Source organism: Bradyrhizobium sp. KZN70725 (genome assembly GCF_055264925.1).
In genome coordinates this window covers 111,173-166,755 of record NZ_JBUYWT010000014.1, presented here as the reverse complement: position 1 = coordinate 166,755, position 55,583 = coordinate 111,173, and the positions used below count along the sequence as shown (strand labels likewise).

General features: G+C 64.8%; 55 protein-coding genes and 1 tRNA gene (1 of these 56 cut by a window edge). 31 read left to right on the top strand and 25 right to left on the bottom strand.

What is annotated here, in order from left to right; all coding sequences use genetic code 11:
• Window positions 1–193 precede the first annotated feature (193 nt).
• The gene (locus tag ACZBJS_RS16490) at window positions 194–409 is read left to right on the top strand and encodes a hypothetical protein (protein ID WP_076834986.1); all 216 of its coding nucleotides are present in this window, start codon (window positions 194–196) and stop codon (window positions 407–409) included.
• 137 nt (window positions 410–546) lie between these two features.
• On the opposite strand, the gene ACZBJS_RS16485 is transcribed toward ACZBJS_RS16490, so the two are convergent.
• The gene (locus tag ACZBJS_RS16485; protein WP_316395398.1) at window positions 547–2,226 is read right to left on the bottom strand and encodes an MFS transporter; all 1,680 of its coding nucleotides are present in this window, start codon (window positions 2,224–2,226) and stop codon (window positions 547–549) included.
• A gap of 171 nt (window positions 2,227–2,397) precedes the next feature.
• On the opposite strand from ACZBJS_RS16485, the gene ACZBJS_RS16480 reads away from it, so the two are divergent.
• The 7 genes from ACZBJS_RS16480 (at window position 2,398) to ACZBJS_RS16450 (ending at window position 10,363) form a co-directional block, all read left to right on the top strand.
• Window positions 2,398–3,759 carry a hydrolase gene (locus tag ACZBJS_RS16480; RefSeq protein ID WP_463438866.1) on the top strand — a complete coding sequence of 454 codons (1,362 nt, stop codon included), beginning with the start codon at window positions 2,398–2,400 and terminating at the stop codon, window positions 3,757–3,759.
• Window positions 3,760–3,843: 84 nt separating this feature from the next.
• Window positions 3,844–5,229 (top strand): cytochrome P450, encoded by a 1,386-nt coding sequence (locus ACZBJS_RS16475; RefSeq protein ID WP_316395396.1) that lies wholly within the window; start codon window positions 3,844–3,846, stop codon window positions 5,227–5,229.
• 41 nt (window positions 5,230–5,270) lie between these two features.
• Window positions 5,271–6,680 (top strand): adenylate/guanylate cyclase domain-containing protein, encoded by a 1,410-nt coding sequence (locus ACZBJS_RS16470; protein ID WP_316395395.1) that lies wholly within the window; start codon window positions 5,271–5,273, stop codon window positions 6,678–6,680.
• A 277-nt stretch (window positions 6,681–6,957) separates the two neighbouring features.
• The gene (locus ACZBJS_RS16465) at window positions 6,958–7,461 is read left to right on the top strand and encodes a tellurite resistance TerB family protein (protein ID WP_016847256.1); all 504 of its coding nucleotides are present in this window, start codon (window positions 6,958–6,960) and stop codon (window positions 7,459–7,461) included.
• A gap of 226 nt (window positions 7,462–7,687) precedes the next feature.
• Entirely contained in the window at window positions 7,688–8,467 is a 780-nt protein-coding gene (locus ACZBJS_RS16460) for an SDR family NAD(P)-dependent oxidoreductase (RefSeq protein WP_076834982.1), read from the top strand.
• A gap of 142 nt (window positions 8,468–8,609) precedes the next feature.
• Complete coding sequence (locus ACZBJS_RS16455; RefSeq protein ID WP_316395394.1) at window positions 8,610–9,437, top strand: glutamine amidotransferase; 828 nt, start codon at window positions 8,610–8,612, stop codon at window positions 9,435–9,437.
• A 116-nt stretch (window positions 9,438–9,553) separates the two neighbouring features.
• The gene (locus ACZBJS_RS16450) at window positions 9,554–10,363 is read left to right on the top strand and encodes an enoyl-CoA hydratase (protein ID WP_253588455.1); all 810 of its coding nucleotides are present in this window, start codon (window positions 9,554–9,556) and stop codon (window positions 10,361–10,363) included.
• A gap of 334 nt (window positions 10,364–10,697) precedes the next feature.
• Here ACZBJS_RS16450 and ACZBJS_RS16445 read toward each other — a convergent pair.
• Window positions 10,698–10,773 (bottom strand) — tRNA-Ala (locus ACZBJS_RS16445).
• A 297-nt stretch (window positions 10,774–11,070) separates the two neighbouring features.
• Between ACZBJS_RS16445 and ACZBJS_RS16440 the strand changes: the two genes are divergently transcribed.
• The 3 genes from ACZBJS_RS16440 to folD are packed head-to-tail and all read left to right on the top strand — an operon-like array spanning window position 11,071 to window position 12,604.
• Window positions 11,071–11,361, top strand: a complete 291-nt coding sequence (locus ACZBJS_RS16440; RefSeq protein WP_016847252.1) for a YggT family protein — start codon at window positions 11,071–11,073, stop codon at window positions 11,359–11,361.
• Window positions 11,362–11,382: 21 nt separating this feature from the next.
• Window positions 11,383–11,718: a DUF167 domain-containing protein gene (locus ACZBJS_RS16435; protein WP_016847251.1), complete on the top strand. Its 336-nt coding sequence runs from the start codon at window positions 11,383–11,385 to the stop codon at window positions 11,716–11,718.
• Between the two features lies 1 nt (window position 11,719).
• A complete protein-coding gene (folD, locus tag ACZBJS_RS16430; RefSeq protein WP_316395393.1) occupies window positions 11,720–12,604 on the top strand; it encodes a bifunctional methylenetetrahydrofolate dehydrogenase/methenyltetrahydrofolate cyclohydrolase FolD in 885 nt (294 codons plus the stop codon).
• Window positions 12,605–12,758: 154 nt separating this feature from the next.
• On the opposite strand, the gene ppa is transcribed toward folD, so the two are convergent.
• Both ppa and ACZBJS_RS16420 read right to left on the bottom strand, forming a co-directional pair.
• A complete protein-coding gene (gene ppa / locus ACZBJS_RS16425) occupies window positions 12,759–13,289 on the bottom strand; it encodes an inorganic diphosphatase (RefSeq protein WP_316395392.1) in 531 nt (176 codons plus the stop codon).
• Between the two features lie 165 nt (window positions 13,290–13,454).
• Window positions 13,455–13,964, bottom strand: a complete 510-nt coding sequence (locus ACZBJS_RS16420) for a GNAT family N-acetyltransferase (protein ID WP_028343770.1) — start codon at window positions 13,962–13,964, stop codon at window positions 13,455–13,457.
• A gap of 374 nt (window positions 13,965–14,338) precedes the next feature.
• Here ACZBJS_RS16420 and ACZBJS_RS16415 point away from each other — a divergent pair, with 374 nt between their 5' ends.
• The 3 genes from ACZBJS_RS16415 (at window position 14,339) to ACZBJS_RS16405 (ending at window position 16,664) form a co-directional block, all read left to right on the top strand.
• On the top strand, window positions 14,339–14,806 hold the full coding sequence (locus ACZBJS_RS16415) for a DUF2269 family protein (RefSeq protein WP_456854183.1): 468 nt from the start codon (window positions 14,339–14,341) through the stop codon (window positions 14,804–14,806).
• A gap of 63 nt (window positions 14,807–14,869) precedes the next feature.
• Window positions 14,870–16,198: an SDR family oxidoreductase gene (locus ACZBJS_RS16410; RefSeq protein WP_316395390.1), complete on the top strand. Its 1,329-nt coding sequence runs from the start codon at window positions 14,870–14,872 to the stop codon at window positions 16,196–16,198.
• 58 nt (window positions 16,199–16,256) lie between these two features.
• Window positions 16,257–16,664, top strand: coding sequence for a thiol-disulfide oxidoreductase DCC family protein (locus tag ACZBJS_RS16405; protein WP_316395389.1), 408 nt, complete (start codon window positions 16,257–16,259; stop codon window positions 16,662–16,664).
• 97 nt (window positions 16,665–16,761) lie between these two features.
• On the opposite strand, the gene ACZBJS_RS16400 is transcribed toward ACZBJS_RS16405, so the two are convergent.
• The 8 genes from ACZBJS_RS16400 to ACZBJS_RS16365 form a co-directional block, all read right to left on the bottom strand.
• The gene (locus tag ACZBJS_RS16400; protein WP_316395388.1) at window positions 16,762–17,100 is read right to left on the bottom strand and encodes a hypothetical protein; all 339 of its coding nucleotides are present in this window, start codon (window positions 17,098–17,100) and stop codon (window positions 16,762–16,764) included.
• Window positions 17,100–17,513 carry a hypothetical protein gene (locus tag ACZBJS_RS16395; protein WP_316395387.1) on the bottom strand — a complete coding sequence of 138 codons (414 nt, stop codon included), beginning with the start codon at window positions 17,511–17,513 and terminating at the stop codon, window positions 17,100–17,102. Before ACZBJS_RS16395 ends, ACZBJS_RS16400 begins: the two co-directional genes overlap by 1 nt.
• A gap of 68 nt (window positions 17,514–17,581) precedes the next feature.
• Window positions 17,582–18,832, bottom strand: coding sequence for a flavin monoamine oxidase family protein (locus ACZBJS_RS16390; protein WP_316395386.1), 1,251 nt, complete (start codon window positions 18,830–18,832; stop codon window positions 17,582–17,584).
• Window positions 18,833–18,996: 164 nt separating this feature from the next.
• Window positions 18,997–20,823 (bottom strand): translational GTPase TypA, encoded by a 1,827-nt coding sequence (gene typA / locus ACZBJS_RS16385; RefSeq protein WP_016847242.1) that lies wholly within the window; start codon window positions 20,821–20,823, stop codon window positions 18,997–18,999.
• A gap of 276 nt (window positions 20,824–21,099) precedes the next feature.
• A complete protein-coding gene (locus tag ACZBJS_RS16380) occupies window positions 21,100–21,321 on the bottom strand; it encodes a hypothetical protein (RefSeq protein WP_057021309.1) in 222 nt (73 codons plus the stop codon).
• Between the two features lie 11 nt (window positions 21,322–21,332).
• Window positions 21,333–21,611 (bottom strand): hypothetical protein, encoded by a 279-nt coding sequence (locus ACZBJS_RS16375; RefSeq protein ID WP_076834973.1) that lies wholly within the window; start codon window positions 21,609–21,611, stop codon window positions 21,333–21,335.
• Window positions 21,608–23,053 carry a radical SAM protein gene (locus ACZBJS_RS16370; protein ID WP_316395385.1) on the bottom strand — a complete coding sequence of 482 codons (1,446 nt, stop codon included), beginning with the start codon at window positions 23,051–23,053 and terminating at the stop codon, window positions 21,608–21,610. Before ACZBJS_RS16370 ends, ACZBJS_RS16375 begins: the two co-directional genes overlap by 4 nt.
• On the bottom strand, window positions 23,034–23,753 hold the full coding sequence (locus ACZBJS_RS16365) for a prolipoprotein diacylglyceryl transferase (RefSeq protein ID WP_316395384.1): 720 nt from the start codon (window positions 23,751–23,753) through the stop codon (window positions 23,034–23,036). The genes ACZBJS_RS16370 and ACZBJS_RS16365 overlap by 20 nt, the downstream gene beginning before the upstream one ends.
• Window positions 23,754–24,057: 304 nt before the next feature.
• Between ACZBJS_RS16365 and ACZBJS_RS16360 the strand changes: the two genes are divergently transcribed.
• The 4 genes from ACZBJS_RS16360 to ACZBJS_RS16345 all read left to right on the top strand — a co-directional run bounded on the left by ACZBJS_RS16360 (window position 24,058) and on the right by ACZBJS_RS16345 (window position 29,504).
• Window positions 24,058–25,437, top strand: coding sequence for a hypothetical protein (locus ACZBJS_RS16360; RefSeq protein ID WP_316395383.1), 1,380 nt, complete (start codon window positions 24,058–24,060; stop codon window positions 25,435–25,437).
• 264 nt (window positions 25,438–25,701) lie between these two features.
• Window positions 25,702–26,160, top strand: coding sequence for a hypothetical protein (locus ACZBJS_RS16355; RefSeq protein ID WP_028343759.1), 459 nt, complete (start codon window positions 25,702–25,704; stop codon window positions 26,158–26,160).
• Between the two features lie 135 nt (window positions 26,161–26,295).
• Window positions 26,296–28,035, top strand: coding sequence for a type I secretion system permease/ATPase (locus ACZBJS_RS16350; protein ID WP_316395382.1), 1,740 nt, complete (start codon window positions 26,296–26,298; stop codon window positions 28,033–28,035).
• Window positions 28,032–29,504 (top strand): HlyD family type I secretion periplasmic adaptor subunit, encoded by a 1,473-nt coding sequence (locus ACZBJS_RS16345; RefSeq protein WP_316395381.1) that lies wholly within the window; start codon window positions 28,032–28,034, stop codon window positions 29,502–29,504. Before ACZBJS_RS16350 ends, ACZBJS_RS16345 begins: the two co-directional genes overlap by 4 nt.
• Window positions 29,505–29,519: 15 nt before the next feature.
• On the opposite strand, the gene ACZBJS_RS16340 is transcribed toward ACZBJS_RS16345, so the two are convergent.
• The 3 genes from ACZBJS_RS16340 to ACZBJS_RS16330 all read right to left on the bottom strand — a co-directional run bounded on the left by ACZBJS_RS16340 (window position 29,520) and on the right by ACZBJS_RS16330 (window position 32,046).
• The gene (locus ACZBJS_RS16340) at window positions 29,520–30,290 is read right to left on the bottom strand and encodes a response regulator transcription factor (RefSeq protein WP_057021302.1); all 771 of its coding nucleotides are present in this window, start codon (window positions 30,288–30,290) and stop codon (window positions 29,520–29,522) included.
• Window positions 30,291–30,496: 206 nt separating this feature from the next.
• Window positions 30,497–31,081 (bottom strand): hypothetical protein, encoded by a 585-nt coding sequence (locus ACZBJS_RS16335; RefSeq protein WP_244559035.1) that lies wholly within the window; start codon window positions 31,079–31,081, stop codon window positions 30,497–30,499.
• A 200-nt stretch (window positions 31,082–31,281) separates the two neighbouring features.
• Window positions 31,282–32,046, bottom strand: a complete 765-nt coding sequence (locus tag ACZBJS_RS16330; RefSeq protein ID WP_057021301.1) for a Crp/Fnr family transcriptional regulator — start codon at window positions 32,044–32,046, stop codon at window positions 31,282–31,284.
• Between the two features lie 201 nt (window positions 32,047–32,247).
• On the opposite strand from ACZBJS_RS16330, the gene ACZBJS_RS16325 reads away from it, so the two are divergent.
• Both ACZBJS_RS16325 and ACZBJS_RS16320 read left to right on the top strand, forming a co-directional pair.
• Window positions 32,248–32,622, top strand: a complete 375-nt coding sequence (locus tag ACZBJS_RS16325) for a response regulator (RefSeq protein WP_229191914.1) — start codon at window positions 32,248–32,250, stop codon at window positions 32,620–32,622.
• 92 nt (window positions 32,623–32,714) lie between these two features.
• Window positions 32,715–33,836 carry a hypothetical protein gene (locus ACZBJS_RS16320; RefSeq protein WP_253588476.1) on the top strand — a complete coding sequence of 374 codons (1,122 nt, stop codon included), beginning with the start codon at window positions 32,715–32,717 and terminating at the stop codon, window positions 33,834–33,836.
• Between the two features lie 22 nt (window positions 33,837–33,858).
• Here the strand turns inward: ACZBJS_RS16320 and ACZBJS_RS16315 are convergent, their stop codons facing one another.
• From ACZBJS_RS16315 to ACZBJS_RS16305, 3 genes are all read right to left on the bottom strand, one after another.
• A complete protein-coding gene (locus ACZBJS_RS16315; RefSeq protein WP_076835004.1) occupies window positions 33,859–34,791 on the bottom strand; it encodes an N-acetylmuramoyl-L-alanine amidase family protein in 933 nt (310 codons plus the stop codon).
• Window positions 34,792–35,166: 375 nt separating this feature from the next.
• Window positions 35,167–36,729 (bottom strand): alkaline phosphatase D family protein, encoded by a 1,563-nt coding sequence (locus ACZBJS_RS16310; protein ID WP_057021298.1) that lies wholly within the window; start codon window positions 36,727–36,729, stop codon window positions 35,167–35,169.
• A 182-nt stretch (window positions 36,730–36,911) separates the two neighbouring features.
• The gene (locus ACZBJS_RS16305) at window positions 36,912–38,315 is read right to left on the bottom strand and encodes a TAXI family TRAP transporter solute-binding subunit (RefSeq protein ID WP_229160558.1); all 1,404 of its coding nucleotides are present in this window, start codon (window positions 38,313–38,315) and stop codon (window positions 36,912–36,914) included.
• Between the two features lie 212 nt (window positions 38,316–38,527).
• Here ACZBJS_RS16305 and ACZBJS_RS16300 point away from each other — a divergent pair, with 212 nt between their 5' ends.
• Window positions 38,528–38,833 carry a 4a-hydroxytetrahydrobiopterin dehydratase gene (locus ACZBJS_RS16300; protein ID WP_168858057.1) on the top strand — a complete coding sequence of 102 codons (306 nt, stop codon included), beginning with the start codon at window positions 38,528–38,530 and terminating at the stop codon, window positions 38,831–38,833.
• Between the two features lie 91 nt (window positions 38,834–38,924).
• Window positions 38,925–39,302, top strand: coding sequence for a YkvA family protein (locus tag ACZBJS_RS16295; protein ID WP_057021296.1), 378 nt, complete (start codon window positions 38,925–38,927; stop codon window positions 39,300–39,302).
• Window positions 39,303–39,657: 355 nt separating this feature from the next.
• Here ACZBJS_RS16295 and ACZBJS_RS16290 read toward each other — a convergent pair whose 3' ends face one another.
• Window positions 39,658–40,638: an NADPH:quinone oxidoreductase family protein gene (locus tag ACZBJS_RS16290; RefSeq protein WP_057021295.1), complete on the bottom strand. Its 981-nt coding sequence runs from the start codon at window positions 40,636–40,638 to the stop codon at window positions 39,658–39,660.
• Between the two features lie 105 nt (window positions 40,639–40,743).
• Here ACZBJS_RS16290 and ACZBJS_RS16285 point away from each other — a divergent pair, with 105 nt between their 5' ends.
• The 7 genes from ACZBJS_RS16285 (at window position 40,744) to argG (ending at window position 46,843) form a co-directional block, all read left to right on the top strand.
• On the top strand, window positions 40,744–41,580 hold the full coding sequence (locus ACZBJS_RS16285) for an SDR family oxidoreductase (protein ID WP_057021294.1): 837 nt from the start codon (window positions 40,744–40,746) through the stop codon (window positions 41,578–41,580).
• A gap of 154 nt (window positions 41,581–41,734) precedes the next feature.
• A complete protein-coding gene (locus ACZBJS_RS16280) occupies window positions 41,735–42,328 on the top strand; it encodes an invasion associated locus B family protein (protein ID WP_057021355.1) in 594 nt (197 codons plus the stop codon).
• 125 nt (window positions 42,329–42,453) lie between these two features.
• Entirely contained in the window at window positions 42,454–43,668 is a 1,215-nt protein-coding gene (gene rlmN / locus ACZBJS_RS16275; RefSeq protein WP_057021293.1) for a dual-specificity RNA methyltransferase RlmN, read from the top strand.
• A gap of 119 nt (window positions 43,669–43,787) precedes the next feature.
• Window positions 43,788–44,273, top strand: a complete 486-nt coding sequence (locus tag ACZBJS_RS16270; protein ID WP_316395379.1) for a hypothetical protein — start codon at window positions 43,788–43,790, stop codon at window positions 44,271–44,273.
• A 19-nt stretch (window positions 44,274–44,292) separates the two neighbouring features.
• Window positions 44,293–44,595 (top strand): hypothetical protein, encoded by a 303-nt coding sequence (locus ACZBJS_RS16265; RefSeq protein ID WP_156436599.1) that lies wholly within the window; start codon window positions 44,293–44,295, stop codon window positions 44,593–44,595.
• A 37-nt stretch (window positions 44,596–44,632) separates the two neighbouring features.
• On the top strand, window positions 44,633–45,415 hold the full coding sequence (locus ACZBJS_RS16260; RefSeq protein ID WP_316395378.1) for a phosphatase PAP2 family protein: 783 nt from the start codon (window positions 44,633–44,635) through the stop codon (window positions 45,413–45,415).
• Window positions 45,416–45,505: 90 nt separating this feature from the next.
• A complete protein-coding gene (gene argG, locus ACZBJS_RS16255) occupies window positions 45,506–46,843 on the top strand; it encodes an argininosuccinate synthase (protein WP_316395377.1) in 1,338 nt (445 codons plus the stop codon).
• A gap of 168 nt (window positions 46,844–47,011) precedes the next feature.
• On the opposite strand, the gene ACZBJS_RS16250 is transcribed toward argG, so the two are convergent.
• On the bottom strand, window positions 47,012–47,599 hold the full coding sequence (locus tag ACZBJS_RS16250) for a TetR/AcrR family transcriptional regulator (protein ID WP_225163120.1): 588 nt from the start codon (window positions 47,597–47,599) through the stop codon (window positions 47,012–47,014).
• Window positions 47,600–47,695: 96 nt separating this feature from the next.
• Between ACZBJS_RS16250 and ACZBJS_RS16245 the strand changes: the two genes are divergently transcribed.
• Entirely contained in the window at window positions 47,696–48,061 is a 366-nt protein-coding gene (locus tag ACZBJS_RS16245; RefSeq protein ID WP_253588480.1) for a nuclear transport factor 2 family protein, read from the top strand.
• A gap of 112 nt (window positions 48,062–48,173) precedes the next feature.
• On the top strand, window positions 48,174–49,931 hold the full coding sequence (locus ACZBJS_RS16240; protein WP_316395376.1) for an alkaline phosphatase: 1,758 nt from the start codon (window positions 48,174–48,176) through the stop codon (window positions 49,929–49,931).
• 298 nt (window positions 49,932–50,229) lie between these two features.
• Here the strand turns inward: ACZBJS_RS16240 and ACZBJS_RS16235 are convergent, their stop codons facing one another.
• The 5 genes from ACZBJS_RS16235 to ACZBJS_RS16215 form a co-directional block, all read right to left on the bottom strand.
• Window positions 50,230–52,482: an OmpA family protein gene (locus ACZBJS_RS16235; protein ID WP_316395375.1), complete on the bottom strand. Its 2,253-nt coding sequence runs from the start codon at window positions 52,480–52,482 to the stop codon at window positions 50,230–50,232.
• Window positions 52,483–52,654: 172 nt separating this feature from the next.
• Window positions 52,655–52,945: a hypothetical protein gene (locus tag ACZBJS_RS16230; protein ID WP_057021353.1), complete on the bottom strand. Its 291-nt coding sequence runs from the start codon at window positions 52,943–52,945 to the stop codon at window positions 52,655–52,657.
• A 106-nt stretch (window positions 52,946–53,051) separates the two neighbouring features.
• On the bottom strand, window positions 53,052–53,438 hold the full coding sequence (locus ACZBJS_RS16225) for a VOC family protein (protein ID WP_316395374.1): 387 nt from the start codon (window positions 53,436–53,438) through the stop codon (window positions 53,052–53,054).
• A gap of 198 nt (window positions 53,439–53,636) precedes the next feature.
• Window positions 53,637–54,494, bottom strand: coding sequence for an FkbM family methyltransferase (locus ACZBJS_RS16220; RefSeq protein ID WP_316395373.1), 858 nt, complete (start codon window positions 54,492–54,494; stop codon window positions 53,637–53,639).
• A 57-nt stretch (window positions 54,495–54,551) separates the two neighbouring features.
• Window positions 54,552–55,583 carry the 3' portion of an ABC transporter ATP-binding protein/permease gene (locus ACZBJS_RS16215; protein WP_253588484.1) on the bottom strand. Its footprint extends 993 nt past the window's final position, so 1,032 of the gene's 2,025 nt are visible here — the last part of the coding sequence; its start codon lies beyond the right edge, outside the window — the gene reads right to left on this strand; it ends in the stop codon at window positions 54,552–54,554.

Below are 55,583 nucleotides of genomic sequence, written 5' to 3'. Positions count from 1 at the left end.
CCATGCGTGATGACCGTCACAGTCGGTTTCAAGCTTCTTCGCGGCACGGAAACGCTATAGAACCGGCGTCGCATTCCCTGGAGCTGTTTCCGCTCCGATGAAATCGGAACGGGGCTCCGGATTCCTTATTTGACGCGTTGTCTTCACGCGAACCGCACCCCTTCGCGCGAAAACGCTTGAGAGGCTTTGAGAGATGACCCGATTTCTGCTTGCCGTCGTTCCGCTGGTTCTGTTGACGTCGGCCGCCTCGGCGCAGCAGCAGGGGCGCGATGCCTGCTCGCGCGATGCCTCGCGGTTCTGCCGCGCCCATCTCGGCGAGGGCGATCAGGTCGTATTGGCGTGCCTGAAGGAGCATCGCAGCCGCCTCAGCAAGGCCTGCCAGCAGACGCTCGCCGATCACGGGCAGTAGACCCATCAGCTGTCATTCCGGGGCATTGCGGAGCGATGAACCTCAGATGCGCAACTGCGCATCGGGGAATCTCGAGCTGATGATCTCCAGATTCCGGGTTCGCGCTATTCGCGCGCCCCGGAATGACAATGGAGTGACTACGTACTGCTGCCCGCTGCGGTCGCGACCACCGGGATCACCTCCTTGGCGGCGCGGTCCGGGGTCTCGTCCTTCCAGCGCACCGATCCGAACGGACGCTCCAGCATCCGGCGCACGCGGATCGGCTCGGCGCCGATGTGGAAGTCGGCGGCCTTCTGATGCAGTTCGCGCTCGATCTGCGTGGCGCGGTTGCGCTGGCGCAGGAAATCGAGCCAGGTCGGGCAATGATAGCGCTCGGTCCACAATTCGGGATCGGCGATGTCGCGGGCGATCGACCAGCCATAGGCGCCGTTGCGCTGGCGGCTGAGCTGCACGTCCTGCATCACATTGTGGAACGCGCGGGCGTTGTCCTGGGCCACCCGGTATTCGATCTCGACCACCAGCGGGCCGCTGCGCCCGCTCAGTTGCAGCCGCACCTCGGGGTCGGCCAGCGCATCCGTCGCGTCCTCGTTGCGCGCGCCGATCGGCGGCATCCTGAGCCAGATGCCGAGCAGCGGCGACAGCAGCATCAGACCGGCGGAGATCAACAGCGCCATCTCGACGCCGCCGACGTCCGTGATGCGGCCCCAGCACCAGCTGCCGATCGCGATGCCGCCGGCGATCGCGGCCTGGAAGGCCGCCAGCGAACGTCCCGCGACCCAGCGCGGTGCGGAGAGCTGCACGCCGATATTGAACAGCGCGATCGCCAGCATCCACACCGCTCCGGCAACCACCAGCGCGGCGGCGGTGATCACCGGCTGCTTGCTCACGGCAACCGCGGCGATCGCCGCGCCCATCGTCAACGCACAGACGCGGATGGCGGCTTCGCCGCTGAGCCGGCTGCGGATCTCGCTGATGTTGAGCGCGCCGATCACCGCGCCCATGCCGAAGGCGCCGAGCATGATGCCGTAGGTCTGCGCGCCGCCATGCAACAGATCACGCGCCACCAGCGGCATCAGCGCCGAGACCGAGCCGCCGATGATGCCGGTCACCATGGTGCGGGTCAGCACGATCTTGATCGACGGCGAATTGGTGATGTAGCGCACCCCGGAGACGATGGCGCGGTTCAGCCGCTCGCGCGGCAGCCGCGACGGCTCGCTGACGCGATTCCACAGGAACAGCACGACGAGCAGCGGCAGATACAGCACGGCATTGGCGGCGAAGGCGGCCACGGCGCCCGCGGACGCGACCACGATGCCGCCGATCGCCGGACCAAAGCTGCGCGCGATGTTGTAGCTGATGCCGTTCAGCGCGACCGCCGCGGGCAGCGTCTCCGGCGGCACCTGTTCGCTGACCGAGGACTGCCAGGCCGGGCCGAACAGCGCCATGCCGCTGCCGACGACGAAGCACAGCGCGAGCAGGATGTTCGGCGTTACCAGATTGAGCCAGGCCAGCACGGTCAGGCTGGTGGCGCCGGTCAGCGCGATCGCCAGCGACACCAGCGCGACGATGCGGCGGTCGTGCATGTCGGCGATGGCCCCGGCCGGCATCGAGATCAGCATCACCGGCAACATCAAGGCGGTCTGCACCAGCGCGACCTTGTCGGCCTCCGAGGTCATTTGCGTCATCGCCCAGGCCGCGCCGACGCCCTGGATCAGGATGCCTAGATTGGAGAGCAGGCTCGCGAGCCAGATTCGCCTGAAGATTGAATGCCGCAACGGTGCAGTGATACTGTCGGAGCGATCGCGCGGTTCGGTCATATCCAGTTCCGGTTGGCCTGCTATGGCTTGTTGGACGATTCCGGCTGCACCAACTGATGCCCGCGAAACGCGTGTTCTGTCCAGCGATTACGGCATCCTTGGCGGGGACAGGGCACAGCTAAGGCACTGAAAGACCTGAGGAAGGCCGAGGAAAGTCGGGGGAAGGGGCCAATGGCGCTGTCGCGGCGGAGAATATTGCAAGGGGCCGGCGCCCTGTCCCTGCTGGCCGGCCGCCTCGGCGCCCCGGCCTTGGCTCAGCCGGCGCCCGCCGGTGACACCCCGCCGATTCTGTTCGTGCACGGCAATGGCGATCACGCCCCGCTCTGGATGACGACGTGCTGGCGGATGGAATCGAACGGCGTGCCGCGCGAGCGCATGGCCGCGATCAATTTCACCGATCCGCTGGCACGCACCGACGACAAGGTCGAACAGGCCGGCCGCTCCTCGACCGAGGATCAGCGCCGCGAGCTCGCCGAGGCGATCAGGGAGCTGAAGCAGAAGACCGGTGCGCCGCGGGTCGCACTGGTCGGCAGTTCGCGCGGCGGCAACGCGATCCGCAATTACATCAAGAATGGTGGCGGCGGCGACATCAGCCACGCGGTGCTGTGCGGCACGCCCAATCACGGTGTGTATGCGTGGGACGACGGGCTCGGCAACGAGTTCAACGGGCGTGGTCCGTTCCTGCGCGGACTGAACGATGGCGACAGCGAAGTGACTGTCGGCACCCTGTTCCTGACGCTGCGCAGCGACGGCCTCGATAAATATGCGCAGGCCGACGGCCGCTTCGTCGGCAAGCCGGGCACGCCGACCAACGTCACGACGGACGGCCCGGCGCTGAAAGGCGCGACCAATCTGGTGCTTGGCGCGGTCGATCATCGCGAGACCGCCTTTCATCCGCGGGCCTTTCGCGAGATCTACAAATTCATCGCAAGGCACGAGCCGTCGCGGATCGAGATCGTGCCGGAGACCGCGGTGAGGCTGAGCGGCCTCGTCACAGGCATGCCCGGCGGCGTGCCGACCAACCGGCCGGTGCCGGGGGCCACGGTAGATATCTATCATGTCGCGGCGGAGACCGGCGAGCGCATCGGCGGCCCGCTGCACAGCTCGCAGACCGGCGCTGACGGTCGCTGGGGTCCGGCGCAGGTCGATCCGTCGTGGCCGCTCGAATTCGTGCTGACGTCACCTGGTACGGCGACGACGCACATCTATCGCTCGCCGTTTCCGCGCTCGTCCGAGATCGTGCATCTGCGCGCGGCGCGGCCGCTGGGACCGGCCGATGCCGGCGCAGGCGCGGTCGTGCTGATGTCGCGGCCGCGCGGCTATTTCGGCCTGCCGCGCGATATCGTGCTGTTCGACGGCAAGGAGCCGGCTGATGTAAAGCCGGGCGTGCCGACCGATTCGGTGACGACGCTGCGGCTCGCCGCGGACGACGTCGGCCGTCCGGTCGCCGCGATCTTCAACGGGGAACGCATTATGATGCGGGCCTGGCCGGCATCGGAGAATCGCATTGCGGTCGCCGAGCTGACTTATTAGGTCTGGTGCAGGGTCCGCGCGCCTTCATGGCGCCGGGATCGCATGGCCGGATCGGCCGTCGCGTGAGGCAGGGAAGCGAGGACCATGAGCATAGCCGAGGTCTACGATATCACGGTCACGCGGCGTCCCCTGGTCCCGCCGGCCCCGCCGCGCGCGCCCGACGACATGGGCGCGTTCCAGCGCATGCGGGTGATGCGCAACTCGCCGATCGAGACCTGGGGCCAGCGCGCCTATGAGGACGATATCGTCCAGGGCCGCTTCCTCAAGCACTCGAGCTTCATCCTCAACACGCCGGATGCGATCCGCCATGTGCTGGTCGACAATTACGAGAACTACACCCGCACGCCGGCCGGCCTTCGCGTGCTGCGTCCGATGCTCGGCGAGGGGCTATTGATCGCCGAAGGGCGTGCATGGAAACACCAGCGCCGCACGCTGGCGCCGGCGTTCACGCCGCGCGCGGTGACGACGCTGGTGCCTTACATGATTGCGGCGGTCGACGAGACCATCGCAAAGCTGAACTCCGCCAGCGGCGGCCCGGTCGATCTGCGCGAGGCGATGCAGCGGATGACGCTGGAGATCGCCGGCCGCACCATGTTCTCGTTCGGCATGGATCGCCACGGCGCCGCGCTGCGGGATTTCGTGATGGAGTATGGCAACACGCTGGCGCGGCCGCACATGCTGGATCTGGTGCTGCCGTTGAACTGGCCGACGCCGCAGGATTTCCGCCGCGCCCGTTTCCGCAAGCGCTGGACCGCGTTCGTCGGCATGCTGATGGCCGAGCGACGTGCGGCCGGCAAGGATGACAACGCGCCGGCCCGCGACCTGTTCGACCTGATGGGCGCCGCGCGTGATCCTGAAACCGGCGAGGCCTTCACCGATGCCCAACTCGGCGATCAGGTCGCCACCATGATCCTGGCCGGCCACGAGACGACTGCGACCGCGCTGTTCTGGGCGCTCTATCTGCTGGCGCTCGATCCCCTGACCCAGGAACAGCTGGCGGCAGAAGTCGGGAGCGCGGCGACGTCTGGCGCGCTCGACATCGAGCGGCTGAAATTCACCCGCGCGGTGATCGACGAAACCATGCGGCTTTATCCGCCGGCGTTCCTGATTGCGCGTGCGGCAGGCGGTCCCGATACCATCGCGGGCCGTCCGGTCAGGAAGGGTGACGTAATCCTGATCGCGCCGTGGCTGTTGCACCGGCATGAGAAGCTGTGGCGCGATCCGAACGCGTTCGTGCCGTCGCGTTTCATGACGGGAGCGCCGCCCGATCGGTTCGCCTATCTGCCGTTCGGAGTCGGCGCGCGGGTCTGCATCGGCGCGCATTTTGCGCTGGTCGAGGCGACGCTCGCGCTTGCGAAGATTGTCGGCGCATTCCGCGTTGCGCTGGCGGACAAGGATCCGGTGCTGCCGATCGGCGTGGTGACGACACAGCCGAACCGTTCGCCGGTGTTTACGATCAAGCCGCGCTGATCTTGCGCGGCGGTGTCCCAATGCTCATCTAGGGGCTCACCATGAGCGATACGCAGGCCCATTTCGCAGTCCTCAGGCAGACGACCGATCCGGCCGTCGTCGATGCCATGCAGCAGCTGATCGCGGACGGTCATGATAGGGATCTCAATCGCATCAATCTGCTGGATTTCTCGAGCCGCACCGGGCTCGACCAGGAAAAGGTGATTTCCGGCTTCCTGCATGCGTCGCGGCTCGGCCTGTTCGACATGAGCTGGAATGTGCTGTGCCCGGGCTGCGGCGGCGTGCTCGACGCGCATTCGACGCTGAAGTCGTTGCGCCATGACGACTACAACTGCGCGCTGTGCGCGGCCGGTTACGAGGCGTCCGTCGACGATCTGGTCGAGGTCGCCTTCACCGTCAGCCCGCGCGTGCGCCGCATCGGCGCGCATGATCCGAACACGCTGCCGATCTGGGAATATGTCCGCCAGATGTTCTGGAGCTCGGGCATCGAGCTCAACGAAGACTCGCTGGAGCGCCTGCTCAAGGAGGTGACGCTGGAATCGCTGGAATTGCCGGCCGGCGAGAAGGCGCTGCTGTCGCTGCAATTGCCGAAGCAGTTCCTGATCGTGTTCGAGCCGGTGACGCACTCGGCGCATTTCTTCGACGTGCAGGGCGAGCCGACCACTGAGCGCCAGCAATTCTCGATCGTGTTCAACAAACTGCAGGCGCCGACCGGCACCACGGTGCTGCGGCCGGGGCCGCTCCGGCTGTCGCTGGACAACCAAACCGACACCCGCGTGCTGCCCGCTGTTTGGGTAGCAGCCGATGCGCTGCATGAGCTGCTCGGCAAGCGCAAGCCGATCCTCACCGCGAAGCGGATGCTGTCGAACCAGACCTTCCGCGATGTGTTCAAGGCCGACAACCTCACGGTCGACCAGCGGCTGAAGATCACCGCGCTCACCTTCCTGTTCACCGACCTCAAAGGCTCGACTGCGCTCTATGAACGGGTCGGAGATCTCGCCGCGTTCGATCTGGTGCGCGCGCATTTCCACGCGCTGCTCGAGATCATCGCTTCCGAGCACGGCGCCGTGGTGAAGACGATCGGCGATGCCGTGATGGCGACCTTCATCCGGCCAGAGCATGCATTGTCGGCGGGCCTGCGCATGCGGGCGGCGATGAAGCAGCTCAACACCGAGCGCGGCAAGGAAGATCTGATCGTCAAGATCGGCATCCATGAGGGGCCGTGCCTCGCGGTGACACTCAACGAGCGGCAGGATTATTTCGGCCAGACCGTGAATATCGCAGCCAGGGTGCAGAGCCTGTCGACGTCGCAGGAAATCCATTTGACCCAGCCGGTGATGGAATCGGCTGAGGTCGCGGGCATCCTCGATCGCGCCGCGATCAGGCCGATCCAGAAGGAAGCGGCACTGCGTGGCATTGCCGACAAGCTCGTGGTGTACGAGATACCGTAGTTGAGCACATCGTCATTCCGGGATGGTCCGTCAGGACCAGACCTCAGATGCGCAATTGCGCATCGGGGAATCTCGAGATTCCGGGTTCGATGCTTCGCATCGCCCCGGAATGACTCAATCCATGTTGCCGAAACGTAATGTCGCAGCGGGAACCTGCGCGGATTGCACCGGTTCTGTTTCCACGCCATATAGATTTCAACGGAGCGGGATCCGGAAAAACTTGATAGCCGGATAGATCGCGCTCAAATCAGGCAGACTTCATTCCACAGAGAGAACGATGCTCGACGGACTTCGCCAATTCATTGCCGATATCGTTTCCCCCGACGCCCAGGCCGACCGCACCTTCGATGACGGCGACTATCGCCTGGCGGCGACCGCGCTGCTGGTGCATGTCGTCTCGCTGGACGGCGAGCCGACGCCGGCCGAGACGCGCAAGCTGCACGGCCTGATCGAGAGCCGTTTCCAGCTTGACCGCGGCGCGGCCGACAAGCTGATCGCCTCTGCCATGCGCGTCGAGGGTGAGGCCGTGGATCTCTATCACTTTACCAGTGTGATCATGCGCTCGGTGAACGAGGAGGGACGCCTGCGCATCGTCGAGATGATGTGGGAGCTGGTCTATGCCGACGGTCAGGTCAGCGAGTTCGAGGACAATGTGGTCTGGCGCGCCGCCGATCTGCTCGGCATTTCCTCGCGCGACCGCATCGATCTCAAGCATCGGGTTGCCGAGAAGCAGGCGGCGCTGCCAAAGGGCCCATGGGGCACGGCGGACGCCGCAATCTGACGCGATTGCCCGCGTCGGCGGACGCATCGTCACCGGTATCAGGGATGACGAAATTTTAATGTCCGCCGCGATTGTGGGCGATCCGACTGAAAATCTGGCGTTTCATCACAAAACCAGTGCCTCGCCGCTGTCCACAAGCTTACACACGGCTTGCGTCCCACCGCATGCCTATGCTCTCGTCGGCTTGTTGGGGACCTCACTAGAATTTGCAGTAAGAGTTTGAAACGTGACCGAGCGTGTGACGCTGATAACCGGGGCATCGGCGGGCATAGGCACCGAACTGGCGCGCGTGTTTGCATCGAATGGTCACCGTGTGGCGCTGGTGGCGCGGCGCGCCGACCGCCTGAAGGCGCTCGCCGACGAACTCGGGGCCAAGGGCGGCGCAGCGCCGATTGTGATCCCCTGTGATCTCCAGCACGCCGATGCGGGCGACCGGATCGCGCAGGCCCTGACCGACGCTGGGGTCGAGGTCGAATTTCTCGTCAATAATGCCGGCTTCGGCCTGTTCGGCCGCGCCATCGAGCGCGACCGTGCCGAGCAACTCAACATCATCAACGTCAACATCCGAGCGCTGACCGATCTGACGCTGCGCTTTGCCGACCAGCTGATCCGCAACCGCGGCGGCATCCTCAATCTCGGCTCGATCGCCGGATTTCTGCCGGGCCCCGGCATGGCCGTGTACTACGCCAGCAAGGCCTATGTGCTGTCGTTTACCGAGGCGTTGCGCTGTGAGCTGGCGCCGCAGGGCGTGCGTGTCACCGTGTGTTGCCCGGGCCCGGTACCATCGGAGTTTCAGGATCGCGCCGGATTTGCCCCCGGATTCGATTCCGCCATCCTCAACGTTTCACCGGAAGAGGTGGCCCGTCAGGCCTATCGCGGGTTGATGGCCAACAAGCGCGCGGTGCTGCCCGGCACCTTCATCAAGCTGGTGCCGTTCCTGCTCCGGCTGTTTCCGCGCGACTTCATCCTGACGGCGGTCGGCGGATTTCAGCTCCGCAAGCGCTAGCTGCCCTGGAAAGCCCACTCGTTGCCGCTAAGGCTGTTTCTGGCCCGCGATTTGCTTCGCCTGGCTGTGCGCAAACTCACACGATGTTAACGACCACTTAGCTATGATCGCGCCTTACGTGCCGAAACTTTAAGCAGAGGCAATGTCGTTCCGGACTGACCAGAGCCGTGTCGTGGTGCCCTTCGCCAGCCGAAGGCAGGCCGCGGCCACGCCCAGGGATCAGATCTTGGATCAGGTTTCGGCTCAGGTCTCGTTGCGGCCGGTGCTGATCGTGCTGCATCAGGAGACATCGACTCCCGGCCGGATCGGCAACGCCCTGCGCGCGCTGGGCTACCGCCTCGACATCCGCCGCCCGCGCTTCGGCGACGCGCTGCCCGAAACGCTCGACGCGCATGCCGGCGCGGTGGTCTTCGGCGGTCCGATGAGCGCCAATGATGGCGACGACTATGTGCGGCGCGAGATCGACTGGATCGCCGTTCCGCTGCGCGAGCAGCGTCCGTTTCTGGGCATCTGCCTCGGCGCGCAGATGCTGGCGCGGCAGCTCGGCGCCGAGGTCGCGCCGCATCCGCAAGGCCGTGTCGAGGTCGGCTATTATCCGGTCAGGCCGACCGAGGCGGGCCGCGCGCTCTGCCCGGACTGGCCGGCGCGGGTCTATCACTGGCACGGCGAGGGATTTCAATTGCCCGCCGGCGCCGACCTGCTCGCGGCGGGCGACGATTTCCCGGTGCAGGCGTTCCAGTTCGGCAACGCCTTCGGCCTGCAATTCCATCCCGACGTGACCTACGCGATGATGCATCGCTGGACCACACGCGGTTGCGCACGGATGGATTCGCCGGGCGCACAACCGGGCCATCTGCACTTCGCCGAGCGTGCCGTGCACGATGCCGCCGAGCGCGCGTGGCTGAAGCATTTCATCGACGGCTGGATCGCGCGCGTGCCGCAGCGGCAGCTGCTGCAGGCCGCTGAATAGCCGCCACGCGGAATTTCGCGCCGGCTTTTCATTCTCGTGAATGTGCTACTGTCGGCCGCCGCGCGCAGGCCGCATCGCCGCGCGTATCGATAACAACAAGGCACAGGGAGATCGCCGTGAGCTACGAGCACATCCTCTATGAGGTCAGCGACAGGATCGCGACCATCACGCTCAATCGCCCCGATCGCATGAATGCGTGGACCGCGATCATGGAGCGCGACGTGCGCCACGCCATGGAGGCGGCGGCCAACGACGAGAACGTTCGCGTCATCGTGCTGACCGGCGCGGGCCGCGGCTTCTGCGCCGGCGCCGACATGGACGCGCTGAAGGGGATCGATCCCAACGAGGTCAGGCGCGGCGAGAACATCCCGTTCGACATGAACCGCCGCGCCGACTGGCAGACGCGCTACGCCTACTATCCCGCGATCCGGAAGCCCGTGATCGCGATGCTCAACGGCGCCACCGCCGGCATCGGCCTGGTTCACGCGCTCTATTGCGATTTGCGCTTCGCCGCCGACACTGCGGTGTTCACCACCGCCTTCGCGCGGCGCGGCCTGATCGCCGAACACGGCATCAGCTGGATGCTGCCGCGGATCGTCGGCCACGCCAACGCGCTCGATCTGTTGATGTCGGCGCGGCGGGTGTCGGCCGAGGAGGCGCTGCGCATCGGCCTCGTCAACCGGCTCTCTTCGCCGGAGAAGCTGCGCGAGGAGACCTATGCCTATGCCCGCGACCTCGCCGATTTCGTCTCGCCGAGCGCGATCGCTGTGATCAAGCGCCAGATCTACGACGTGCCGTTCCAGACGCTCGCGGAGGCCACCATCGATGCCAACCGCGAGATGCAGATCGCGCTGAAGGGCAATGATTTCAGGGAAGGCGTCGCGAGCTTCGTGGAGAAGCGGCCGCCCAGGTTTACCGGGACGTGAGGGGGAGGGGCTAACGGATAAAGTCCGTCTTCGCCCTTTGGGCGTGGGCAGCTTGTCTCAGCCCGGCTTCGTCCTTCGGGCTACGCCGCGGCAGCCTTCGTTCGCATCGCTGCGATGGACTATCCGGGCTTGCCGAGCCGAAGCTCGCGAAGCGAGAGCTTCGTCGGGAAGCGGCCACCGCGGTTTACGGGGACGTAAGGGGGAGGGATTGGGTCGGAGTTCATAACACCAGCCCGGCTTCGCCCTTCGGGCTACGCCGCGGCAGCCTTCGCTCGCATCGCTGCGATGGACTATCCGGGCTTGCCGAGCCGAAGCCCGCGAAGCGAGCGAAGGCTGGTGGAGCCAGGCGGGATCGAACCGCCGACCTCGTCATTGCGAACGACGCGCTCTCCCAGCTGAGCTATGGCCCCATCGCGGCCGGGTGTTGCTGAGTATCCCGGCCGTCAGTCGGGCGCCATTTACAGTCCCGTCCAAGGTCAAGTCAAGAACAGTGAAAGCGCGGTTTTCGGCCCGTCCCGCCGGGAACTTCCCTTGTTTGCGGGGGGATGAACCGATATCTAGGGCGTGATCCCGACCCGGCGGACCGCCCGAGCGCCCAGTGCATAGCGGTTTTCCGAAACGATCCCGCTCAAACAAGAAGCGCGATGGCGGCTCAGTCCGGTCTCGTTGCGCTTCATCCGGTTGTCTTACCCGCGAGCCCCCCTCATATGCGCGCTGTTCTCGACATCGTCATTATCATCCTCGACCTCTATGTCTGGCTGCTGATCGCCTCCGCCATCCTGTCCTGGCTGGTCGCCTTCAATGTGGTCAACACGCGCAACCAGTTCGTTTCCGCGGTGGCCGAGTTCCTCTACCGGATCACCGAGCCGGTGCTGCGGCCGATCCGCAACGTGATGCCGAATCTGGGCGGGCTCGATATCTCGCCGATCATCGTGATCCTGATCATCATGTTCATCCAGCGGGTGATCGCCTATTACATCTATCCCAACGTGATCTGACCCTTTCTCGACGTGGCCTTGATGGATCCGTGGCGCTATTCCACCGAGGGCATCAGCATCGCGCTGCGCGTGACGCCGCGCGGCGGCCGCGACGACATCGACGGGATCGAGACGCTGGCCAACGGCCGTTCGGTGGTGAAGGTGCGGGTGCGCGCCATCGCCGAGGGCGGCGAGGCCAACCGTGCGGTGACTGAGCTGCTGGCCAAGGCGCTCGGCGTGCCGAAAGCCAGGGTGAAGCTGCTGTCCGGCGCAACCTCGCGGCTCAAGCAGGTCGCGGTCGACGGCGATCCGAAAGGGCTCGGCGATACATTGAGGAAGCTGACTGCGGCCAAGCCGAACCAGCAGACAAGGGACTGACATGACTGCCCGCATCATCGACGGAAAAGCCATCGCCGCCGAGCTTCGCGCCCGCGTCGCCGACGAGGTCGCCCGCGTCAAGCGCGACCACCAGCTCACGCCGGGGCTCGCCGTCGTGCTGGTCGGCCATGATCCCGCGAGCGAGGTCTATGTCCGCAGCAAGCACACCCAGACCCAGGCCGCCGGCATGGCTTCGTTCGAGCACAAGCTGCCGGAGGATGTGTCGCAGGCCGATCTGCTGGCGCTGATCACGCGGCTCAACCGCGATCCCATGGTGCATGGCATCCTGGTGCAGCTGCCGCTGCCGAAGTCGCTGCACACCGAGACCATCATCAACGCGATCGATCCGGCCAAGGACGTCGATGGTCTGCACCCCAACAATGCCGGCCGGCTCGCCGGAGGCCTGACCGCGCTGTCGCCCTGCACGCCGCTCGGCTGCATCATCCTGACCAAGAGCGTGCACGCCTCGCTCGAAGGCATGAACGCGATCGTGATCGGCCGCTCCAATCTGGTCGGCCGTCCGCTGGTGCAATTGCTGCTGAACGAGAATGCGACGGTGACGATCGCGCATTCGCGCTCGCGCGATCTGCCAAAGCTCTGCGCCCAGGCCGATCTGGTCTATGCCGCGGTCGGCCGGCCCGAGATGGTGCGGGGCGACTGGCTGAAGCCGGGCGCGACGGTGATCGATGTCGGCATCAACCGCATCCCGGTGCCCGGCGGCAAGCCGAAACTGGTCGGCGATGTCGCGTTCCTGGAAGCCCTCAATGTCGCCGGCGCAATCACGCCGGTGCCCGGCGGCGTCGGGCAGATGACGGTGGCGTGCCTCCTGGTCAACACGCTGCGCGCCGCCTGCGCGATTGCCGGCCTGCCGGCGCCGGCGGTGTGAAATGCTCCCTCGCCCCGCTCTTGCGGGGAGAGGGTTGGGGTGAGGGGCCCCTCTCCGAGATGGGACTGTCGAAAGACCTGTACCCCCTCACCCGGATCGCATTCCGCTCCGCTACATGCGATCCGACCTCTCCCCGCAAGCGGGGCGAGGTTAGTCACTTCATCTTCGCGCGCTCGATGCCTTCGAGGATCAGCCTGCGGGCTTCGTCGGCGTCGCCCCAGCGCAGCACCTTCACCCACTTGCCCTTCTCGAGATCCTTGTAGTGCTCGAAGAAGTGCTGGATCTGCTGCAGCGTGATGTCGGGCAGGTCGCTGTAGTTCTGCACCTTGTCGTAGCGCTGGGTCAGCTTCGATGACGGCACCGCGATGATCTTCTCGTCGCCGCCGGCCTCGTCCTCCATCAGGAGCACGCCGACCACGCGGACGCTCATCACCGCGCCCGGCACGATCGCGCGGGTGTTGACGATCAGCACGTCGCAGGGATCGCCGTCGCCGGACAGCGTGTGCGGGATGAAGCCGTAATTGCCGGGATAGCGCATCGGCGTGTAGAGGAAGCGGTCCACCACGAGCGTGCCGGCTTCCTTGTCCATTTCGTACTTGATTGGCTCGCCGCCGACGGCAACCTCGATGATGACGTTGACGTCGTGGGGCGGATTTTTTCCGATCGATATGGCGTCGATACGCATGGATTGCTCCGCGTGGCCTCTGGAAGTTGAGAACGATGTGATTTTTTGGTTGGCGCCGCCGGGCCGCGAAACGGCTCCCGGCCCGGCCTTGAGACCGGGCTGGCCGACGCGCGCAGCGCTGGAGGCTGGTTTAGCCTTGCTGCAGCTGCGAGAGAAGCAGGATTTTCAGTTGGCCCAGGCGAAAGCGACCTTGTCGAGCGACTTGGGCCCGAACCGCTCCGAAGAGCGCGCCACCATCCGGCCGCCCAGCGCACGGTAAAACTCGGTTGCCGGCTCGTTGTCGGAGAGCGCCCAGATCACCATGCTCTTGAGGCCGCTCTGCATCAGGTCGCGGCGGGCGGAGGCGAACAGGCGCCGGCCGAAGCCAAGCCCCTGGAATTCCGGCCGCAGATAGAGCTCGTAGATCTCGCCTTCGAAATGCAGGCTGCGGGCGCGGTTGCGGCCGTAATTGGCGTAGCCTGCGACCCGGTCGCCGAACACCAGCACGCTGACGCGGCTGCCCTTGCGGATGGCGCTGTCCCACCACTGCGGGCCGCGGCGATTGATCAGCTTTTCGAGTTCGGCGCCGGGGATGATTCCCTGATACGCCGAGCGCCAGGCTTCGTCATGGGTAGACGCCACCGCCGCCGCGTCTGCAGCTTTGGCCGGCCGGACCTCGATTAGCGTTGTGCTCATGGGTGTAATCAAAGCAAGTCGGCGGGCCGCCTTCAAGGTCCATCGTTAATTATCGGTTAATCTGTGGATTTTTTGCATCAGTGTCGTGAGAACTTGTTCCGAAAGAGGACACTTGCCGGAGTTCAAGCGGCCAACCGCCGATCCGGAGCTGTGCAAAGCGTGGATCGCGAGCGCAGTATGACACTGCCATAGTTGGAAAAAGCTCATTCGGGGGCTGATTCGCGGCCGGGATTCTGCGGGCGAATCCAGACGCGATGTGGGTACTCCGACCGCGCCACGCCTGCGCCGCCGCAGTGGATTTTCGCGCCCGACCGGCCTATGGCAGCGGCGGTATTTGTGCGCGCCGAAGTTGGCCTGATCACGAGCGGACTGCGATGACGCTCTACTTCCTGATCAAATATCTGCACGTGCTCGGGGCCATCGTGATCCTGGGCACCGGGACCGGCATCGCCTTCTTCATGCTGGCGGCGCATCGCACGCAGGATGTGGCGTTCATCGCGCGCACGGCGGCGACCGTCGTGATCGCGGACATGATCTTCACGCTGAGTGCCGTGCTGCTTCAGCCGGTGAGCGGCGGACTGCTGATGCTGTTGTCGGCAACGAGCATCACCGAGCGCTGGCTGGCGGTTTCGCTTGCGCTCTACGCGCTGGCCGGCGTGTTCTGGGTTCCCGTCGTCTTCATGCAGATCGAGATGCGCAACCTCGCGCAGGCGGCCGTCGAAAAAGGCCTTCCGCTGCCGCCGCGTTATTTTGCGCTGTTTCGCCGCTGGTTCCTGTTCGGTATTCCCGGCTTCGGCTCCGTGATGATCATCCTCTGGCTGATGATCGCGAAACCATTTTAGCGCAGTGTCGTCATTCCGGGTTCGCTTCGCACCCCGGAATGACGCCAAATAGTCTGGGGCCTCATGAGTGACGACGCATCACACAACATCCTCGTGCTCGGCGCCTCGGGCCTGATCGGGCGCACCATCACCGACGATCTGAGGGCGCGCGGCTTTCACGTGATCGGGGTCGCGCGGCATTTCACGCCGGCGCAGAAAATCAGCGCGACCGACATCGAGCTGCCTGTCATGTCGATGGATGCCGCGGCGCTGACGCAGCTGCTTCGCACGCACGAGGTCAACATCGTCGTGAACTGCCTCGGCGTGCTGCAGGATGGCCCGGGCAGCGACACAAGCGCGGTGCATCGCGACCTCGTCGCGCGGCTGTTGCAGGCGATCGGTGACAGCCACCGCGCCATCCGTCTCGTCCACATCTCGATTCCCGGCACGGCCGATGCGGACCGCACCGCCTTCAGCACCACCAAGCGCGAGGCCGAACGGCTGATCGCGGCGTCCGGGATTCCCCACGCGATCCTGCGTCCGGGCTTCGTCATCGCGCCGTCGGCTTATGGCGGCAGCGCCATGCTGCGCGCGCTGGCGGCGCTGCCGGTCGATCTGCCGGCCGAGGAGGCTGCTACGCCGTTCCAGCCGGTCGCAGTCGAGGATATCGCCGCCACCATCGCCTGGCTCGCGGCGCGCGATGTCGCTGATGAAGCGGTGCGATCGGTGACATGGGACCTGATGCAGGAGCAGCCGATTTCGCTCGGCGGCGTTATCGCCCAGTTCCGCCGGTCGTTCGGCACGGCAAAGCATGTCCGCATCGCGACGCCGCCGGTCCTGATCGATCTCGGCGCCCGCCTCGGCGATCTCGCGAGCCGGCTCGGCTGGATGCCGCCGCTGCGCTCCACCGCGATCGCCGAACTGCGCCGCGGCGTCACCGGCGATCCCGCAGGCTGGATGCAAGCGACCGGCATCGTGCCGAAGACAATCGCGCAAGCGGTCGGCGGGCGCCCCGCGACCATTCAGGACAAATGGTTCGCGCGGCTGTTTTTGATCAAGGCGCTGATCTTCGCAAGCCTCGTGCTGTTCTGGGTCGCATCCGGCTTCATCGCGCTGGTGATCTCTTATGACGCCGCCGCCGGCATCCTGAGCGCGCACCATTTCCCGCCGCCGCTGGTCGGGCCGGTGACGGTGTTGACCAGCCTGATGGACATGAGCATCGGGGTGCTGATCGCGATCCGTCGCACCGCGGCGTTCGGTCTGATCGCAGGCATCGTCGCCTCGCTCGGCTACATGGCGGGATCGGCGATACTGACGCCGGATCTCTGGATCGAGCCGCTCGGCGCGCTGGTGAAGACGGGACCTGCGATCGTGCTGATGCTGATCGCGCTGTTGATCCTGGATAACCGGTAGCGTTTTCGAGCGAAGTGGGAACCGGTTCGCGTGAAGAAAACGCGTTGAGGGAATCGAGATGAGCACTTGGCCCGACGACGACGTGATCCTCTATGACGGCGTCTGCATCTTCTGCTCGCGCTGGGTCCGCTTCGTCATCGCCCGCGACACGGCACGCCGCTTTCGCTTCACGCCGATCCAGTCCGGCTACGGCACGCGGCTGGCGAAGAGCTTCGGCATCGATCCTGACGACCCCGACACCAACGCCGTCGTCCACGGCGGCGTCGCCTACATGAAATCCGACGCGGCGCTGACGGTGCTGAGCCATCTGCCCGGCTGGCGCTGGACCCGCACGCTGTTCGCCGTGCCCAAGCCGCTGCGCGACGCCGTCTACAACCTCATCGCCCGCAATCGCTATAAGATTTTCGGGAAGTACGAGACGTGCTTCGTGCCGGATGCGGATTTGCGGGCGCGGGTCATGGAGTGATCTTTCTTAGTTCTTAATTGAGGTGTTGCAGTAAGGGTGTGTCATCTGGCCGTTGGCGGCGGCGCCGACGCCGCCATCGCGCACTCGATCCACGTGATCATACGAAACAGATTTCGCAGGCTCGATTATTCTCCATCGTCGCGCGCGCCTTAATGAACTTCTTAAAGAAGAACCCGTCGTTGTTCTTTATTCTCTCTTTGAATAAGTAGAGCATTCCAAGCAAAAGATCAGGAATATGACGCCCCTTGTCGGAGTAGAAGTACACTGCTGGATGAAGTCCAAGGCTTGCAGCGTCATTTCCGGTCACGCGGTTCATTACGTCCAAACACTCATCCAATACCCCAATGGTCTCTGAGCCATCGGCGTCAACTGCAAAATCACTGATCGAGCGTCGGCTCTTGCCTGCATCGGCGCACGTCGTTGAAATCAGATTCATTAGTAGGTCGAGTGCAAGTATCGGAGATTTTGTTCCGCCAAGTGGTAGGTCGAGCGTTTTAATGGGTTGATTGATCTCGGGCGTGAAGAACAGCTCGTGCAATCGCTTTGACTTTTTTTCGATGGCTGACCGCCATCGATCACGAAGACGTACGACTCAGACTGCCATAGAATGATCGATGGAATCAGCTCGTTGTCCAAAAAGCTTTCGAGAAATGAAACGACCTGTACTGATGTCCAGTGATTGGTCTCGCGCTGAAAGTCGGGCTTGCGCAGCAGCGGAACCAGCATTCCCGTACTGCTCAAAGTTTCGATCGAGAGTGATTTGATTGGTTCTGCGGATGCTACTTGCGATCCTTTGACAGCAAAATCATCTCGACGAATCATTGCATCTAAATTTACTGCGTCAGACATTTCATCCCCCAAGACAGAAATCCTGGAGAAATATCCATTTTCGGGCGGCCTGTCGACCGAGTCGCAACTTATGGGTGTTGAACTAAAGAATTAAGGACTTCCCTCGCCGCTCTCTCCCCCGAATCCCGCGCGCCGTGCGCGGTCGAGAAAAACTCCGGCGAAGTCGCTTCGCCGGCGAAGAACAGCCGGCCGTCGACCGGCGCGGCCAGCACGGCGCGCTTGTCGGCGTGGCCGGGCAGTGCGTGCGAGTAGGAGCCGCGGGCGAACGGGTCGTGGGCCCAGCGAGACTCGCTGAGCGGCTTCAGCTTGCGGCGGAAATCGCTGCCGAGAAAGGAGACGATCTCGTCGATGCTGTGCGCGGCGATGGCGCCGTCGCCGGCATCTTCAAGCTGTCGCGCAAAACGGCCGCCGAAGAAACCTTCGATGCAGGGCTGGCCGAACGGGCGGATGTGATAGGTGCCCATCTCGGTGCGCATGGTGGCGCCGCGCAGATTGCCTTCCTTCGGCAGCGCCTCGGGCTCGGCGAGCGCCAGCGTCACCTTGTCGGCGAGGCCGAGCGGCAGGCCGCGCGCGGCGTCGAGCTTGTCCGGCAGCGCAGGTAAAAAGCGGATCGTCTGATCGGCGATCAGGTTGGTCGGCACGGTGACGATCACCTTGTCCGCCTCAAGCGCGCCGCGCGAGGTCTCGATGCGGATCCGCTTGCCGGAGTGATCGATCAGGCTGACCTCGCAGTTCAGCGCCACCGGCACCTGCGCGCCATAGGCCGCGACCAGCGCGCCATAGCCGCGCCGCACCCGCCAATTGATGTCGGTGTCTTCATAGGCATCGACATCGAGGATCGAGACCTGGTCGAGCTCGCTGCCGTTTACATAGGTGGAGATCGCATCGATCATCGGGTTCCAGCGGTTGCCGGGCTCGAGATACAGGCTGGCCGGGCAGTCCTTGCCATGCCGCGCCGCCTGCTCGATGCGGTCGTAGAATTGGTCGAGTGCGTGCGTGAAGTCGTCGCGAGCGGCCTGCGGGAACGCCTCGCCGTAGGCGCGCTCGCGCCACGGCGGCAGGTCCTTGTTGAGCTCGAAGTTGAGTTGCCGGGCGATGCCGACAAAGTTGTTCCGGTCGGCCGAGTGCAGCCAGCCGCAGCCGATGTCGAACACCACGTCAGGCGCGGCCTGAATCGTATGCGCGCGGCCGCCGAGGCGGTCGCGGGCTTCCAGCACGATCGTGGAGAGGCCGGAGTCCTTCAGCGCATTCGCGGCACCGAGGCCGGCGGCGCCGGCGCCGATGATGGCAACATCGACCGTGGAGGGAGGGGAAGTCATGTCCCGGCTCTAGCACGTCCGCCGCCGGGCCTGAAGCCGCCACATGCATGACTGTCATCACCCGCGCAGGCGAAGGCGGGTGATCCAGTATTCCAGAGACAGTAGCGATTGAACTGATGGGCCGCGGCGTACTGGATGCCCCGGTCGAACCGGGGCATGACAGCTTACGCCACCGCTTCCTTGGCCTTTTCGGCGCGCTTGCGGTCGTTCGGGTCGAGGTGCTTCTTGCGCAGTCGGATCGACTTCGGCGTCACCTCGACGAGCTCGTCGTCCTCGATATAGGCGAGCGCCTTTTCCAGCGTCATCCGGATCGGCGGTGTCAGGCGCACCGCCTCGTCCTTCGAGGTGGTGCGGATGTTGGTGAGCTGCTTGCCCTTCAGCACGTTGATCTCGAGGTCGTTGTCGCGGGTGTGCTCGCCGACGATCATGCCCTTGTAGACCTTCCAGCCCGGCTCGATCATCATCGGGCCGCGGTCTTCCAGCTTGAACATCGCATAGGCCACCGCTTCGCCCTGGTCGTTGGAGATCAGGACGCCGTTGCGGCGGCCCTGGATCTCGCCCTTGTAGGCGGCATAGCCGTGGAAGATGCGGTTCATGATCGCGGTGCCGCGGGTGTCGGTCAGCAGTTCGCCCTGGTAGCCGATCAGGCCGCGGGTCGGCGCGTAGAACACCAGCCGCAGGCGGTTGCCGCCGGAGGGGCGCATCTCGATCATCTCGGCCTTGCGCTCGCTCATCTTCTGCACGACGACGCCGGAATGCTCCTCGTCGACGTCGATCACGACTTCCTCGATCGGCTCCTGCCAGGCGCCGGTCGCCTCGTCCTTCTGCAGCACGACGCGCGGGCGCGACACCGAGAGCTCAAAGCCCTCGCGGCGCATGGTCTCGATCAGGATCGCGAGCTGCAATTCGCCGCGTCCGGAGACTTCCATGGAATCCTTGTCGGCGGCCTCGACCACGCGCAGCGCGACATTGCCCTCGGCCTCGCGCATCAGGCGGTCGCGGATCATGCGCGAGGTCACCTTGTCGCCTTCGGTGCCGGCGAGCGGCGAGTTGTTGACGATGAACGACATCGACACCGTCGGCGGATCGATCGGCTGCGCCGGCAGCGGCGTCTCGACGGTGGGATCGCAGAAGGTGTCGGCAACGGTGCCCTTGGTGAGGCCCGCGATCGCGACGATGTCGCCGGCCTCGGCCTCCTCGAGCGGGGTCCGCTCAAGGCCGCGGAAGGCGAGGATCTTGGTCAGGCGGCCGCTCTCGATCAGCTTGCCGTCGGCGGATAGCACCTTGACCTGCTGGTTCGGCTTGATCGAGCCCGAGGAGATGCGGCCCGTGATGATGCGGCCGAGATAGGGGTTGGCCTCGAGGATGGTGCCGATCATGCGGAACGGACCTTCCTCGACCTTCGGCGGCTCGACGTGACGTACGATCAGGTCGAACAGCGGCTGCATGCCGAGGTCCTTCGGACCCTCCGGGCTTTCCGCCATCCAGCCCTGCTTGGCCGATCCGTACAAAATCGGGAAGTCCAGCTGCTCCTCGCTGGCGTCGAGCGCCGCGAACAGGTCGAACACCTCGTTGATGACTTCAGTCGGGCGCGCGTCGGGACGGTCGACCTTGTTGATCACGACGATCGGCTTCAGCCCGATCTTGAGCGCCTTCGACACCACGAACTTGGTCTGCGGCAGCGGGCCCTCGGCGGCGTCGACCAGCACCAGCGCGCCGTCCACCATGTTGAGGATGCGCTCGACCTCACCGCCGAAGTCGGCGTGGCCGGGGGTGTCGACGATGTTGACGCGGATGTCCTTCCACTGCACCGAGGCGGCCTTGGCCAGGATGGTGATGCCGCGCTCGCGCTCCAGGTCGTTGGAGTCCATGGCGCGCTCGGTGACCTTCTGGTTCTCGCGGAAGGTGCCGGATTGCTGCAGCAGGCGGTCGACGAGGGTGGTCTTGCCGTGGTCGACGTGGGCGATGATGGCGACGTTGCGAAGGTTCATGGCTCTTCTTCTGGTCGTGCAATGGTCAGATGCGCGATCTCGCCGGACCAGTTTGGCCGGCCGCTCGCTCGCGTGGCCCATTCGGGCCCGGATCACGCTCATACCCAAGAAATTTGACGGGGACGCATCACCCCAAAAAGGAAGCCCGGTCAGAGGACCGGGCACCTTGCGCGTTGCGGCGCAATATAGTCAGAAAACGCCAAAAAACAATGATTTATTGGCTGTTTGGAGGGCTGATTTTGGTTCCAAAGGCGGGTTTTGGGGGGCTTTCAGGTCTTACTTCCGGGTAATCGCGAACACAATCAGGCCAAGCCCACCCAGCGCCACCATCATCACGAACATGGTGATGGGGTCGCCGCCGGCCCCGGCGCCCATCTTGGCGTTGAGAATGGCGCACAGGACGCCAGGGATCAGCAGGATCACCCCTACCACCAGCATGAGGGCGGTCAGGCAGCCGTTGCGCTGTCTCTGTTCCGGGTTTTGCTGAAAACTGCTCACGATACCCCGGACTAGCGTCCCTTAATCGCGGCGCGGATCAGCATCACGCCGGCGAAGCAGACCGCGAGCCCGAGCAGGATCAGGAAGAGAATGGAGGGATCGGTTTTCGACTCGCTCAGGACGCCGAACCCGAACAGCAGGGCGCAGAGCCCCGGCAGCAGCAGGACCAGCCCGAACAGCACCATGAACGCGGTGGCGCAGCCGCTGCGTGGTGACGGTGGCGGCGGGACGTATTGGTAGGGTGGCTCCGGTGGTGCAGGCGGGATGGGCGGTGGATTGGTCTCGCTCATCGCGGCGCCTCCTCGCTTTGCCGGGCTTCACGATAGGTCTGGCCGGCCAGCGCGGCGCGGATGCCGTCGATCTTTCCGTCACGGTAGAACAGATTGTAGGTGTCGAATGGGATGATCGCGCCGCTTTCGGTGACGAAGTGGATGCAGCTTCGCTTGACGTTGCCGACACAGAAATTGAAGCGGTCGAGAAACTGCACGATGGTGACGCGGAACACGTTCTCGTAGGTAAGCCCCTCCGGCACCTCGAAGCTCGGCAGGCAGCACAGCAATTCGCAGACCCGCTCCGATGTGTTCAGCGGCCCCGACGACAGCGAGAACAGGTCGACAAACTTCTCCCGCAACACCGGATACTTCTCCGGGCTGATGGTGTTGGGCATCACGGCGATGAGCTGCTCCTGCGGAATCAGCGACGTCAGCGGCAGCACCTTGTCGCCGTTGCGCAGGCCGTAGCCGATCGAGATGCTCTCGGGATTGCAGGGCAACGGGATCATGTCGTCAGCGCCGAACACCCCGGTCTCGATCACGCGCCGGCGGATCTCCGACAGCATGATGCGGTCGGTGTCCTTGTTGAAATGCTCGTTGCGGCCGGCATCCTGCACCGGCTGCAGCGTGACGCCGCGGACGCACTTCCAGGTCAGCGCGTGACGGACGATGTCGCCGATCTCGCCGTCGTTGACGCTGCGCTTAATGGTCGCGACCAGCGTGGTCGAGACGCCGTGGCGCTCGAGATTCTCCAGTGCCTGTTGGCGGATCTTGCGTAAGTCCGCGCCGCGCAGATTGACCAGCGCCTCGCGCTGCAGCGAATCGAACTGCAGATAGACCTCAAGCCCGCGCTTGTTCTCGGCGAGCTTCGCCACGAAGTCGGGCTCGCGCGCGATCCTGAGGCCATTGGTGTTGATCATCACATGGCGGATCGGGCGGGCGCGCACCGCATCCAGAATGGCGAAGAAATCCGGATGCAGCGTCGGCTCGCCGCCGGAGATCTGCACCAGGTCGGGCTCGCCCTCGCTCGCGACCAGCGCGTCCAGCATCTTCTCGATTTTCGCCAGCGGCGTGAAGCTGGTGCGCGCCGGCGAGGAATCCGCAAAGCATACCGGGCAGGTCAAATTGCAATGCTCGGTAATCTCGATCAGCGCCAGGCAGGAGTGCTGCTCGTGGTCGGGGCACAGTCCGCAATCATAGGGGCAGCCGAATTCGGTGTGGCGCTGGAACGCGAGCGGCCGGTCGCCGGGCTTGATGAAATCCTTGCACAGCCGCCAATAGGCCGCATCCGTCGAGACCAGCGTCGACTGCACGCCATGCTGCTTGCAGCGCTTCTCGTACCAGACCTCGTTGCCTGATATCTGGATCTTGGTCGGCACCAGGGTGAGGCAAGTTTCGCATAGCGACTGGCTCTGGCCCCAGAAGATGTAAGGGCGTGCGTTACGCAGCGGCGCGTTCATGCTTCAAGCTCACATTCGGCGCCGTCGCCAGCATGACGGCGGCGTAAATCATGACAAACAGCGACAGCAGGTGAAACAGCGAGAATGGTCCGATCAGCGCGCCATAGGGCTTGATGAATTCCCACAGGAAGCGCTGCAGCCCGTAGTAGAACAGCATGAGGTAGAATCCGTTGGTGATGACGGCGGCATTTCGGTTCAATACGGCCCAGGCATAGAATGCCGCGAACCCCGCCATCGCCAAGCTTTCATAGAGCTGCACCGGATGGCGCAGCACGCCGTCGCCGAAATCATGGCCCCAGGGCAGCGTGGTCGGTGTGCCATAGGTGAAGTCCTCGAGCCCCGCGAAATAGCAGCCGAGACGGCCGACCGCGACGCCGATCGCAAGCGGCAGCGCGAACCGCGCGCCGGTGCGCAACGAAATCCCGTGTCGCCATTTGTAGAGCTCGATCGCGACGATGCCGCCGGCCAGCGCGCCCTCGACCGAGCGGGCGATGCCGGACATGCCGGAGAACCACAGGTTCAGCGTGCCGAAGATGTAGGCGCCGATGCCGGCGCCGAATACCAGCGCGGCGATGTAGGTGAGCTCGAAGGATTGCCGCGGGAATTGCAGCCCGCGCCGGCGCGACAGCCACCACATCGCGAGCGCGGCCGCGCCCCATGCTGCAACGTCGAAGACGGCGTGAAGTTCAGCCCCACCCATGAGGCGAGTGTAGCGCGATTTTCGCGGTCCGCGATAGCGGCTTCCCGATTGCAATGGCGGGGCGAGGTTATCAACCGTCCGCCTGGGAGCGGCGCGCTGATGGACCACACCGGCGACGCCGGCCCCGCGCAAAACGACAAAGGCTGTAACCGCGCCAGAACGGATATAGCCGATGTTACGGCGTCCATCCGAAGCGCTATATCCGAACTGACGGCTGGGCTTTCGACCGTCCCAGGATGACATTCTGTCCGGAGTGCAGGACCCGTCCCGATTGCGCGGAGCGATTGCGATGAGGGAGGCTACGATGGATTTTTCGCGGATGTCGGATGGGATCCGGCTGCATCACGCCTCTCATCGCCACGATGGGCACGATGGTGACGACGAGTCGGGTCCGGCACCGAGCAGCCCGTTTGCAGGGCTCGATGCGCATCCCGCGACGTCGAATTCCCCGCCCTATGACTCTGGCCTAGGCCAATCCGTCCATCCCACCGCGTCGGGGGTCGGCACGGGCGGCCACGTCGGCAACCACACTGCAGCGAGCCTGGATGCTTCGGCAACGAAGCCTGCTGCCGGCGCATCGCATTCCGCGACGGGCATCGCTTCGATCGAGAGCGGGGCGAACACCGCCGGGAACGGCGGAGACGGTTACTTTTACGGAGGTATCATTCACGCATCCCTGTTGATCTATGAACCGATCAACATTTCGGTGAGTTTGGGATACGGCTCGGCCGCCGTGGCCAACCAGTCGAACGATTTGAATGTCGATCAATCCGCCTTTCAGATCGCCGGCGTCGGCGGACATGGTGGGAATGACAACCTTGCATCGGGAGGCAGCATCAGCGCTTCCCTGGGCTCCGGCGTGATCGGGAGCGGCGACAACGGCGCCGGAAACGGCGGCAGCGGCTATTTCTCGGGTGCGTTGGTGGACGCTCCGGTGGTGATCTATCATCCGATCAATATTGCGGTGGCGAGCTCAGGCGGCACGGCCCATGCAAGTCAATCGAACACAGTCGACATCGATCAATCGGCTACGCAGGTCGCGGGCGTCGGCGGCAGTGGCGGAAATGGCAATGTGGCCGTCGGCGGCAGCATCATCACGCTCGACCCCAGCTGGGGATCAAGCAACGGAGGGAGTGTCTGGGACGTTCAAACGGGCGGGAGTCAGGCCGGCAATGGCGGCGACGGCGCGTTCCACGGGAGTCTCGTGCATTCCTCGATCTTAGTGTACGACCCGATCAACATCGCAGTCGCGGGCTATGGCTCCAACGTTCATTCAGTCCAGACGAATGACGCCAACGTGGATCAATCCGTAGTTCAGATCGACGCTATGGGCGGGCACGGCGGCAATGGCAACGCCGCGACGGGCGGCCATGCAAGCCTTCTTTCCCACGGCTTGTGGGGCGGCTCCGACACCATTGCGACCGGCTCGAACGGCGCAGGCAACGGCGGCAACGGCTATTTTGCCGGCAGCCTGATCGATGTCAGCGTCGCGATCTATGCACCCATCAATATCGCAATCGCGGGGCCCCATTCGACGGCCGTGGCCGATCAGGTCAACAACGTGCACATCGACCAGAGTGCGGTCCAGATTGCCGGACTTGGTGGGGACGGCGGCTACGGCAATCTCGCGCTGGGTGGCGATCTTTCCGCCCATCTTCTGTCCGATCTTCACCTGTTGGCATAGCGAAACATCGCACCGCTCGCGCAGGCCGGTCGCAAGGTAGCGGACTCCCTGCGCATGCAAATCTCGCGCAGGGGCGCCTCCCGATGTTTCGAGCTCCGATGTTGCGCGACGAATGTCATACTTTCGTACGTAGGTCGACCAAGCCGGATGGTGTCCGATTTGACATCTATCGGCAGCGCGCATCGCCGGATCAGACTCGCCCGTGCGCGTCCGCCTGATCGGGATGGATGATGCACGACAGCCAACACAAGGACGGAGGCTCAAATGTTGCCCAAGGCGATCAGCATCTCGGATTCGATCGAATTCAAATCGATCAACACCGGTGGTCAAAGTGTCGGAAATGGCGGCGACGGTACCTTCAAGGGAGCTATCATCAGCAAGCCGACCCTCAACTTCGATCCAACCAACAAGGCAGAAGGCGCCGATGTGCATGTGAACACCGGCGACCACGTCACTCAGACGGCAGATTGGGACGCCGGCGGCGCGAACGCGACGGCCTCGGTGTTTGCGAAGGCCCATGGCGGAAGCGCCGAGTCGAACGGAAGCCAGAAATCCTACAGCGGCCACGATACCTCCAAGGTATATGCCAATACGGATGCCACCCAGATCAACAAGCTCGCGGTGGACCAGCACCAGGAGGTCCTGGCCGGCATCGGCGGCAATGGCGGAGACGGCAACGCCGCGCTGGGTGGAGAAGTGAGCTTCCACCTCGATACATTCTGACCATCGGCTCGTCCGACCGTGGCGGGACCGGCGGCCTTTGCTGCCGGTCCCGCAGTTCAAGCCGATGCCCTTCTTGGCAGATCGCGTTGGCCGTCGGGCAAGTGCGCCGGACTTCGATTTCAGGCGGTGACGATCATGCTGATGCCGCCCATTCGGTTGCCTGTCCTGCCGCAGATCTCGACGCCACTGCACGCGGCCCTTTGGTCCTGTGCGGGACCGCTTGGTCTCGTATTCGCATATAGCTGCAGCTACAACCTGCTTTTGTTTGCGCCCTCCATCTACCTTCTTCAGATCTACGACAGGGTGTTGTCGAGCCGGAGCGGCGACACGCTGCTCCTGCTCACGCTCATTGTCGCGATCACGGTCGTGGTCGGCGGCGTGTTCGATGCCTTGCGGCGCGCTGTCCTGGGTCGCCTTGGCGCCTGGCTCGACGATCGGCTCCGTCCTTGCGTGCTTTCGGCCAGCCTCGAATCCGCGTTTCGCAGCGATTGGACGCGGGCGTCGGACGCATATCGGGATCTCACCGCGCTGCGCCAGTTCATCGATTCCGGCGCATGTCCGATGCTGTTCGACGCACTCTGGGCGCCCCTGTTCCTCCTGGTCCTCTTTCTCATCCATCCCCTGCTTGGCGTGGTAGGCGCCTGCTGTGTGGCTTTCCTCTTCGCTCTCACGGTTGCCGGAGATCTGGTTACCGAGGACGTTCTGCTCAGATCCGGCGCCGCGCTGTCCAGAAGCTACGGCCGCCTCCAGGCCGCCGCAGGCAACATCCATATGATCCGCGCCATGGGAATGCTCGATAGCGCTGCGCGCGCGATCTATCATGACGCGCAGGAGGCACGCAGAGAGCACGATGTGGCAGTCCGGCGAAGCGAGATCGTGATGCTGGTCACCAAGCCGATCCGCGCGCTGTCGCAGGTGTTGATAATGGGGGCTGCCGCGTGGCTTGTCCTCGAGCACGGAAAGAGTCCGGCGATCATTTTTGCTTCGACACTGATGTTCAGCCGCGCGCTCGCGCCGGTCGAAAGTGCGATCGCAGGCTGGAAGTCACTCAGGACGGCCGTGAGTGCCTGCCAGCGGCTCGGCGCGGTTCTCGCCGCGTCCCCCGCCGCCGCCGGACGGCAGGATCCGGAGGTTTCGCAGCGGCAAGCATCGAGCGGTCTCGTTGTCGACAACGTCGGCGTGAGGCTATCAGGGACCAACCACCTTCTGCTGAACGGTGTCTCGTTCACGCTCGCGCGCGGAGAATGCCTTGGCGTTATCGGTGCGTCCGGGTCAGGCAAGTCGCTGCTTGGCCGGGTGATTGCCGGGCTGTCGACGCCAACCCATGGCTGTGTCCTGCTCGACAATACCGACGTCTCGCTGCTTCGCGAGGGCCTAAGCGGTCACCGTCTCGGTTATCTCCCCCAGGACATCGACCTGCTCGGCGATACGATAAGCGATATCATCGCACGGCTTGATGATGCCGATCGGCGGAAGGTCGTGGAAGCGGCCAAGCTGGTCGGAATTCATGAGGCGATCATGCGCCTGCCGAACGGGTACGACACGGTGATTCACCGTGAAAAATCCTTCTCGCGCGGATATCGGCAGCGCCTCGGTCTTGCCCGGGCCTTTTTCGGCGGTCCACGCCTGATCGTTCTCGACGAACCGAATGCCAGTCTCGATTACGGGGGCGAGCGAATGCTGCTGGACGCTATCGAGCGCATGAAGCTCGCCGGTGTCATCCTGGTCGTCGTCACTCATCGTATGGGTCTCCTCGCAGCCACAGACAAGATTGCCATTATGGAAGAGGGGGCGGTCGTCGCTTTCGGCGACAGCGAGGAAATCTTTGAGCGGCACCTGAACCGACCCCAGGTTACATCGCGGATTGCGCCATGATCCGGAACCCTCTCACCATCTGGAAGCTTCCCACGATATCGAGGCTACCCGCGATCTGGGACCAGCTCGTGCGAACGCCGGCAAGCCCCCCGCTCGCCGGACGGCTCGGAGTCGTGGTTACCGCGATCGACGATTTCGAGCCCCTCGAATATCCATGGTGTGCGACCCCGACACCCATCTCTCCGCGTAGACGGCTTCGCGGTATCACGCTGGCGGGCAACCTGCTGGTGCTCTGCTTCATGCTGGGGCTTGGCACATGGGCGTGCCTCGCGCCTCTCGAGAGCGCCGCGATCGCTTCCGGCGTCGTGGAATCAGAATCGAGCCGCAAGACGATTCAGCACCTGGAAGGCGGGATCGTCAGGAAGATCCTGGTTGCGGACGGCGATATCGTGCGAAGCGGACAGACGCTGATCGCGCTGGACGACACACGGCCCGGTTCGGAGGTGCAAAGCCTTCAAGGCCAGTTGTGGGATGCAATTGCTCGTGCCGCACGGCTTCAGGCCGAGCAGCAGAACTTCGAGAGCATCGCAATCCCGAGCGCGCTGGAGCAGGACAGCAAGCGAAATGGGGTGGCCGCCGCCGCGGTATCGGCGCAGCAGTTCATTTTTCTGGCGCGCCGGCAGGTTCATGAGTCGCAGCTTGCGGTCGTTCGCGAACGGAGGCTTCAAGTCGAGAGGGAGATCGAAGGTCTCAAGGCTCAGCAGAACGCTACCGGGCAGCGGGTCGACATCGTCCGGGAAGAACTGGATATGGTCACGACGCTCGTGAACAAGGGACTCGAACGGCGGCCGCGGCTTCTGAACCTGCAACGTGAACTGGCCGACGTTGAGGGGCGCCGCGGCGAGATCACCGCGCAGATTTCTCGCGCCGGGCAGGTCATCAGCGAGCAGCAGGCCACATTGTTCAAGCTCGAGAGCGACAGGCAGAGCGAGATCGCACAGTCGCTTCGTGAAGCACAGAACCAGATGTTCCAGCTCCGCGAACGGTTGCTTGCGGCCAGGGATCAGCTATCGCGAACGGAGGTGAAGGCGCCTGAGGACGGCGTGATAACCGACTTGCGGATCCATACGACGGGCGGCGTCATCGGGGCGGGTGCTCCGCTCATGGAGCTGGTGCCGCGGCAAGACCGCCTCATCGTGACCGCCCGCCTGAGGCCCGAGGACATTGATGTGGTTCATCCCGGCCTCAATGCCGAGGTGCATCTCGTGCCGTACAATCAGCGTCGCGTACCGCGCCTGAAGGGAATCGTCGTGCACGTATCGGCAGACCGGCTACTCGACAAGCGTACCGACCAGCCATACTACGCGACCAAGATCCGGATCGACGATGCGCAGATCGCCGCAAACGACTTCCAGATCGTCCCCGGTATGCCGGTTCAAGTGTTCATCACCACGGGGCGCGGTACCGTCGCACTTTACGCGCTCAGGCCCCTGCTCGACAGCTTCCGCGGTGCATTCAGAGAGGATTGATCCCGCTCAGCGTGACTAGGTCTCCGGCATTGGGGCTGTGCCCGGGTCGTGATCGCGATTCTGCGCGAGCGACCGGCCGCGCCAGCGGAGGACCGCTTCCGTGCGATTGTGAGCGGCACATTTCCTCATGATATGCTGAATGTGCATTTTGACGGTGCTTTCCGAGAGCTTCAATTTGGCTGCGATCAGCTTGTTAGGCAGGCCGAGCTCCAATTCCGCGAGAACGTGCTGCTCTCGAGGCGTGAGACCGCTCCTGTCGATGGCCGCCCTGGCTGCCTCGTTCATCAGATATGCGGACGCAAGCCCGCGCGCGTCCGGCGGATCGAAACCCGGCATCCTGTTCATCTCGGCGACCGGCAACGGCCTGTAGACGCCGCCGACAAGAACAAGGCGCAGGCCGGCTATGACGACCTCGATTGGTAGCGAGGTGGGAAGAAAGCCGCGAACACCCCGCTGCATCGCGGCTTGCGCGGTCGGCTCGTCGTCATGGTTTGACAGGATTGCGACGGCGGCATTGGGACAGTGCTCGGCCACGAAGGCGAGATCGTCCTCGACCGAGGGATCGCCGATGGGCTTGTCCGCGATGCTCAGCAGCACCAGACGAACGTCGCGGGTTGACATGCAGTCCAGGCCTCGGACCGTTGCCATGTCGAGGATCTCGAAGTCGGCCAATTCCCGCCTGAGGACGTTGAGAATACATGTGCGGGGCAACAGGTGCGGCTCGATGATCACCAGAACCGGTACGTGAAGCGCTCCATTGAGCCGTTTTGAGGTTATGTCGTCCATGATTTCCTCGGAATGAAAAGAATTTCTGCGACAGTCCCATCGATCCGTATTGCGCATTTACCGTTGCGGCATTCATCCTGAATGCATCATCACGCGCAGCCCCGACATCAGGATCGCATCCATTGCGGGATAGCCTGGCGCCTCGGTGGGAAATTCTTTCCGCTCAAATCATTTGGACGCGCGCCGTGGCGCGGTCGACGCATCCCCTATTTGCAGATATTTCGATACGCCGTTGACGCCGCCGACCCCGACTTGCCGTCGACGACATACGCTTCATCCTCCTTCACAAGATACAGAAACGGCCTCCCTCCAGTCTCTCCGCCCGACGCACTTCTTCCTTTCACGCGCCCGCAAATCGTATCCACGGCGCGTCCGAACGTGTTCTTTCGCATGGCGCGCTTCATGTCGCTGAATTCGGCCGATCCCGGATCCTCTATCTGCGCTGCAATCGTGACCTTCGCTTTGGTGAGGACAGGATCTGCCATGTCCGCGGCGTGTTCGGGTGTCGGGACGTTGATCCTCGTCCGCGGGGACGCCGCCTTGGCGAGGTCGGGCGGTCCGTGTTTCTTCGATGATGGTCTCCTGCCGGATTTTGCCGGGGTTGCAGAATTCGATTTGACGATCGCAGGCGCGGGCGCTAACGCCGCCGGCACTGGCTCCGTGGGTCGGGCGACTGCAACCTTGTCGAAACAGGGTCTTGACTCACACCCAAGGAAATCCCCTCGGGAAGGCGCGAACCAGCCAAAGCCGATCAGGATTCCTGCCAGCGCTCCGACAAAAAGCAGTCCCATCCGATTCCCCTCCTCGGGAGCTCGGCTCGCACTCATAACTAGGACTAATTCCGCGCTGGTGATCCTATCTGTTGCGCAAAAGCGTTAAGCGCTCATTAAGCGCGCGGGGTTGGGGCGATAGGACGAACCCCTACGGCGATATCGGGTTCAGCGTCGGCTTCCGGAAGCATGGCGGATGCGACGAATAATGAGTACACACCCTAGTTCTGCGGGTTGTCCTCGCTTGGATACACGCCGCGCAGCACTTCCTCGAAATGATCCTTGACGGCGTCGTTGCACAGGCAAGAGCGCTGCCGCAGCTTGTCCGCGTCGCGGATCACGATCGCGCCGCGACGCGTCTCGAGCACGCCTTCCGCCTTGAAGTTCTGGATCACGCGGCTGGTGTAGCTGCGGCCGACGCCGAGCAAAGTCGAGAGCTGTTCATGCGTGAGTGGCACCATGCCGTTGCCATTGGTGCGCTCCATCGCCGAGATGATCCATTTCGCCGCGCGCTGCTCGATCGAGTGGATCGCATTGCAGGCGGTCGACTGAAAGATCTGCGCCAGCATACAATCGGCATAGCGCGCGAAGATGTTGCGCACGGAGATCGACGTCAGCTTGGCGGCGTCGAGCTTGCTGACCGGCAGCCGCGCGAACGGGCCGCCGAACTTGACGGTGATGCGGGTGTAGGCCGGCAGGAAGCCCTGGCTGACGATGCCGCCGACCGCGCCCTCGCGACCGACCAGGATGGTCTCGACATCGCGGCCGTCCTCATTGGGCACCATGTAGGACGCAAGGCTTGGCCCGCATGGAAAATGCACGGTCTGGACGTCGTCGCCGGGATTGTAGAGCAGATCGCCGGCCGCGGCCTCGACCAAGGCAAGGTGCGGCGCGATCAGTTCGTAATCGGCGGCGTTCAGCCGGCGCAAAAGATTGTTGAACGGCCGGTCACTCGTCCCGGCCAACTCGGTCCGTTTCGTGATCATTGGAAATCCTGAGAACCCAACGCGGACCATAATCGGAAAGTTCCCGGATTTATGTTCACTAGTGAACAGACGCGGCAGCCCGCGATGTGATGGGTTTCACCTCGGGAACAGCCGGCGTGCTTTCAGGCGCCGGTCGCGGGCCAATCCGGCCGGACTGATCCGGTCTTTCATCCATGCTTTAAAAACGGAAACTGGCACGCCATGGACTTCACCCCCAATGCCGGCACGCCCGGTGACGTCCTCGTGGTTGAGGACGATCCGATCATCTCGCTCTATTTCGAGGACACCATCCTCGGCTTCGGCGCCCGGACGGTGCGCACCGCCACGAACGTCGCCCGGGCGCTCGAATTGATCGCCGAACGCGCGCCGGATTTCGCGCTGCTCGACGTCGGCCTCGTCAGGGGCGAGAAGACGTTCGCCATCGCCGAGCGGCTGGATGCGCTGAAGGTGCCGTTCGCGTTCGTCACGGGCTATGGTGCGGACATCCGGCTGCCGGCATCGCTCGCCGACAAACCGCGGCTGACCAAGCCGTGCTCGAGCGAGGCGCTGGAGGCGGCGCTGCGAAACGGACGTTGACGCATTGCCGGCTTCGGCCTCGCCGTCGGCGCGTTCGTCGTCTACCATCCAGCCTGTCGGATTCGGTGACGCAAGCGCTTCGGGAAAGCGTCATGGTGGTCAGGATATTTGCCGCGCCCGCAGCCGCGCTCGCTCTCGGGCTGCTGCCAGCGCCGCCGTTCGGCTCGGCCGTCGTCGGTCGCTTCGTGTCGCCAGCTCTCGCTACGCCGGCCGCACTCTCGAGCGAGCAATCGGCCGCGCTTGAGACCTACGACAAAGCCCTGAAGGGCTTCGAGTCGATCCTGCGCCAGCGCCGCGCGCAGATCGATGCCAATCAGCCGCTGCCCGACTTGCCGGGTCAGGCGATCTATCTGGCCCGTGTCGAGATGATGAGCGCCTACAAGGACCTCACCGATGCGCTTCCGTCCAGGATCGGTAGGCCCAACAGATTCGGAATCCCTCCGGCCTATTTCGACGCCGACAAGGAGCCGCTGCTCGATGAGTACCGGAAGCTCTTCGACGTCATGGAGGCGCCGCCCGCCGGTGCGCAAACATCCGATACGCCATTCAAGGACGTGGTCGATCTGGCGACGGTGATCGCGCGGGCCAAGGGTCTTGACGCCGCCGACGCCGCCGTCGCGGGCCGTATCAGCCTCGGCCTCTTCTTTGCCGAGACGAACGGCAAGCAGAATGCGGGCAATGCACGATCGAACACCTATAAAGGAAGCCTGCAGACCGGCCCGTCCGAGGATCGCGACGGCCGAAGGAAATGGGCCGCCATCAAGGGGTCGATCGCGACGCTCGATCCTGCGCTGAGCCGTCGCGACGACCGGGAAGAGGCGCGGGTCGGCAACCTCGACCACAGGTTCAATCACTGGACCGCCGTGCGGGACGGCCTCATGAACGCACACGCCGAACTTTTCCCGCAGGTCGCGGCGATCCAGAAAGCGCTGCCGGACCCGATCGATCAGATGAAGGTCTTTGAGCTGATCCAGATCATTCCCACGCCGACCAGGGCAGCGCTCAAATCGGGCAACCTCGTCGGCTACAGAATTTCCGATCCCAGGATCATGCGATATCTGCGCAACAACAGCATCTTCGCGTTCGGCCGGGCCGACCGGGTAAGAACATCCGCGACCTTCCGCGAGATCCTCGATGCGATGTGGCTGTTCAACGCCAAGTTCGAGCAGGCGCTTGCCAAGTTCAAGGAGATCAAGTCGGGCAAGCCGGGCTGAGGAGGAGTCGATCGCTCGGCCGTCAGGGTGGACCGAGCAGCGCCCATCGCGGCTCGCAGAATTCCTTCACGGCGGAAGCAACGCTGCTGCTGATGAGGTTTTGGCGCTCGGGCGAGTCCATCTCGCGTTCCTCGTCCCGGTTGATGATCGAGCCCGCCTCCAGCAGGATCGCGGGCATCGCGGTCTTTCTCAGCACGATGAGTTCATCATTGCTGTAGACGCCGGTATCCTTGTTCAGCAACGGGTGCTGGTAACGACCCATGATGGCCTGGCTGTATTGCTCGGCATAATGCAGGCCCTGGGCCTTCATTTCCCCGGCGACCAGTTCGGCGAACCGGAGGCTGGTCTTGAAGTCCGGATTGTCCCGGGAGACGAACACGGAGTAGCCGCTGAAGCGGTCGCTGAAGTGGCTTTTCTTGCCCTCGAACTCCCAGTCCTCGAGCATCTTGTTGGGCACGGAGTCATGGTGGATCGACATCAGCAGATCCGCGTGCAGATTGTTGGCGGCGGCGACCCGCTTGAAGAGGCTCGGTCTCGCTTTGCCTTCGGTCAGTAGCAGCCTGGTTTCGGTAAAGCCTTCGGCCTTCAACCTCTCCTCGATCAGCCGCGCAAGGCGCAGGTTGAAGGTGAACTCGGCGACATTCCGCGCGCTGATCGCGCCTTCCGATTGCGCGGTATGTCCGACATCCAGCACGATCCGGAACGTCGCGGGATCGCATTTGGCAGCGGCCGGCTTGAGAGCCGAAAGCGGCAGGGTGACTGGCCCAAGGGCGGCCAGCCGCATGGCGCGGTGCCTGGGCGGAGCGCGGTGCCTTGCCAATTTGGCAGCCCTTGTCGCCTTCGCGCGCTTCGGCGACTTGGCATGCTTGGGTGAGCTCCTGAAGAGATCGGGCAGCCAGCCGGCATCGCTGACTTCGATCGGCAGCAGCGCGAACACTGCGATCGCGACGACCAACAAGCGGCGAGGCCGAAACCTCGCAACGCTACCACTGAGCACGCGAAAGAATTCGCAGCGCCTCATGCTCCGCCCCTCCGGGCCCCCAGCATAACGGCTCCGACATCGGTACCGGAAGATGCCGGGGAGGTCCATCCCCGGCAATCGCGTTGCCTCGCCTTGGCGGCAAGGCCGTCAAGACCAAGAGTCCGGTTCCGTCGTGGCTGTGACCGAACTAGTGTCCCGAATCCGAAGTTCGCATCATTTGCCGCACCTTCGGAGCGAACTTCGGATTCGATAAGGACACTAGCAAACTTATAATTCTAGTGTGCTTTATGAATGCGAAGTGCGTGAAAGTGGCTGCCGCGAAATCGCACGAACTTCGCATTCAGCACACTAGACCGGCTTCGGGTCGAGCGTGATCGCCCACAGCTCGGCGTCGACGCGGTCGCGCAGGCTTACCGTCATCTGCCCGCTCTTGCCGTCGATCTTGACGTGGCCGAAGAACTGCATGCCGGCCGACGGCGGCAGGTTCTGGTTGCCTTCGCCCGGCGCCTTGATGAACTTCACCTCGGGGCCGAAGGTGTTGTCGAGCTCGTTCGGACCGAACGTGCCGGCATGCAGCGGGCCGGAGACGAATTCCCAGAACGGATCGAACTCCTGGAACTGGGCCTTGTTCGGGTTGTAGTAGTGCGCGGCGGCGTAATGCACGTCGGCGGTCAGCCACACCGTGTTGACGATTCCCGCGGTCTTGATGAAACGCAGTATATCGGCGATTTCGAGCTCGCGGCCGCGCGCCGGGCCATCGCCCTGCGCAAAGGCTTCCGAGCCCTTCTTGTTGGCGGCATCGTCATAGACGATCAGCGAGAGCGGCATGTCGGAGGCGATCACCTTCCAGGTGGCGCGCGAGTTGAGCAGCGCGCGCTTCAGCCAGGCCATCTGGTCCGGGCCGATGAAATAGGCGTCGGGGCCATACTGCTCCTGCAGGTTCGGGCCGTTGGGGCCGCGATAGCTGCGCTCATCGAGCATGAAGACGTCGAGATGCGGACCGTAGCTCAGCGTGCGATAGACGCGGCCCGGCTCGACGATACTCTCGCGCATCGGATACATCTCGTGGAAGGCCTTTGCCGCGCGCGCCGCGAGCACGGTGATGTCGCGCTCCTTGTAGGCCGCCGGCAGCTGTTTCGACAGCGACCAATTGTTGGTCACCTCGTGATCGTCCCACTGCACGAAGATCGGCACCTCGGCATTGAAGGCGCGGACGTTGTTGTCGAGGAAGTTATACTTGTGGGCGGCCCGGTATTCGTCGAGCGTCTCGGCCACCTTCGCCTTCTCGGGTATAGTGACGTTCTTCCAGATCTTGCCGTCGGGAAGCTTCACCTCGGACGGGATCACGCCGTCGGCGTAGATCGTGTCGCCGGAGTGCAGAAGGAAATCCGGAGCGTGCTTCTTCATCGCGGCGAAGGTGATCATGCCGCCGTCGTCGGGATTGATGCCCCAGCCCTGGCCGGCGACATCGCCGCCCCACACGAAGGAGACGTCGCGGCGGTCGCTCGGCGCGGTGCGGAAGCGTCCGACCACCGGCTCGCCGACGATGTCGATATGGGCGAGGTCGCGGAAGCGGACGCGGTAGAAGATGTCCTGGCCGGAGGGCAGGTTCTCCAGCAGCATCTTGGCGGTGAAGTCGCTCTCGGGCAGCGCCGTGATCGGCGGCAGTGTATGGGCGTCCTTGAACGATTCAGTGGTCGCGACCTCGACCATCATCTGCGCCGGCCGGTCCGCACGCGCCCACACCACGCCGCCGTCGACGCCGACATCGCCGGACTGCACGCCATGGGTGATCACGGGACGGTCGGCGGCGCGCGACAGATAGGGCATCGCAATCACGCCGGCGCCGGCCGCAGCCGCCGTGGAGAGAAAGCGTCGGCGGGTGAGATTTCGCGAGAACCGGATCGTCATAGGGAGCCTCCTCAGGTCACAGCGACAATGCGCCGCAGGCGCGCCAAGACCTAGAAAAACTCCATGACGGAGAGATTACAGCGGCGGGAGTGCGGGACGTAAGGGAACCGCATCTGTCAGGCTCCCTCTCCCGAGTGCGGGGGGAGGCAAGGGGGATTTGCGGATAAAGATTGGCGGCGCCCCTACGCCGTGCCCGCCGCCCTGAACTGCGTCGCAGCCCGTTGCAAATTCTGCGGCATGCTGAACAACAGCGCCTTGCGGTCTGCGACGGCGTTATGAAGCTGCTCGAGCGCGATGTTGAACGCGGTCAGCGTGCCTTCCTCGATCGCGCCGTGCTCGAAGCAGTCCAGCGTGTGGCGCAGGATGTCGTCGGCCTCCGCCTGCATCTGGTCGAGTTCCTCGATCGAATCGCTGTGCCGCGCGGCTTTCAGCATCTCCAGCAGGCGTTCGCGCTGCGAGGTGTTGGTGTTGCGCTCGTCCTGCTTGAGATAGCCGGCGAACCACGCACCGGCCGAGCCCATCGCCGAGAACGCCATCAGACTCCACCAGATGTAGTCGCTGTAGCGGTCGAGGAAGGTTTTTTCCTCGCCGTCGACAAACGCGGCGGCGCCCGGATGCACCGGAATGGTGGCATCCTTGTCGGTGTCCGGCGTCTCGATCTTGGCGGCGAGCGGGAAATCGGTCTTGAGCGACTGCCGGATCGCGAACAATTGCCGCGTGAATGCCGCGACCGTCGAGTCCGACAGGCCCTTCCGCGCAACGATGTGGTGCGAGAAGCTGATCGTCTTCACCTCATCATCGGGCCGGTCAGCGGAGCCGAGCGAGCCGGCGGGGATTTCCGCGGCCTCATAGGCCGGATGGTTCTGCGCGATCGCCTCGGAGGCGTCGATCGCAAGGAAGCTGGGCTCGCCGCCGTCGCGGACCGACGCCGTGATCGCATCGATCGTGATCTTGCTGTTGGCCGGGCCGACGGCGAGATAGGCGTCGGCCTTGAGGTTCTTGATCGCTTCCGCCGCCTCATTGGCCGGGAATTGAACGATCTCGACCTTCATCGGGTCGACGCCGTATTGCGTCAGGATCAGCTTCAGCAGATTGACATTGGCCGGGGTGCGGCCGACGACGCCGATCTTGCGGCCGGCAAGCTGCGCGATCTTGGTGATCCGCGCGGATTTCCGAACCTTGCCCTTGGCGGGCGGAACCCACATCACCACGACATTCTTGCGCAGGGTCGCGACCGCCTGGGCATTCTTCGGCACCTCAAGATCGCCGCGGATGATGGCGAGATCGGCCTTGCCGTCGGCCAGCGTCTGGGCGCTGGCAGTGGCGCCCTCGGTCTGCACCGGCCTCAGCTTGACCTGGGTGTTCTGCTGGTTGTTGAAGGCCTGCGCCAGCGCCTGCACGACCTTGACGTCATCGCTGTTGGCAGGACCGACCGCGATCCGCAGCGTCACCGGACGCACGGCGAAATAATAGCCGGCCAGCAACGTGCCGATGATGGCCAGCGCGCCCGCGATCAAAACGAACATCAGCCGCCGCTTTGCCGAACGCAGCGGCTTGGGCGACATGCTGGCGGAGCCGTCTGTCATCGATCTCGCAAACAATCGTCGGGGCTCAATCTCGCAAAACTACCAACGCGCACACATCCTCTATGTGTAGCAAATTACTGAACGGACAGATGTTACAACTCCGTCATGGTTACCAGCGGCGATAGGACGCGATTTCGGCCTTAATTTGGGCGTGGATCCCATCCCGGAGGCCGGTTGTTAGGCTAAAGTCGGCGTCAAACGGGAGGGTTACCATGGTCGAACGGCTGTCAGCGGAAGCAAAGAAGGCCGCCCTTTGGGAACTGGCCGGCTGGTCGGAGATGTCCGGTCGCGAGGCGATCGCCAAGACTTTCGTGTTCAAGGACTTCAACGAGGCCTTCGGGTTCATGGCCCGCGCCGCCCTGGTCGCCGAGAAGAGCGACCATCACCCCGAGTGGAAAAACGTCTACAAGACCGTCGAGGTGGTGCTGTCGACCCACGATGTCGGCGGGGTGACCAAGCGCGATATCGACCTCGCCAAGGCCATGAACGCGATCGCAAGGCAGCTTGGGGTCAATTGACTCCGGCGCGTGGAACCTTGCGCGGGTCCGCCGATGTCCCCAGATTCGCATCGTCCGCCGCCGAACTGGCGCGGCGTCGAGGAACCTTGCGATGACATCGAGCGAACCCGGCGTGGGATTTGGGCCTGCCGATCGGCTGGCGCAGGACCCCGAAAGCGTGCGCCGCCGTTTCTGGATCAAGTTCAAGAAGGTGGTGGCGAGCCTGCCCTTCGCGGAGGACCTGCTGGCCGCCTATTACTGCGCCTTTGACCGGCAGACGCCGCGCCATGTCCAGGCGGCGCTGCTCGGGGCAATCGCCTATTTCATCCTGCCGTTCGATTTCGTGCCCGACATGCTGCCGATCCTCGGCTTCACCGATGACGCCGCAGTGCTCGCAACTGCGCTCCGCATGGTGGCAAGCCACATCACGCCGGAGCATCGCGATGCCGCCCGCGCCGCGCTGAAGCGCGGGGTGCCGGAAGAGGAGTGAGATCTGCCTTCTCCTTCCCCCTGAAAGGGGGAAGGTCGGGAAGGGGGTCAGCCACAGGCGACGCTGCAAGCCGGCAGATTTGATCCCCACCCGCTTTGCTCTCGCGAGCAAAGCGACCTCCTCTTTTCAAGGGAAGGTTATGATGCATCCCGGATTTCGCTGCGCTCCATCCGGGCTACGAAACTTTCGATCCGTCATCCTGAGGAGCGCGAAGCGCGTCTCGAAGGATGTACGGCCACCAGCGGGGCCGTCGACCCGTCGAGACGCGCGCAAGAGCGCGCTCCTCATGGTGACGGAGACGGTAGGGAGCGCCATGGTAGTCCGTTCGGCTCCTTCCGGGCTGCGCAATCTCGGTTCAGCTTCCCGGATGCAGGATCACCTTGCCCATCGCCTTGCGGCCGGCGAGCACCTTCAGGGCTTCTGATGTCTGCGACAGCGGGAAGGTGCGGTCGACATGCGAGGAGATCTTGCCTTCCGCGGTCCACTGCACGAGCTTCTCGAGGTTCTTGCGGTTCTTGTCCGGATTCTGCCGCGCCCAGGCGCCCCAGAACACGCCGCGGATATCGCAGCCCTTCAGCAGTGCGAGGTTGAGCGGGATCTTCGGAATCTCGCCGGCGGCAAAGCCGATGACCAGGAAGCGGCCTTCCCACGCGGTCGAGCGCAACGCGGCTTCGGCATAGGCGCCGCCGACCGGATCGAACACGATGTCGGCGCCCTTGCCGTCGGTCAGCTTGCGCAGGCCCTCTTTGAGATCTTCCTTCGCATAGTTCAGCGTCAGCTCGGCGCCGTGTTGCTTGGCGAATGCCAGCTTCTCGTCCGACGAGGCGCAGGCAATCACCTTCAACCCCATCAGTTTGCCGAGCTCGCACGCAGCAAGGCCGGTGCCACCGGCGGCCCCCAGCACCGCGAGCGTCTCGCCCGGCTTCGGGCTCGCGCGATCTTCCAGCGCATGCAGCGCGGTGCCGTAGATGATGATGATGCCGGCGGCGCGGTCGTAGTCGAGATTGTCGGGAATCTTCACGATCGAATTCGCCGGCAGCGCGATCTTGTCGCGCGCGCCGTTGTGGCCGCAGGACGCGACGACACGATCGCCGACCTTCAGGTCAGTGACGCCGGCGCCGACGCTTTCGATCACGCCGGCAACTTCGGCAGCCGGCGAGAACGGGAACGGCGGCTTGATCTGGTACTTGCCCTGGATCATCAGGATGTCGAAGAAATTCAGCGCCGCCGCCTTGATCGCGATCACGGCTTCGCCGGGAGCCGCCACCGGATCGGGCACATCAGCCAGCACGAGATCGTCAGGTTGACAGTATTGCGAGCAGAGGATGGCTTTCATGGACACACCTGAGTTTCGGACGCAGAAAGAGCTGCAAGATCTTGGACTACAAGCTTCATGCCGGATTTGCGGCGGAGCGACAATACAAAGCGGAGGGATCAAACTATGTTTGAAAAAGGCCTGCTAGCAAAAAAGCGCATCCTGATCACCGGCGGCGGCTCCGGCCTTGGTGCTGCGATGGGCTACCGCTTCGCCGAACTCGGCGCCGAATTGATCATCTGCGGGCGGCGCGAGGGGCTGCTGGAGGAAACCGCAGCAAAATTCCGTAGCGAGCTCGACGCCAAGGTTTCCATCGCGCGCTGCGATATCCGCGACGGCGCAGCGGTCGAAGCGATGATGGATCAGGTCTGGCAGGACGCGCCGATCGACGTGCTCGTCAACAATGCTGCCGCAACCTTTATTGCGCAGAGCGAACATTTGTCGTTCCGTGCGGCGGACGCGATCCTCGCGCCGACACTGCATGGCACGATGTACTGCACGCTCGCCGCCGGCCGCCGCTGGATCGACGGCAAGCACAAGGGCGTGGTGCTCTCGATCCTGTCGACCTCGACCATCACCGGCCGCGCGTTCACGGTGCCGTCCGCGATGGCGAAGACCGCCGTGCTGGCGATGACCAAGAGCCTGGCGGTGGAGTGGGGCCCGAAGGGCATCCGCACCGTCGCGATCGCGCCCGGCGCGTTCCCGACCGCAGGCGCGACCGGACAGTTGCGCCCCGAAGGGCGCGGCGAGAGCTGGGCGCATCGCAATCCGCTCGGCCGCGCCGGCGAGCATTCGGAGCTCGCCAATCTCGCGACCTTTCTGATCTCGGATCAGGCCGGCTACATCAACGGCGAGATGGTGGTGCAGGATGGCGGCTCGCACTTACGCAGTTCCGGTGCCGAGGACCTGCTGCAATGGACCGATGCGCAGTGGGAGAAGCAGCGCGCTGCGCGCGCCAAGTGATAACGCGTCGCGATTACGCGCCCGACGGTGAGCGGCGTTCGCCTTTCAGCCTAACTGCCTTCCCAAAAAAGCGTTTCCCGGTTATCCATCCGAGCCGGCGGAGGGGAATCGCCGGGCCATCTTGCAGTCACAATGATGGGGGAACCAGTTGGCCGTGCGGCAGATTCTGACATCACTGGTTGCTTGTATCCTGGGCGGGTTCATCACCCTCGCGCCGGCGCAGGCCGCGCCCAAGAAGGATACGGCCAAGGAAGCAGCCAAGCCGGCGCCTTCGGCCGCGGCGGCTGCGGCCGGCGGCGCGGAGCCGACGCTGATCGGCCAATTCGGGACCTGGGGCGCGTACACGGCATCGCCCAACGGCAAGAAGGTGTGCTTTGCGCTCGCCAAGCCGTCGTCGTCGAAGACCAATCCGGCGAACCGGCCGCGCGATCCGGCCTATGCCTTCATCTCCACCCGTCCGGCGGAGAAGGTCGTCAACGAAGTCTCGATCATGATCGGCTACACGGTGAAGCCGGGCTCCGAATCGACGCTTCAGGTCGGCGGCGGGACCTATGCGATGTACACGCAGGGCGACGGCCTCTGGATCAAGAATGCGGCCGAGGAGGAGCGGATGGTGGAATCCATGCGCAAATCGGCCGAACTGACGGTAAAAGCCGTCTCGGCCAAGGGCACCGAGACGACAGACACCTTCTCGCTGAAGGGCCTGGCGCAGGCGCTCGACCGGCTCGGGCAGGACTGCCGGCGCTAGAGCATGATCCGGAAAAGTGTGAAGCGGTTTTCCGGAAAGATCATGCTCTAAAAATCGACTTAAGGCCTGAAATCGAGGTATTCGGTGGCTTTCCAGCACCGGCTGGAAGGCCTATTTGAGGTTTCATGACCGACACCGTGACCACCCATGCCGTCTCCGGCGCCAGCGCGCTGGTCGAGAAGGTTCCGCTCGAGACCTACGTGCCGCCGGCCAAGCCGTCGCTGATCGGGCTGTCGCGCGCCGAGATCGCCGATCGCCTAGGCGAGATCGGGGTGCAGGCCGGCCAGCGCAAGATGCGCACCCAGCAGCTCTGGAACTGGATGTATTTCCGCGGCGCCAAGAGCTTTGCCGAGATGACCAACGTCTCGAAGGACATGCGCGCCGAGCTCGAGAAGCATTTTACCGTCGATCGTCCCGAGGTGGTCGCCGAGCAGATCTCCAACGACGGCACCCGCAAATGGCTGCTGCGGCTGCCGAGCGGCGACAAGGTCGAGCGGCCGCACGAGGTCGAGTGCGTCTACATCCCCGAGACCGATCGTGGCACGCTGTGCGTTTCCTCGCAGGTCGGCTGCACGCTGAACTGCGCGTTCTGCCACACCGGCACGCAGCGGCTGGTGCGCAACCTCACCGCCGGCGAGATCGTCGGCCAGGTTATGGTGGCGCGCGACCGGCTGAATGACTGGGCCGACCGCGAGGACGGCACGCGCCGCGTCACCAACATCGTGATGATGGGGATGGGCGAGCCGCTCTACAATTTCGACGCGGTGCGCGATGCGCTGCTGATCGTCGCCGACAATGAAGGCATCGGCATTTCGCGCCGGCGCATCACGCTGTCGACCTCGGGCGTGGTGCCGAACATCCAGCGCACCGGTGACGAGATCGGCGTGATGCTCGCGATCTCCTTGCATGCGGTGCGCGACGAGCTGCGCAACGAGCTGGTGCCGCTGAACCGCAAATATCCGATCAAGGAATTGCTGCAGGCCTGCCGCGATTATCCCGGCGCCTCCAACGCCCGGCGCATCACCTTCGAATATGTGATGCTCAAGGGGGTCAACGATTCGCTCGATGACGCCAAGCTCCTGGTGAAGCTGCTCAAGGGCATTCCGGCGAAGATCAATCTGATCCCGTTCAATCCGTGGCCGGGCACCGCCTACGAATGCTCGGACTGGGAGCAGATCGAAAAATTCTCCGAATACATCTTCAACGCCGGCTATTCCTCGCCGGTGCGCACGCCGCGCGGCCGCGACATCCTCGCCGCCTGCGGCCAGCTCAAGTCGGAGACCGAAAAGCTCTCCGCCCGCGAGCGCCAGGCGCTGCGTGCGATGGCGATGACGGATTGAGTGTGACGCCCTCCATGCAATCCGTCCTTGCGAGGAGCGAAGCGACGAAGCAATCCATGCCTCGGCGAGCTGCGAGATGGATTGCTTCGCTCCGCTCGCAATGACGGGGAGGTCGTAGCATGGCCCTGATCGGCCGCCTGTTCGTCGTCGCCTTCGGCTTCCTGATGGCCTGCTTCGTGGCAGGGATCATCGTGGTCGTCGCGGTGCTGTATCCCGAGATCAGCGATTTCGGCGGGCAGATCGACCAGAGCGCGATCAACGTTGTGCTCGGCTTCGGGTTCATCTTTATCTCAGGCTTTGCGCTGCTGCCGGCGTTGATCGTGGTGCTGATCACCGAGGCGTTCTTCATCCGGAGCGTGCTGGCCTATGCCGTCGGCGGCGCGATCGTCGGCGCGGCCTGCTATCTCGGTCTGGTTCCGTTCGATCCCGATACGATGCAATTCCACGGCATCGTGCGCCGGCACATGGAGATCATGACCGGCGCCGGCATCGTCGCGGGCCTGGTCTACTGGCTGATCGCCGGCCGCACCGCCGGCGCCTGGCGCGAGCCGGCGCGACCGTTGCCGCCGCCCCCGCCATTGCCGTCGCAATCGCAGCGGCCGTGACCTCGTCCAGAGTGCCAACATGGATTCGAACCAGAGAGCCGCATCCGCAATCTTGGGAAGCGTGATAAGCGCGCAGTCGGGCAAATTGTCACTTCCCGAGCTTGAACGAGATATCCTCGCTCAATTGCCGGCGATCGACTCAACCTTGCCCAGAGCGACCCGGGAACTTCTGGATGGACTAGTATTGAGCGTTTTTCAGGCGCAGACGAAAAATGGTGCTGCAGCGCTCAATACTCCGCGGCAGTTTAACTACGACGAAAATGAAGGTGTCGATCACCTGTTTGATCAAGCGGCAAATGCCCTTCGGGCTTACTTGAAATGATTGCGTCGCCTCATCCGCCTCGGCTAAACCGCGCGCCATGAACCGGACCGGACTTTTCATTGCGCTGGGGCTGGCGCTCATCATCGGCATCCTGTTCGGGATCTATCCCGAGCTCGACCTGAAGCTGGCGGCGCTGTTCTACGATGTGGCGCAGAAAACCTTCCCGCTGAAGCTCGACGCGGTGGCGTCGTTCGCGCGCGATGCGGCGATGTGGATCGCCTGGGCGCTGGTGCTGCCGGCGATCGTGACCATCGTCTGGAAATTCATCCGCCCGGACCGGCCGATGCTGATGTCCGGCCGCGCCGCGGTGTTCCTGCTCACCACGATGCTGCTCTCGGCCGGCGTGCTCACCAATTTCACCTTCAAGAATTATTGGGGCCGGCCGCGGCCGGTGTTCGTGACGCAGTTCGGCGGCGACCTGCAATTCATGCCGTGGTGGGACCCGCGCGGCGGCTGCTCGCGCAACTGCTCGTTCTTCTCCGGCGAGGGCGCCACCGCGTTCTGGACCTATGCACCGGCGGCGCTGACGCCGCCCGCGTGGCGGCCGCTGGCCTTTGCCGGGGCCACCGTGTTCGGCATCGTCACTAGCGGGCTTCGCATGGCCTTTGGCGGCCATTTCTTCACCGATGTGGCGATCGCGGGCCTGGTGTCGTTCTTCACGGTCTGGCTGTTCTACGCGCTGATCTACCGCTGGGCAGCGACCCGGCTGACTGACGCCCAGGTCGATGCCGCGCTGACGCGCCTTGCGATGCCCGGCTACCGGTGGATGCAGCGCTGGCGCCGGGGCGGCAAGGCGGCGTCCAGCCAGACCGAGGCCTGATTTGGGCCTGATTAAAGGCGTGCTCAGCGTTCGGAAATTTGATATCGCCACCCCGGAAACATCATTGATTTCGACCGATTGGACCGTCCCATGAGTACGATTCTGAAAAGCCTGCCCACTGGCGAAAAAGTCGGCATCGCGTTCTCGGGCGGGCTCGACACGTCGGCGGCGCTGCTCTGGATGAAGCTGAAAGGCGCCAAGGTCTTCGCCTATACCGCCAATCTCGGCCAGCCCGACGAGGCCGACTACGACGCGATCCCGCGCAAGGCGGTGGATTTCGGCGCCGAGAAGGCCCGCCTCGTCGATTGCCGCACCCAGCTGGTCCATGAGGGCATCGCCGCGATCCAGTCCGGCGCGTTCCACATCTCGACCGGCGGCATCACCTATTTCAACACCACGCCGCTCGGCCGCGCGGTGACCGGCACGATGCTGGTCGCGGCGATGCAGGAGGACGGCGTCAACATCTGGGGCGACGGCTCGACCTTCAAGGGCAACGACATCGAGCGCTTCTATCGCTACGGCCTGCTGACCAACCCGAGCCTGCGCATCTACAAGCCCTGGCTCGACCAGCAGTTCATCGACGAGCTCGGCGGCCGCGCCGAGATGTCGGCGTTCATGACCGCGCAAGGCTTCGCCTACAAGATGAGCGCGGAGAAGGCCTATTCGACCGACAGCAATCTGCTCGGCGCGACGCATGAGGCCAAGGATCTCGAGAGCCTTGCGAGCGGCATCACCATCGTCAACCCGATCATGGGCGTGCCGTTCTGGCGCGCCGATTGCGACGTCAAGGCCGAGAAGGTCGTGGTGCGCTTCGAGGAGGGGCAGCCGGTCGCGCTGAACGGCAAGACGTTTGCAGATCCGGTCGCGCTGTTCCTCGAGGCCAATGCGATCGGCGGCCGCCACGGCCTCGGCATGAGTGACCAGATCGAGAACCGCATCATCGAAGCGAAGAGCCGCGGCATCTATGAGGCGCCCGGCATGGCACTCTTGCACATCGCCTATGAGCGCCTCGTCACCGGCATCCACAACGAGGATACGATCGAGCAGTACCGCATCAGCGGCATGCGGCTCGGCCGCTTGCTCTATCAGGGCCGCTGGTTCGATTCGCAGGCCTTGATGCTGCGCGAGACCGCGCAGCGCTGGGTGGCGCGTGCCGTCACCGGCGAGGTGACGCTCGAGCTGCGCCGCGGCAACGACTACTCGATATCAAACACCGAGAGCCCGAACCTCACCTACGCGCCGGAGCGGCTCAGCATGGAGAAGGTCGAGGGCGCCGCCTTCACGCCGGCCGACCGCATCGGCCAGCTGACGATGCGCAACCTCGACATTGCTGACACCCGCGCCAAGCTCGGCCTGTACAACAAGACCGGCCTCATCTCGAGCGGCGAAGGCTCGCAGATCTTCCAGCTCGAGAACGACAAGGACTGAGGCGGCACCCTCTCGCCTTGTCGTCCCGGGCAAGCGAAGCGCGACCCGGGACCCATAACCACCGGCCATGGTTATGAAGCACGCTGGTGCTCCAGCGCGCTTCCACGGCTCCTCCCTGTGGTTATGGGTCCCGGCCTTCGCCGGGACGACGTGGGGAGAGAGGCCTGCCTACTTCACCCTGAGCGCATCGAGCAGCGAGCGGAACGCGCGCGCGTAATCGGTGCCGGTCTTGCCGATATCCGGCCCCGCGGAGACCGCAACCGCGGCTTCCGTCACCGCGCCGAGCAGCAGCCGCGCCAGCGGCTCGATCGGCTGCCTGGCGATCACGCCGGCATCCATCGCGGCAGCCAGCGCGCGCGGAAACTTGCCGCCGAAATGCTTGGCGTCGATCTCGCGCCAGCGTTCCCAGCCGAGCACGGCGGGGCCGTCGCGCAAGATGATCTGGCCGGTCGGGCCTTTCGAGCACGCCGCGAAATAGCCCTGCGTGCCCGCCGCCATCGCCGCCAGCGGATCGTTCTCGGCGCGCGAGATGCGGTCGAGATCGGCAACAAGGTCGATCGACACCTGCTCGAACACCGCCTCGAACACCGCCTCCTTGGTCGCGAAGTGATGATAGACCGCGCCCTTGGCGACACGCGCGCCGGCGGCGATGTCGTCCATCGTCGCAGCGGCGAAGCCGCGCTCGCCAAAAATGCGCCGCGCCGCCTTGACGATGGCGGCTCTGGTTTTCTCGCGCCGTTCGGCCTGGGTTGCCATCATCCATCTCTAGCCCAGGTTCCGTAGTCGCGCCAGTTGACTTACCGACTCTTGGTCGATAAATACCGACTATCAGTCGGTAAATGGAGAGTGCTTATGCCTTCGCTCAAGACGTTGCAAGCCTTCGCCGACACGGTCGAGTCCAACGACCATGTCGGCGCGATCAGGAACTTCTACGCGGTCGATGCCCGCACCCAGGAGAATGACGGCGAGTGGCGGGTCGGCCGTGAGGCGCTGGCGGCGCGCGAGGCGGCGGTGCTGGCGGCGGTCGCCGGCGTCAAGACCACGCGGCTCGGGCCGCTCCTGCTCGACGGCGATCATTCGGCGATCTGCTGGCGCTTCGAATTCACCGGCAAGGACGGCAAGGTCCGCAGCATGGAGGAGGTCGCCTGGCAGACCTGGCGCGGCGATGAACTCGTCGAAGAGCGCTTCTTCTACGATCCGCAGCAGATGGCGCGCTGAAATCGCGCCGGCCCTTGCGGCAATACGCCCCGGCGCCGCCTCATTGCGCCGTCATCCGCCGCCACTAGCCTCCGCCCCGATGCGCATGATGCGCAAGGGCGGAGCATCGATCATGATCAAGCGAGTTGCCGGCGTGGCCGTCACGCTGGTGTTGTCGGCAGCGCCGGCGTTCGCCCAGACGATCTATCCGATCGATCGCGCCGATATCCTCGTCGGCGCCAAATTCGACTTCAAGGTCGACCTTCCGGAATTGGTCGATCAAGCAAAGCTCAAGGTCACGCTGAACGGCGCGGACTATGCCGCGGTGTTCGGCCAGGGCGGCACATTCACCGCGCACGAGGCCGGCCGGGAGCAGTCGGCGTTGTTGCTGCGCGATGTCTCGCTCGTCAAGCCTGGGCAGGTCGCCGTCGAAGTCAGTGACGGCACGCAGAGCCGGACCGTGAGCTGGACCGTCTACGACACCGGGGCACGCAAGGCCAGGAACGTGATCCTGTTCATCGGCGACGGGATGTCGCCGTCGCATCGCGTCGCCGCGCGAATCCTCTCCAAGGGAATCGCGGAGGGCAAGAGCCGCGGCAAGCTCGCGATCGACGACATGCCGCATATGGCGCTGGTCGCGACCGCCGGCTCGGACTCGATCATCACCGATTCGGCGAATGCCGCGAGCGCCTACGCCACCGGCCACAAGGCCGCGGTCAATGCGCTCGGCGTCTACGCCGATCGCACGCCCGATCCGCTTGACGATCCGAGGGTCGAGACCATCGCGAGTCTTGCCAAGCGGCGGGCGGGCCTCGCGGTCGGCATCGTCACCAACACCGAGGTCGAGGACGCGACCCCGGCGGCGATGGTTGCGCATACCCGCCGCCGCGCCGCCTATGACGCGATCGTCGCGCAATATTTCGACGCGAAGCCCGACGTGCTGATGGGCGGCGGCTCCGCGAACTTCCTGCCGCAATCCGGGTCCGGATCGAAACGCAAGGACGATGTCGACTATCTCGCGCGCTTCCGCGACGCCGGCTATCCGGTCGCGACGACCGCAGGCGAACTCGCCACGCTCGCGGCCAAACCGGACACCCGCCAACTGCTCGGCCTGTTCGCCGCCGGCAACATGGACGGCGCGCTCGACCGCAAATTCCTCAAGGGAGGCGGCGTCAGGAAATTCCCCGAACAGCCGGACCTGACCGAGCAGGTCCAGGCCGCGCTCACGGTGCTGTCGAAGCACGAGGCCGGTTTCTTCCTGATGGTCGAGTCCGGCCTGATCGACAAATACGCCCATCTGCTCGACATGGAGCGCGCGGTCTACGACACCATCATGCTCGACAACGCGGTGCGGCTCGCAAAGGACTGGGCGAAAGCGCGCAACGACGACACGCTGATCCTGGTCGTGGCCGACCACAACCATCCGAACAGCCTGGTCGGCACCATCAATGACGACATGGTGGCGACACCCAACGTGCCGCTGCGCGAGCGCGTCGGCGTCTACGAGAAAGCCGGGTTTCCGAATTATCCGGCGCCGGACGCCGAAGGTTATCCGTCAAGGGTCGATGTCAGCCGGCGCCTTGCGATCTTCTCGGCCAGCCTGCCGGATCACTACGAGACGTTCCGCCCGAAGCTCGACGATCCGAACGAGCCGACCGTGAGGGGCGACCAGCCCGACACGTTCAAGGCCAATGACAAGTACAAGGATGTCCCCGGCGTCGTGCTGCGGTTCGGCAATCTGCCGGCGATGATCGGCGCCAGCGTGCATTCCGGCGAGGATGTCATCCTCACTGCGACCGGGCCGGGCAGCGAGCGCGTCCACGGCTCGATGGACAACACCGAAGTGTTCCGCGTGATGGTCGAGGCGCTGGGGCTGGGTGCGGGCAAGTAACGGATGATGAGATTGAGACGAGGCATGCCCGCTGTACCCCTCCCGCTTGCGGGGGTCGAGATGAACAAAGTTTGCTGTTGGAGGGTTGGTGTGAGCGGCGAGGCTTCTCCGACCTCCCCCTGAAAAGGGGAGGTCGCTTTGCTCGCGAGAGCAAAGCGGGTGGGGATCTGCTCTCTCCGTAGACACCGTCACCTGCGGCTGACCCCCATCCCGACCTTCCCCCTTTCAGGGGGAAGGAGAACAAACAAAAATGGCCGGGATCGCTCCCGGCCATTTCGTATCGTGATGTCGCGCCGGCTCAGCGCGGCGGCGCGGCCGAGGCGGTGCCGCCGTTGAGCAGCGGGGTGATGCGGCGGACGGTGACGCGCCGGTTGATGCGGCTCGGTCCGTCGGTCTGCTCCTTCGGATATTGAGAGCCATAGCCCTGCGAGGTCAGGTTCTCAGCCGGCACACCGAACTGCTGCGTCAAGAGCTCGGCGGCGGATTGCGCACGGCGGTCCGACAGTGACAGATTGTCGGTGTCGTTGCCGGTCGCATCCGTGTGGCCCTCGATCAGGAACACCTCGCGCGGGTTGCGCTGGATGGCTCGGTTGAGGCCGTCGGCGATCACCTGCAGCCTCGCCGCCTGGTCCGGTGGGATGGTCCACGATCCGGAGTCGAAGTTGATCGTGTTGACGTCGATGCTCGGCATCTGCATGCGGACATTGGGGCTGTAGCGGATCTCGTCCAGCGAGTAGCGCCGTTCGATCCGCTGCACCGGCGGTGCCTCCATGGTCTCGTAGATCACGTCGGGCGACGCGTCCTGCGCGTCGACGATGTAGCGATCGTAGGGAATGTTGACCACGGGCGGCGGGGCGTCGACATAGAAACCACCGACTGCGCGCGGATCGCGATAGCTGTTGTCGATGATGACGACCTCGCGGCCGCCAGTATCCCTGCGGATTCGGCGCAACATCTGGCCGTCGGAGCCGACCACGGTGATGATCTCGCTGCCGTCGGGACGAACCACGACCGTCCGCGTCTCGCCGCCGATCGTCTCGGTGCGGATGTCGCGCGCGCCATAGCGGAAGCGATAGACGTCGTCGCCGCGCACATAGGCCTGGCCGCCGGGATCGCGGATGATGACGCGGTCCGGCTCGGTGTAGATGGTGCGGCCGCCTTCGACCACCTCCTGGCGCTGGCTGTGCAGGTCGGCGATGCTGCCGCCGATGATGGCGCCGGCGACCACGCCGGCACCGACGGCGGCACCGATCGCGAGCGGCTTGATGTTGTCATGGCGCGGTGGCGGCGGCAGCGGCGCTGCGACGGCAGGCGCGGCGCGGAAGGCGGGCGCAACCGTCGGCGGCGCATATTGCGCGCGGCCGGGCGGCGGCGTTGCGGCGGCCGAGCCGGGGACGACCGATGGCGCGGGCGCGCCCATCGCGGCGCCCTGGGCCGGCGATACGCCGGGCGCGACGCCCGGACGTGCTGCCGGCTGACCCGGAGCCGGGGCCGCGCCGGGCGCGCCCATTGCCGCGCCCGGGGTTGCCGGTGTTCCGGGCGGTGTCGCCGGACGTCCCTGCTGACCTGGCGCCGGTGGCGTCGGCGTCGCGCCGGGTGCCGGAGGCGTTGTTGCGGCAGGCGGGGTGCCTGGACGCGCGGGCTGTGCGCCGGCTGCCGGAGGTGTCGGCGTCGGTGTCGCACCGGGAGCTGTCGCGGCGGGCGGCGTGCCCGGTCGTGCCCCTGCTGCCGGCGGCGTTGTCGTTGCCGAAGGCGCGGGCGTTGAAGTCGCCGCGGGCGGGGTGCCCGGCGGTTGCTTGGCGCCGCCAGGGCGTTCACCGCGTTCGCCACCCGGACGATCGCCGGGGCGGCGTTCGGCCGGCGCCGTTGTCGGAGCTCCCGGCGTTGCGGGCGTCGGAGTCGGCGTTGCCGCCGTGGGCGGGGTGCCGGGACGTGCTGCCGGCGCGGCATTCGGCGTGGCGCCGGGCGCCGGCGTTGGCGGCGTGTGCGCGGGTCCTGCGCCGGGCGGCGGCGTGCCGGGTCGCTGCGGTGCTGCGGCCGGCGGCGGTGGCGTCGGCGTCGGATGTGCGGGGGCGGCCGCCGGCGGTGGCGGGGTTGGCTTCGCAGGCGCTGCTGCGGGCGGCTCCGGCCGTGCCGGTGACGGCGATGGCTTCGCGGGTGCGGCCGCGGGCGGCGGCGGTGTGGGATGTGCGGGAGCAGCCGACGGCGGAGGCGTCGTCGGGCGCGCGGCAGGCGGCTCGGGCCGGGCAGGGGCTGCAGGCGGGGTCGGCTTCGCGGGCGCTGCGGCCGGCGGCGGAGCAGGATGTGCGGGTGCCGCGGCGGGAGGTGGCGCCTGCGGATGCGGTGCTGCGGCCGGCGGTGCGGGACGTGCAGGAGCACCCGGCGCGCCCGGCGCTGGCCGCGCCTTCGGCTTTCCGTCCGGTCCGGTTTCTTCCTTTTGCTGCGCCTGTGCGACGACCAGCGGCGAAGTTTGGGCGTGCGACGCTGAGGTGGCGAACTGCATCACCGTCAGCGCAGTCGTGGCAAGCAGCACGAGACGAAGCTTTGTCATTGTCTAGGAGTCCCCGGCGGAAAGTCTGGGCAGGAAAGCAAAGTGAGAACCGAACAATTCGGCAGGACGATGAACCGCCAGCCGTTAGGCCGGATTGTGGCGAGCCACGAATCATCGGCGAAGTTTATTTCGACATTATAACGGGTTGCATGTGTGGTTGTTCACCGCGCGTTCAGAAGAAACGCGCCGACACATTTGCAATCGACGTGGAACTTGGGCGCATGAGCGACTCACCGGCGGGGAGTCGATCTGTCGCAGGCGGCGGGCCGGACGGTCCAGGCGGTCCGCGCACCGGTGATTCGTCAGGTGTCTTGCCGGGCAACTCGTCCGGTCGCGGCGGCTCGCCGGGTTCGCGCACCGGCTCCGGAATCTCGGGGCGCGGACTGCCGGGCGGAATTCCCGGCGGCGGTTCGCTCGGTGTGCCCGGCGTCGTCGGCGGAATCTCGGGAGGCTCGATCGGCATCATATCGAGGCCCCGCGGCTGCCGCCGCCAGATCGCGTCGCGCGCATTGATCGCTCCATCGAAGTTCGAAGCGACAACGGATCGCGCGCCGCGGCGTTCCGATGTTTCACCCGGGCGTGTGGCAGACCGCCTCGATATTGTGGCCGTCGGGATCGAGCACGAATGCGCCGTAATAGTTCGGGTGGTAATGCGCACGGATGCCGGGCGCGCCGTTGTCGCGGCCGCCGGCCGCCATCGCGGCCTTGTAGAAGGCGTCGACGGTAGCGCGGTCCCTGGCCGTGATGGCGATATGCACCGGCTTGTTCATTGCGCCTTCGCCGCCGATCCAGAAGTCCGGCTTGCCGTCGGCGCCGAAGCCCGCGGCGGGCGCGTGCCCGGTCACATCAGCGGGCACTTCCATGATCAGGCCGTAGCCGAGCGGCGCCAGCGCCGTCTGGTAGAAAGCCTTCGCGCGTTGATAGTCGGAGACGGAAAAGCCGATATGGTCGATCATCGCGAGCCTCCCTTGTTGTGTGACGCTACAGACTCGTTGCACCTCCTCCGCAAGCGGGAGAGGGAGCAGATCTCAGAAGCGTAGCCCGGATGAAGCGAAGCGCAATCCGGGGCTGCTCTAGTCGCGGACGGTCTGGTCCCGGATTTCGCTGCGCTTCATCCGGGCTACGGCCATTCGAACCTCAGCCGCGGCCAGGTCTCAACTCCGCACCAGCAGCGTGTTGCTCCGCGTCCGGCCGTGCTCGACGTAACCGCGCGCATGCATGTCCGCAATGCAGTCGTCGGTCCATTCGTCCTTCGACAGATGCTCGATCACCACCGCGCGCGGCCACAGTGCCTGGGGCGCGTCGCGGAAGAAGCCGATCAGCACGCGGTCCTCGAAACCCTCGACGTCGATCTTGAGCGCATCGACCTTGCTCGCGCCGGCCTCGTCGAGGATGTGTTGCAGCCGCAGCGACGGCACTTTGAACGCCTTGCCCGTCGGCGTGCCGGTGACGATGTGGCTGGCGCCGAGATTGTCGCCGTCGGTCTCGATCATCAGTTCGCCATCGGTCGGGCCGGCGGCCGCCGCAACCAGGCGCACCTGCGGAAAGCCGGAGGCCTGGGTGTTGAACTTGAGCCGCGCATGCGTCACCGGATGCGGCTCGATCGCGATCACCTTGCCACCGAGCCCGACGTCGCGCGCCAGCGCCAGCGCATAGGTGCCGACATTGGCGCCGAGATCGACGAAGGTGCCATCCGCGCCGACATGCGCCCGCAGGAAGGTGAGTTCTTCAAGGTTGTAATCGGGATTGAACAGCGCGCCGCGCTCGGTCGCGCTTTGCTGATGATAGAAGCGGAATGATGCGCCCTGATAGGTCACGTCCAGCGGCCCAGCGCCGAACAGATTGACCAGTTTCGACAGCCAGGGCCGGAACGCGCCGCGCTTCAATCCTGAGCCATGCGCCAGGCGGATGATGGCGGCCTGCGCCGCATTGGGCGCGAAGGCGCCGAACGGCGCCGGCGATATGTCGTTGCTCGGGATCACGCATGGCCTCGTCGAAAGCGCGGCATGCATAGCCGGTTTTGCCGGCAGCGCCAACGCCCGTTACGCCGCCTTGCCCGCTGCCTGCCGTTACCGCAGGAAGCGGCCGAGCAGCCTTCGCTTGCCCTTGCGCGGGATCAGATCGACGTCGCTGACCAGTTTGGCGCCGCCCTTGCGGCGCTCCAGCACGATCTTGCGGCTATGGAACGCTTCGAGCTCGACGCGGTGGGCGACGCTGACGATAGTCGCCTTCGGCAGTTCCGTCGTCACCGTCTCCATCATCTTGTCCTGGCTCTTCTCGTCGAGCGCGGACGTCGCCTCGTCGAGCACGACGATGTCGGGGGCATGCAGCAGCAGTCGGGCAAAGGCGAGCCGCTGCTTCTCACCGCCGGACAGGGTCTGGTCCCACGGCGCGTCCTCCTCGATCTTGTCCTTGAGATGGTCGAGGCCGACCTTGTGCAGGGCACGGCTGATCTCATCGATGGTCCAGTCTTCCGCCGCGCCGGGATAGGCCACCGCGCGCCGCAGCGTGCCCGAGGGCACGTAGGGCTTTTGCGGCAGCATGAACAATCGGCGGTCCGCGTGCAGGCCGACACTGCCGCCGCCCCACGGCCACAGCCCGGCGATGGCGCGCACCAGCGTGCTCTTGCCGGTGCCGGATTCGCCGGCGACCAATAGCCGCTCCCCCGGTTCGATCACCACTTCGGTCTCGCCGACCACGGCGGTGCCGTCGTCCAGTGTGACGGAGAGATCGTTGAGGCTCAGCATGGCCTCGCCCGCGGTCTCGCCGCGCTCGATGCGGCCGAAGCCGTCGCCGGTCTCGGCGCGTTCGAGCCCGTCAAGCGACGTCATCAGCGAGGCGATGCGCCGGGCGCAGGCGTTCCAGTCGGCGAGCCGCGGATAGTTGTCGACCAGCCAGCCGAACGCGGTCTGCACGATGGTGAAGGCCGAGGCCGCCTGCATCACCTGGCCGAGCGACATGCTGCCGTCGAGGAATTTTGGCGCGCACAGCAGCAAGGGTACCACCGGCGCAATGAGGTTAGATCCCTGCGACACCAGCGTCGTGCGCATGTGCTGCCCAGCGAGCCGCGCCCATTGCCGCAACACATTCGAGAACGTCTT

Bases quoted from the DNA above. Each gene is read 5' to 3' on its own strand.
- ACZBJS_RS16490 (WP_076834986.1), top strand. From the start codon at position 194: ATGACCCGATTTCTGCTTGCCGTCGTTCCGCTGGTTCTGTTGACGTCG.
- ACZBJS_RS16485 (WP_316395398.1), bottom strand. From the start codon at position 2,226: ATGACCGAACCGCGCGATCGCTCCGACAGTATCACTGCACCGTTGCGG.
- ACZBJS_RS16480 (WP_463438866.1), top strand. From the start codon at position 2,398: ATGGCGCTGTCGCGGCGGAGAATATTGCAAGGGGCCGGCGCCCTGTCC.
- ACZBJS_RS16475 (WP_316395396.1), top strand. From the start codon at position 3,844: ATGAGCATAGCCGAGGTCTACGATATCACGGTCACGCGGCGTCCCCTG.
- ACZBJS_RS16470 (WP_316395395.1), top strand. From the start codon at position 5,271: ATGAGCGATACGCAGGCCCATTTCGCAGTCCTCAGGCAGACGACCGAT.
- ACZBJS_RS16465 (WP_016847256.1), top strand. From the start codon at position 6,958: ATGCTCGACGGACTTCGCCAATTCATTGCCGATATCGTTTCCCCCGAC.
- ACZBJS_RS16455 (WP_316395394.1), top strand. From the start codon at position 8,610: ATGTCGTTCCGGACTGACCAGAGCCGTGTCGTGGTGCCCTTCGCCAGC.
- ACZBJS_RS16440 (WP_016847252.1), top strand. From the start codon at position 11,071: ATGCGCGCTGTTCTCGACATCGTCATTATCATCCTCGACCTCTATGTC.
- ACZBJS_RS16435 (WP_016847251.1), top strand. From the start codon at position 11,383: ATGGATCCGTGGCGCTATTCCACCGAGGGCATCAGCATCGCGCTGCGC.
- folD (WP_316395393.1), top strand. From the start codon at position 11,720: ATGACTGCCCGCATCATCGACGGAAAAGCCATCGCCGCCGAGCTTCGC.
- ppa (WP_316395392.1), bottom strand. From the start codon at position 13,289: ATGCGTATCGACGCCATATCGATCGGAAAAAATCCGCCCCACGACGTC.
- ACZBJS_RS16420 (WP_028343770.1), bottom strand. From the start codon at position 13,964: ATGAGCACAACGCTAATCGAGGTCCGGCCGGCCAAAGCTGCAGACGCG.
- ACZBJS_RS16415 (WP_456854183.1), top strand. From the start codon at position 14,339: ATGACGCTCTACTTCCTGATCAAATATCTGCACGTGCTCGGGGCCATC.
- ACZBJS_RS16410 (WP_316395390.1), top strand. From the start codon at position 14,870: ATGAGTGACGACGCATCACACAACATCCTCGTGCTCGGCGCCTCGGGC.
- ACZBJS_RS16405 (WP_316395389.1), top strand. From the start codon at position 16,257: ATGAGCACTTGGCCCGACGACGACGTGATCCTCTATGACGGCGTCTGC.
- ACZBJS_RS16400 (WP_316395388.1), bottom strand. From the start codon at position 17,100: ATGAATCTGATTTCAACGACGTGCGCCGATGCAGGCAAGAGCCGACGC.
- ACZBJS_RS16395 (WP_316395387.1), bottom strand. From the start codon at position 17,513: ATGTCTGACGCAGTAAATTTAGATGCAATGATTCGTCGAGATGATTTT.
- ACZBJS_RS16390 (WP_316395386.1), bottom strand. From the start codon at position 18,832: ATGACTTCCCCTCCCTCCACGGTCGATGTTGCCATCATCGGCGCCGGC.
- typA (WP_016847242.1), bottom strand. From the start codon at position 20,823: ATGAACCTTCGCAACGTCGCCATCATCGCCCACGTCGACCACGGCAAG.
- ACZBJS_RS16375 (WP_076834973.1), bottom strand. From the start codon at position 21,611: ATGAGCGAGACCAATCCACCGCCCATCCCGCCTGCACCACCGGAGCCA.
- ACZBJS_RS16370 (WP_316395385.1), bottom strand. From the start codon at position 23,053: ATGAACGCGCCGCTGCGTAACGCACGCCCTTACATCTTCTGGGGCCAG.
- ACZBJS_RS16365 (WP_316395384.1), bottom strand. From the start codon at position 23,753: ATGGGTGGGGCTGAACTTCACGCCGTCTTCGACGTTGCAGCATGGGGC.
- ACZBJS_RS16360 (WP_316395383.1), top strand. From the start codon at position 24,058: ATGGATTTTTCGCGGATGTCGGATGGGATCCGGCTGCATCACGCCTCT.
- ACZBJS_RS16355 (WP_028343759.1), top strand. From the start codon at position 25,702: ATGTTGCCCAAGGCGATCAGCATCTCGGATTCGATCGAATTCAAATCG.
- ACZBJS_RS16350 (WP_316395382.1), top strand. From the start codon at position 26,296: ATGCTGATGCCGCCCATTCGGTTGCCTGTCCTGCCGCAGATCTCGACG.
- ACZBJS_RS16345 (WP_316395381.1), top strand. From the start codon at position 28,032: ATGATCCGGAACCCTCTCACCATCTGGAAGCTTCCCACGATATCGAGG.
- ACZBJS_RS16340 (WP_057021302.1), bottom strand. From the start codon at position 30,290: ATGGACGACATAACCTCAAAACGGCTCAATGGAGCGCTTCACGTACCG.
- ACZBJS_RS16335 (WP_244559035.1), bottom strand. From the start codon at position 31,081: ATGGGACTGCTTTTTGTCGGAGCGCTGGCAGGAATCCTGATCGGCTTT.
- ACZBJS_RS16330 (WP_057021301.1), bottom strand. From the start codon at position 32,046: ATGATCACGAAACGGACCGAGTTGGCCGGGACGAGTGACCGGCCGTTC.
- ACZBJS_RS16325 (WP_229191914.1), top strand. From the start codon at position 32,248: ATGGACTTCACCCCCAATGCCGGCACGCCCGGTGACGTCCTCGTGGTT.
- ACZBJS_RS16320 (WP_253588476.1), top strand. From the start codon at position 32,715: ATGGTGGTCAGGATATTTGCCGCGCCCGCAGCCGCGCTCGCTCTCGGG.
- ACZBJS_RS16310 (WP_057021298.1), bottom strand. From the start codon at position 36,729: ATGACGATCCGGTTCTCGCGAAATCTCACCCGCCGACGCTTTCTCTCC.
- ACZBJS_RS16305 (WP_229160558.1), bottom strand. From the start codon at position 38,315: ATGACAGACGGCTCCGCCAGCATGTCGCCCAAGCCGCTGCGTTCGGCA.
- ACZBJS_RS16300 (WP_168858057.1), top strand. From the start codon at position 38,528: ATGGTCGAACGGCTGTCAGCGGAAGCAAAGAAGGCCGCCCTTTGGGAA.
- ACZBJS_RS16295 (WP_057021296.1), top strand. From the start codon at position 38,925: ATGACATCGAGCGAACCCGGCGTGGGATTTGGGCCTGCCGATCGGCTG.
- ACZBJS_RS16290 (WP_057021295.1), bottom strand. From the start codon at position 40,638: ATGAAAGCCATCCTCTGCTCGCAATACTGTCAACCTGACGATCTCGTG.
- ACZBJS_RS16285 (WP_057021294.1), top strand. From the start codon at position 40,744: ATGTTTGAAAAAGGCCTGCTAGCAAAAAAGCGCATCCTGATCACCGGC.
- rlmN (WP_057021293.1), top strand. From the start codon at position 42,454: ATGACCGACACCGTGACCACCCATGCCGTCTCCGGCGCCAGCGCGCTG.
- ACZBJS_RS16270 (WP_316395379.1), top strand. From the start codon at position 43,788: ATGGCCCTGATCGGCCGCCTGTTCGTCGTCGCCTTCGGCTTCCTGATG.
- ACZBJS_RS16265 (WP_156436599.1), top strand. From the start codon at position 44,293: ATGGATTCGAACCAGAGAGCCGCATCCGCAATCTTGGGAAGCGTGATA.
- ACZBJS_RS16260 (WP_316395378.1), top strand. From the start codon at position 44,633: ATGAACCGGACCGGACTTTTCATTGCGCTGGGGCTGGCGCTCATCATC.
- argG (WP_316395377.1), top strand. From the start codon at position 45,506: ATGAGTACGATTCTGAAAAGCCTGCCCACTGGCGAAAAAGTCGGCATC.
- ACZBJS_RS16250 (WP_225163120.1), bottom strand. From the start codon at position 47,599: ATGGCAACCCAGGCCGAACGGCGCGAGAAAACCAGAGCCGCCATCGTC.
- ACZBJS_RS16245 (WP_253588480.1), top strand. From the start codon at position 47,696: ATGCCTTCGCTCAAGACGTTGCAAGCCTTCGCCGACACGGTCGAGTCC.
- ACZBJS_RS16240 (WP_316395376.1), top strand. From the start codon at position 48,174: ATGATCAAGCGAGTTGCCGGCGTGGCCGTCACGCTGGTGTTGTCGGCA.
- ACZBJS_RS16235 (WP_316395375.1), bottom strand. From the start codon at position 52,482: ATGACAAAGCTTCGTCTCGTGCTGCTTGCCACGACTGCGCTGACGGTG.
- ACZBJS_RS16230 (WP_057021353.1), bottom strand. From the start codon at position 52,945: ATGCCGATCGAGCCTCCCGAGATTCCGCCGACGACGCCGGGCACACCG.
- ACZBJS_RS16225 (WP_316395374.1), bottom strand. From the start codon at position 53,438: ATGATCGACCATATCGGCTTTTCCGTCTCCGACTATCAACGCGCGAAG.
- ACZBJS_RS16220 (WP_316395373.1), bottom strand. From the start codon at position 54,494: ATGCATGCCGCGCTTTCGACGAGGCCATGCGTGATCCCGAGCAACGAC.